The sequence below is a fragment of the Calothrix sp. NIES-3974 genome (assembly GCF_002368395.1).
Classification (GTDB): domain Bacteria; phylum Cyanobacteriota; class Cyanobacteriia; order Cyanobacteriales; family Nostocaceae; genus NIES-3974.
This window is the reverse complement of the sequence record NZ_AP018254.1, coordinates 1,787,817-1,845,487: the sequence shown is the minus strand read 5'-3', so window position 1 is coordinate 1,845,487 and position 57,671 is coordinate 1,787,817. Positions and strand designations below refer to the sequence as shown.

General features: G+C 41.3%; 37 protein-coding genes and 1 pseudogene (1 of these 38 only partly in view). 22 read left to right on the top strand and 16 right to left on the bottom strand.

Features of this window, described 5'->3' with window-relative positions:
* Together CDC37_RS07150 and CDC37_RS07145 are read right to left on the bottom strand one after the other, a co-directional pair.
* Positions 1 to 196, bottom strand: the start of a protein-coding gene (locus CDC37_RS07150) for a Tic20 family protein (protein WP_096621139.1). 281 nt of this gene lie to the left of the window's left edge; only the first 196 of its 477 coding nucleotides appear in the window; it begins with the start codon at positions 194 to 196; its stop codon lies off the left edge, out of view.
* A gap of 500 nt (positions 197 to 696) precedes the next feature.
* A complete protein-coding gene (locus tag CDC37_RS07145) occupies positions 697 to 894 on the bottom strand; it encodes a hypothetical protein (RefSeq protein ID WP_096621138.1) in 198 nt (65 codons plus the stop codon).
* 366 nt (positions 895 to 1,260) lie between these two features.
* Here CDC37_RS07145 and glyA point away from each other — a divergent pair, with 366 nt between their 5' ends.
* Both glyA and CDC37_RS07135 read left to right on the top strand, forming a co-directional pair.
* A complete protein-coding gene (glyA, locus tag CDC37_RS07140) occupies positions 1,261 to 2,541 on the top strand; it encodes a serine hydroxymethyltransferase (RefSeq protein WP_096621137.1) in 1,281 nt (426 codons plus the stop codon).
* Between the two features lie 237 nt (positions 2,542 to 2,778).
* Positions 2,779 to 3,342, top strand: a complete 564-nt coding sequence (locus tag CDC37_RS07135; protein WP_157780671.1) for a hypothetical protein — start codon at positions 2,779 to 2,781, stop codon at positions 3,340 to 3,342.
* A gap of 278 nt (positions 3,343 to 3,620) precedes the next feature.
* Here CDC37_RS07135 and CDC37_RS07130 read toward each other — a convergent pair whose 3' ends face one another.
* Positions 3,621 to 5,186 carry an NAD(P)H-quinone oxidoreductase subunit N gene (locus CDC37_RS07130; RefSeq protein ID WP_096621135.1) on the bottom strand — a complete coding sequence of 522 codons (1,566 nt, stop codon included), beginning with the start codon at positions 5,184 to 5,186 and terminating at the stop codon, positions 3,621 to 3,623.
* Between the two features lie 462 nt (positions 5,187 to 5,648).
* Positions 5,649 to 5,963 carry an RNA recognition motif domain-containing protein gene (locus CDC37_RS07125; protein WP_096621134.1) on the bottom strand — a complete coding sequence of 105 codons (315 nt, stop codon included), beginning with the start codon at positions 5,961 to 5,963 and terminating at the stop codon, positions 5,649 to 5,651.
* Between the two features lie 640 nt (positions 5,964 to 6,603).
* Here CDC37_RS07125 and topA point away from each other — a divergent pair.
* From topA to CDC37_RS07105, 5 genes are all read left to right on the top strand, one after another.
* Positions 6,604 to 9,249, top strand: coding sequence for a type I DNA topoisomerase (gene topA / locus CDC37_RS07120; protein ID WP_096621133.1), 2,646 nt, complete (start codon positions 6,604 to 6,606; stop codon positions 9,247 to 9,249).
* A gap of 318 nt (positions 9,250 to 9,567) precedes the next feature.
* A complete protein-coding gene (locus tag CDC37_RS24710; RefSeq protein ID WP_172892765.1) occupies positions 9,568 to 9,705 on the top strand; it encodes a hypothetical protein in 138 nt (45 codons plus the stop codon).
* Between the two features lie 32 nt (positions 9,706 to 9,737).
* The gene (gene aroQ, locus CDC37_RS07115; protein WP_096621132.1) at positions 9,738 to 10,190 is read left to right on the top strand and encodes a type II 3-dehydroquinate dehydratase; all 453 of its coding nucleotides are present in this window, start codon (positions 9,738 to 9,740) and stop codon (positions 10,188 to 10,190) included.
* 214 nt (positions 10,191 to 10,404) lie between these two features.
* Entirely contained in the window at positions 10,405 to 11,277 is an 873-nt protein-coding gene (locus tag CDC37_RS07110; RefSeq protein ID WP_096621131.1) for an ADP-ribosylglycohydrolase family protein, read from the top strand.
* A gap of 1,273 nt (positions 11,278 to 12,550) precedes the next feature.
* On the top strand, positions 12,551 to 15,223 hold the full coding sequence (locus tag CDC37_RS07105) for an HD family phosphohydrolase (protein ID WP_231943268.1): 2,673 nt from the start codon (positions 12,551 to 12,553) through the stop codon (positions 15,221 to 15,223).
* Positions 15,224 to 15,333: 110 nt separating this feature from the next.
* Here CDC37_RS07105 and CDC37_RS07100 read toward each other — a convergent pair whose 3' ends face one another.
* The 5 genes and pseudogenes from CDC37_RS07100 to CDC37_RS07080 all read right to left on the bottom strand — a co-directional run bounded on the left by CDC37_RS07100 (position 15,334) and on the right by CDC37_RS07080 (position 21,367).
* Positions 15,334 to 15,933 carry a DUF4340 domain-containing protein gene (locus CDC37_RS07100; protein ID WP_096621129.1) on the bottom strand — a complete coding sequence of 200 codons (600 nt, stop codon included), beginning with the start codon at positions 15,931 to 15,933 and terminating at the stop codon, positions 15,334 to 15,336.
* A 312-nt stretch (positions 15,934 to 16,245) separates the two neighbouring features.
* Entirely contained in the window at positions 16,246 to 17,847 is a 1,602-nt protein-coding gene (locus CDC37_RS07095; protein WP_096621128.1) for a GldG family protein, read from the bottom strand.
* Between the two features lie 44 nt (positions 17,848 to 17,891).
* Complete coding sequence (locus CDC37_RS07090) at positions 17,892 to 18,695, bottom strand: ABC transporter permease (protein ID WP_096621127.1); 804 nt, start codon at positions 18,693 to 18,695, stop codon at positions 17,892 to 17,894.
* Entirely contained in the window at positions 18,696 to 19,718 is a 1,023-nt protein-coding gene (locus CDC37_RS07085) for an ABC transporter ATP-binding protein (protein ID WP_096621126.1), read from the bottom strand. It abuts the gene before it with no gap.
* Positions 19,719 to 20,224: 506 nt separating this feature from the next.
* Positions 20,225 to 21,367 (bottom strand): annotated as a pseudogene (locus CDC37_RS07080) (IS4 family transposase).
* A gap of 20 nt (positions 21,368 to 21,387) precedes the next feature.
* Between CDC37_RS07080 and CDC37_RS07075 the strand changes: the two are divergent.
* From CDC37_RS07075 to CDC37_RS07025, 10 genes are all read left to right on the top strand, one after another.
* A complete protein-coding gene (locus tag CDC37_RS07075; RefSeq protein ID WP_231943261.1) occupies positions 21,388 to 22,149 on the top strand; it encodes an acyltransferase family protein in 762 nt (253 codons plus the stop codon).
* Between the two features lie 409 nt (positions 22,150 to 22,558).
* A complete protein-coding gene (locus tag CDC37_RS07070) occupies positions 22,559 to 23,140 on the top strand; it encodes a DUF4360 domain-containing protein (RefSeq protein ID WP_096621125.1) in 582 nt (193 codons plus the stop codon).
* A gap of 112 nt (positions 23,141 to 23,252) precedes the next feature.
* Complete coding sequence (locus tag CDC37_RS07065) at positions 23,253 to 23,855, top strand: DUF4360 domain-containing protein (RefSeq protein ID WP_096621124.1); 603 nt, start codon at positions 23,253 to 23,255, stop codon at positions 23,853 to 23,855.
* A 1,014-nt stretch (positions 23,856 to 24,869) separates the two neighbouring features.
* The gene (locus CDC37_RS07060) at positions 24,870 to 26,042 is read left to right on the top strand and encodes a phosphotransferase enzyme family protein (RefSeq protein WP_096621123.1); all 1,173 of its coding nucleotides are present in this window, start codon (positions 24,870 to 24,872) and stop codon (positions 26,040 to 26,042) included.
* Between the two features lie 577 nt (positions 26,043 to 26,619).
* Positions 26,620 to 27,165: a DOMON-like domain-containing protein gene (locus CDC37_RS07055; protein WP_096621122.1), complete on the top strand. Its 546-nt coding sequence runs from the start codon at positions 26,620 to 26,622 to the stop codon at positions 27,163 to 27,165.
* A gap of 834 nt (positions 27,166 to 27,999) precedes the next feature.
* A complete protein-coding gene (locus CDC37_RS07050) occupies positions 28,000 to 29,253 on the top strand; it encodes an MFS transporter (protein ID WP_231943422.1) in 1,254 nt (417 codons plus the stop codon).
* A 234-nt stretch (positions 29,254 to 29,487) separates the two neighbouring features.
* A complete protein-coding gene (gene purH / locus CDC37_RS07045; protein WP_096621121.1) occupies positions 29,488 to 31,026 on the top strand; it encodes a bifunctional phosphoribosylaminoimidazolecarboxamide formyltransferase/IMP cyclohydrolase in 1,539 nt (512 codons plus the stop codon).
* 2,047 nt (positions 31,027 to 33,073) lie between these two features.
* Positions 33,074 to 34,099 (top strand): LCP family protein, encoded by a 1,026-nt coding sequence (locus CDC37_RS07035; RefSeq protein WP_330220834.1) that lies wholly within the window; start codon positions 33,074 to 33,076, stop codon positions 34,097 to 34,099.
* Between the two features lie 863 nt (positions 34,100 to 34,962).
* Entirely contained in the window at positions 34,963 to 36,699 is a 1,737-nt protein-coding gene (locus CDC37_RS07030; RefSeq protein ID WP_096621119.1) for a hypothetical protein, read from the top strand.
* Positions 36,700 to 37,746: 1,047 nt separating this feature from the next.
* Positions 37,747 to 39,243: a tetratricopeptide repeat protein gene (locus CDC37_RS07025; RefSeq protein WP_096621118.1), complete on the top strand. Its 1,497-nt coding sequence runs from the start codon at positions 37,747 to 37,749 to the stop codon at positions 39,241 to 39,243.
* Positions 39,244 to 39,411: 168 nt separating this feature from the next.
* On the opposite strand, the gene CDC37_RS07020 is transcribed toward CDC37_RS07025, so the two are convergent.
* Both CDC37_RS07020 and hemB read right to left on the bottom strand, forming a co-directional pair.
* Positions 39,412 to 40,404: a hypothetical protein gene (locus CDC37_RS07020; RefSeq protein ID WP_096621117.1), complete on the bottom strand. Its 993-nt coding sequence runs from the start codon at positions 40,402 to 40,404 to the stop codon at positions 39,412 to 39,414.
* A 684-nt stretch (positions 40,405 to 41,088) separates the two neighbouring features.
* Positions 41,089 to 42,114 (bottom strand): porphobilinogen synthase, encoded by a 1,026-nt coding sequence (hemB, locus tag CDC37_RS07015; protein ID WP_096621116.1) that lies wholly within the window; start codon positions 42,112 to 42,114, stop codon positions 41,089 to 41,091.
* Between the two features lie 270 nt (positions 42,115 to 42,384).
* Between hemB and glgB the strand changes: the two genes are divergently transcribed.
* Positions 42,385 to 44,691, top strand: coding sequence for a 1,4-alpha-glucan branching enzyme (glgB, locus tag CDC37_RS07010; RefSeq protein ID WP_096621115.1), 2,307 nt, complete (start codon positions 42,385 to 42,387; stop codon positions 44,689 to 44,691).
* Between the two features lie 349 nt (positions 44,692 to 45,040).
* Here glgB and glgA read toward each other — a convergent pair whose 3' ends face one another.
* On the bottom strand, positions 45,041 to 46,519 hold the full coding sequence (glgA, locus tag CDC37_RS07005) for a glycogen synthase GlgA (RefSeq protein WP_096621114.1): 1,479 nt from the start codon (positions 46,517 to 46,519) through the stop codon (positions 45,041 to 45,043).
* 186 nt (positions 46,520 to 46,705) lie between these two features.
* Positions 46,706 to 48,058: a tetratricopeptide repeat protein gene (locus CDC37_RS07000; RefSeq protein WP_096621113.1), complete on the bottom strand. Its 1,353-nt coding sequence runs from the start codon at positions 48,056 to 48,058 to the stop codon at positions 46,706 to 46,708.
* Between the two features lie 940 nt (positions 48,059 to 48,998).
* On the opposite strand from CDC37_RS07000, the gene CDC37_RS06990 reads away from it, so the two are divergent.
* Positions 48,999 to 49,478 carry an NAD(P)H-quinone oxidoreductase subunit N gene (locus CDC37_RS06990; protein ID WP_096621111.1) on the top strand — a complete coding sequence of 160 codons (480 nt, stop codon included), beginning with the start codon at positions 48,999 to 49,001 and terminating at the stop codon, positions 49,476 to 49,478.
* Between the two features lie 174 nt (positions 49,479 to 49,652).
* Here CDC37_RS06990 and CDC37_RS06985 read toward each other — a convergent pair whose 3' ends face one another.
* Positions 49,653 to 50,936: a tetratricopeptide repeat protein gene (locus CDC37_RS06985; protein WP_096621110.1), complete on the bottom strand. Its 1,284-nt coding sequence runs from the start codon at positions 50,934 to 50,936 to the stop codon at positions 49,653 to 49,655.
* 430 nt (positions 50,937 to 51,366) lie between these two features.
* On the opposite strand from CDC37_RS06985, the gene CDC37_RS06980 reads away from it, so the two are divergent.
* Complete coding sequence (locus CDC37_RS06980; protein ID WP_096625984.1) at positions 51,367 to 51,558, top strand: hypothetical protein; 192 nt, start codon at positions 51,367 to 51,369, stop codon at positions 51,556 to 51,558.
* Between the two features lie 7 nt (positions 51,559 to 51,565).
* Here CDC37_RS06980 and cydB read toward each other — a convergent pair whose 3' ends face one another.
* A complete protein-coding gene (gene cydB, locus CDC37_RS06975; protein WP_096621109.1) occupies positions 51,566 to 52,570 on the bottom strand; it encodes a cytochrome d ubiquinol oxidase subunit II in 1,005 nt (334 codons plus the stop codon).
* Positions 52,571 to 52,772: 202 nt separating this feature from the next.
* Positions 52,773 to 54,218, bottom strand: coding sequence for a cytochrome ubiquinol oxidase subunit I (locus CDC37_RS06970; protein ID WP_096621108.1), 1,446 nt, complete (start codon positions 54,216 to 54,218; stop codon positions 52,773 to 52,775).
* 332 nt (positions 54,219 to 54,550) lie between these two features.
* Between CDC37_RS06970 and CDC37_RS06965 the strand changes: the two genes are divergently transcribed.
* Complete coding sequence (locus tag CDC37_RS06965; RefSeq protein WP_096625982.1) at positions 54,551 to 55,639, top strand: RuBisCO accumulation factor 1; 1,089 nt, start codon at positions 54,551 to 54,553, stop codon at positions 55,637 to 55,639.
* 978 nt (positions 55,640 to 56,617) lie between these two features.
* On the top strand, positions 56,618 to 57,406 hold the full coding sequence (locus tag CDC37_RS06960) for an LEVG family PEP-CTERM protein (RefSeq protein WP_096621107.1): 789 nt from the start codon (positions 56,618 to 56,620) through the stop codon (positions 57,404 to 57,406).
* Positions 57,407 to 57,671 lie beyond the last annotated feature (265 nt).

The window sequence follows — 57,671 nt, the reverse complement described above, 5'->3', positions numbered from 1 at the left end:
AAAAGACCACCAAACTACCAAAGGGAATACTGCCGTAAATCGCGATAATGGGAGCTAAGGGGACAAAAATCACACTTAATGCCGGAAATTGCTGGATGAGGAAAGTACCGAATACTAATACATCTACCAGGGGTAGGGTATAGGGTAAACAAGCAAAAATCCGGTCAGAAACAGTTGTGGAACCACGCCAACTCATCCTTTATACTCCTGTTGATTGAGTTTTGAACACATGTCCCTAGAATAACGCAGGTGATGCTAGTTGGAAATAATTATTGCGACCAATATCCATCTCAAAAGCTTAATATAGTAAAAGTTTCACCATCACTTCAGTGGCTTCCCCAGTCACTCCCAAATCTCTAGTGGTTCACGACATAAGTCACCACCTAAGTTATTATGAGGGGTTTGTAGTTGTGGCTTTAGCTCCGAATAAAGGCTCTAAAGCGCTACTACGTGCCTTTATTTACCGAATTTATCAGGAGTAAGTTATAAGGTTTGAGTGACGAATTAATTTTCCTTATAATCACTACACCCTACTCTCTGTAGTTTTTAGTATCAGAAATTCAGGTCAAGTAATACATGGAACTAGAGTAATTCAAATAGGACTTACGCACTCGTGACGAGAAATCAAGTGTTTGGGATGGCTACTTTGCCATAAGCTGCGTAATTCCTACCAAAATCTCAAATTGAATGATGAATTTATTCAACTTTAGCGATTTTAAACCCCATAGTACACTCAAATAGGTCAGCTTGAGCCAGGGAAGTTTTATCAAGCATGTTACCACAACGCAATTTCCCATCATTGCAACGCGGTTGACCGTTTCCATCGGCTAGTAAACAGGATGGACAAACTTTCGTCACAGGGACGATTTGATTTTCCATCAAAATTACGAACATCCCATCCCTCCTTCGTGTTGCTGTTTGGACGCTGGATGTTTTCTCGGTGTAAACCGAAATTTGTCGATTTTTTGTTTATTGTATCGAGAAAAAATAAATTGTCGTTAAAAAAAATACATAATTTAATTAATCGCTGATTAAAGTTGAGCCAATGGTTAATCGGAAGGGGTGGAAAGAAGGTTATGATTATTAACGCGCTATGTGGATATTCAGGATTGTAACCCAATGATTTATTCCTGATGGAATACAGTTAGCGATACTCGATAAACTGTTAACCAAAGATAAAATTGGCTGCCTGATTTCCCAAAATCTAACTAGCGTCTTCTCAAAACCCCTATTGTCCAGATTTCCTCAAGGATAAACTTTGTGACCACAAATTATGATTTTTTGACAACTTCCGATCCAGCGATCGCGAAGTTGCTGAATGACGAATTACAACGTCAACGAGACCATTTAGAATTAATTGCCAGCGAGAATTTTACCTCCGCAGCAGTTTTAGCTGCACAGGGTTCGGTTCTCACCAACAAGTACGCGGAAGGACTTCCCGGTAAACGCTACTATGGTGGTTGCGAATTTATCGATGGCGTGGAACAATTAGCGATTGACCGGGCAAAACAACTATTTGGTGCAGCCCATGCTAACGTCCAACCCCATTCCGGTGCCCAAGCCAATTTTGCTGTTTTCCTCACCCTGCTCAACCCCGGTGATAAAATTATGGGGATGGATCTATCCCACGGTGGTCATTTAACCCACGGTTCCCCAGTCAATGTCTCCGGAAAATGGTTCCAGGTTGCCCACTACGGTGTCAGTCAAACTACCGAGCAACTAGACTATGAACAAATCCGTGAGCAGGCGCTAAGGGAGCGTCCTCAGCTCATTATTTGCGGCTATTCTGCCTATCCGCGTATCATTGATTTTGCCAAATTCCGTAGTATTGCGGATGAGGTGGGTGCATATCTGATGGCAGATATTGCCCATATCGCCGGATTAGTCGCCAGTGGTTTACACCCCAACCCCATCCCCCACTGTCATGTGGTGACAACTACTACCCATAAAACCCTCCGTGGACCCCGTGGTGGTTTGATTTTAACCGGTGATGCCGAATTAGGGAAAAAACTAGATAAGGCGGTTTTCCCCGGTACTCAAGGCGGACCCTTGGAGCATGTGATTGCGGGTAAGGCGGTTGCCTTTGGTGAAGCATTAAAACCCGAATTTAAAACCTACACTGCGCAAGTGATTGATAATGCTCGTGCCTTGGCTACCCAGTTACAAACACGTGGGTTTAAGATTGTGTCCGATGGCACTGACAATCACCTAATGCTCGTGGATTTACGCAGTATTGGGATGACAGGGAAAGTAGCTGACCAGTTGGTGAGTACGGTAAATATTACCGCGAACAAGAATACTGTTCCCTTTGACCCTGAATCCCCGTTTGTGACAAGTGGTTTACGTTTAGGTTCTCCAGCGATGACGACTAGGGGAATGGGAACTAATGAGTTTACAGAAATTGGCAATATAATAGCCGACCGCTTGTTAAATCCCGACAATGAGGAAGTAACCCAGGACTGTCGTCGTCGGGTTAGCGAATTATGCGATCGCTTCCCCCTTTATCCCCATTTACAAATTCCCGTTCCTGTTTTGGCGTAGTTGTGCGTAATTATTGTCATCCCAGGTGTAATCACATCAGTTAGTTAAATTAGTTGATCACTTACCAACGGTAGAGGAATGTCCCCTACCGTTTTTTGGTAATTATCCTTTTGGTTTTCGAGGAACTTGTATTCCAATTATCACGGATGATTGTCCATCTCTTGGTAAATTTGTGAAGTTGTGATCGCAGTTTGCGCAGGAGGTACTATTTATCGTCGCGAATACTACAAAGAATTTATGCAGAATCCCAAATTACTTGATTGGGTTTGGGTGGCAATATTTACGACCATTTCCATCTCGAATGGATGGTTACTCAGAACTGCACACGCTCCAATACCACTGGTAATTTTTTTCGGAACTTTTCCTTTACTTTCCCTTGTTTATAAACTAATTGAACATCCTTTATTTCTGAATATTTCTCTGATTATATTCTGGATAATAATTGCCTTTGTAATTGGTAATTTTCAGCCTCCAGGACTCACGATAGTCGGGATTATTTTCTATTCAATTAATATTTTATTTTTTTCTCTGGTGTTGCTCAATATTTTGAGTAATGTTGGTTCTTTAGGTTATTTATTAATATTTCTATTTGCGATCGCAGGTTTATTTATATTCAAAATCACCAATTCCAATTGGGAACGGAGTTTAAGACTCATTTGGTACTGTAACCTCATGCTCAGTACCAATAATGCGGCTATCCGTTTCAGCCAATACTTCCAAAGTTTTTCCAAGGCTATGTTAGTATTGACGGCGATCGCTTCCTTGGGAATTAGCCTGGGTTGGCTATTACCTGCTAAATAGGACTGGAAAATAGAGTAAGTAGGGTCGTTCGCGAAGCGCTAGCTGTAAAAGTATTTTCGTGAGGGAGTAGAGACGACCCGTCGGGTCGTCTCTAGGCTGAATGATTGGTTACGTTGCGGTTTTGGGCAAACATAATCCAAAATCTATAGACGCGTTGGCGAAAGCCATGCCTTTAGGCTAGCGGATCGACCGAAGAGTAATCCAAAATCTAAAATAAAATAATAGAGACGCAGCCAACAGCCACGTCTCTACTCAAAATACAATGACAAAATTACCACTTAGAACTTTTCCGTATTCACAGCGATCGCTTTTTCAACTGCTGGTTGCTGATGCAAAACTGCTGTCTGCAAAATCGCGGTGTGGGTGACGGAGTTATTTGCTAAGGTAAACAAGGGATTGGAGAGAATGCCGGCTAAAGAAGTGGCAATCAAGGTCGTAATTAAACCAACCTGCATGGGTCTATAACCTGGTAAATCCCAACGCACCACTGGATAATTTTCCACGGCTGCTGACATTTCCTGGGGTTCTTTGACCACCATCATCTTAATTACACGAATATAGTAGTAAATTGATACCACACTGGTAATCAAGCCTAATAGTACCAATCCGTATAATCCTGCTTGCCAACCAGCCCAAAATAGGTAAATCTTACCAAAGAATCCAGCCAAGGGGGGAATTCCTCCCAAGGAAAGCAGGGAAATACTTAAACCCAATGTCAGTAATGGGTCTTTTTGATATAAACCCGAATATTCGGCAATTTGATCCGTACCTGTCCGCAAGGAGAACAGAATTACACAGGTAAAACCACACAGGTTCATAAACAGGTAGACAAGTAAGTAAAAAATCATACTTGCATATCCTGCCTCTGTGCCAGCGATTAAGCCAATCATCACAAATCCTGCTTGGGCAATTGAGGAGTAGGCTAGCATCCGTTTCATGCTAGTCTGGGCCAGGGCAACCACGTTACCCAAAATCATGCTTAATACAGCCAAAGCTGTAAACACAAATTTCCACTCTTCTTGCACCAAGGGGAATACGGTGGTTAATAAACGAATTGCTAAGGCAAAACCTGCGGCTTTTGAACCCACCGACAAAAAGGCGATGACGGGTGTGGGTGCGCCTTCGTACACATCAGGAGTCCATTGGTGGAAGGGTGCGGCAGAAATTTTAAACCCAACCCCTGCAATCACAAACACGAGGGCAATTACTAACCCCAAGGATTGACCTGCATTTGCAGTGGCAATTCCCGTTGCGATCGCACTTAATTGGGTTTCTCCACCGGATAATCCGTATAGGAGGGAGGCTCCATACAAAAAGACTGCGGTACTGGAAGCTCCAATCAATAGGTATTTTAACGCTGCTTCGTTGGAGCGGGGGTCGCGCTTGGTATATCCCGTTAAAAGATAGGAGGAAATACTCAAGGCTTCCAAGGAGATAAAAATTATCACCAATTCACTCGCTGCGGAGACAAACATTCCCCCCAGGGTAGCAGTAAGTAAAATGGCGATAAATTCCGCCAAAGCCGTACCACTTTGTTCAACGTAGCGAATTGACATGAGGATGGTGACAGCGCTAGATAAAGCAATAATGCCACGGAAAACAATACTCAAATCATCGCTATTAAAGGAACCAGTGAAACCCACCGGATTAGCACTATCCCATTGTAGTACCAAAGTAGCGATAGAAATTACCAATCCCGCGATCGCTAGGTATCCAATCCAGCGTGACGAACGACGACCACTAACTAAATCGACAATCAATACCGCCATCAGAGTCAGAATTACAATACTCTCTGGCAAAATAGTTCCAGCGTTGAGCTGGGATGCAAGATTCGCAAAATCCATCTTTTACTCTATTTGGTTGAGCTTTTGAAAATATAACCCTAACTGTGTTAATTCTATTGTCTTTTTCTTAAGTTGTATTCATTAAAAATTGTGAATCTAGTCATTAGGAGACAAGATACTTATACCTGTATGCCCCAGAAATTTTCTTTCCCACCTAACTAAATCAACCGGAAACACAAAAATAAAAGGTTACATCTGGACATGTTCCCATCACCGCAGAAAGTAACCGATTGCCAAAAATATAATTTTAATGCTTTAATGCAGATTCACGTTACCACGTCCTGAGTACCACGGGATACTTTTTCAACTTGTCAAATCGGGAATTACTTAAATATTTCCCTACGTACATTTGTACGCAAGTTTGATGAAAATACCCGAACCACTATAATTTTCCAGGTAGGAAATCGGAAAAGACGATACCTTTGGTAAACTACGCGAATGCAACTTTTGTGAAAGTATGATTTAATAGTTTCTGGAATAACCAGAATTGCCGCCTCTTGACCAGCCTCCGCCACCAGAACGGCTACCTCTGTCCTCCTTTGGTCGTGCTTTGTTAACTTTCATTACGCGACCCATCCATTCAGCCCCATCCAGAGCTGTAATCGCTGCTTCTTCCGCCGCTTCAGATGCCATTTCCACAAATCCAAAACCTCTGACTCGGCCGGTTTCCCGGTCGGTTGGTAATTGTACCCGTGTAACTTCACCATATTCGGAAAAAACTTTTGACAGGTCTTCCTGCGTAACGCTGTAGGATAGGTTACCTACGTAAATTGACATGAAACTCTCCAGAAAAATCGAATGCAGAGATGTAATTCCGGAGTTGGGCTTGATTTTGGTGTAAAAACAAGAACATTTTCACCGAACCTACTTCTCTAAAACCCATGCTAGCACAAATTTTTCGAGCCGAAACTATTGATGCAGCCTAATTATTTAGGTTAAGGTTTGTTTTTGGCGGGTGTAATTAGGGAATCTGGGAGATTGGCGAGTGAATTTTTTGATGGATTTTAGCTGCAAACAGTCGTCAACTATCCCCAATATAAGTTAAAGATGGAAATAGTTCAGTCATCAAACCAACTTCCTTGGTCTTGTCCTGATGACATACCGGGGTTTTGTCAGCAGTGCGGGACTAAATCTTAAACAAACATAAAATAAATCAAAACAAAATGCTGATATTCAAGTTTGGATATATTAGATTGGACAGATATGAAGTAGAGAGCGATCGCTCGATCTCGATACTGAAGTTAGTCACACACCCAATTAGTCACCCATCGAGGCAGAACTAAATCGTTGGTAAGTTACATTGGCTTCCCAGGTCAATCCCGACCTGGATATCTAGTCAACTTGACAAATAGTAATACTTTGTCCCAATTTGACTATTTAGCTATTAGTGCGCAAGCAGGTCTCTTTTTTTACCTCCATGTCAACTCTTGTCATTGTCGAATCTCCTACCAAAGCCCGAACAATTCGCAACTACCTGCCAAAGGAATATCGGGTAGAAGCATCAATGGGTCATGTCCGTGACCTTCCCCAGACAGCTAGCGATATCCCCGCAGCCGTTAAGGGGGAAAAATGGGCACAACTTGGGGTCAATGTCGATGCGGACTTTGAACCGTTGTATATTGTCCCCAAGGATAAGAAAAAAATTGTCGCCCAGTTAAAAGACGCGCTCAAAGACGCTTCGGAACTGATTCTGGCAACGGACGAAGACCGAGAAGGGGAAAGTATTAGTTGGCACTTGTATCAGTTGCTCAAACCCAAAGTGCCGACTAAGCGTATGGTATTTCATGAAATTACCAAGGAAGCCATCCAAGCGGCCTTGCAAAACTGCCGCGAAATCGATGATAAACTAGTACGCGCCCAAGAAACTCGGCGCATTCTCGATCGGTTGGTTGGTTATACCCTTTCACCCCTATTGTGGAAAAAAATTGCCTACGGTCTATCCGCCGGACGGGTACAGTCGGTGGCGGTTCGGCTTCTGGTACAACGAGAACGCCAACGTCGTGCTTTTCGTCAAGGTTCCTATTGGGATTTAAAGGCCGAACTAAGTCACAACCAAGCTGGGTTTGTGGCGGTTTTAACCAATTTAGGGGGAACCAAAGTTGCCACTGGCAGCGATTTTGATGCTGCAACAGGGCAAATTATGGCGGGACGCAATGTGGTTTTACTCGACCAAACCCAAGCCAATGAACTGAAAGAGCGTTTAGCAAATCAAGTTTGGCACGTTACAGAATTAGACGAGCGTCCCGTCACCCGCAAGCCATCGGCTCCTTTTACCACTTCCACCCTACAACAGGAAGCCAACCGCAAGTTGCGCCTATCGGCGCGGGATACCATGCGTACTGCCCAAAGTCTCTACGAACAGGGTTATATTACCTACATGCGTACTGACTCTGTACATTTATCAGACCAAGCCATTCAAGCCGCACGGGAATGTGTCGAAAAGTTGTACGGTAAAGAATATTTAAGTCCCAAACCACGGCAGTATACCACGAAATCCAAGGGCGCTCAGGAAGCCCACGAAGCGATTCGTCCTGCTGGTAGCAGTTTTCGTACACCCCAGGAAACAGGATTAAGTGGGCGAGAATTGCAATTGTATGATTTAATTTGGAAGCGAACCGTGGCTTGTCAGATGGCAGACGCGCGACAAACCCAAATTACCGTACAGTTACAGGTGGAAGAAGCGGGATTTCGAGCTTCTGGGAAAAGGATCGATTTTCCTGGCTATTTAAGGGCTTATGTGGAAGGTTCGGACGACCCGGAAGCCGCTTTGGAAGACCAGGAGGTGATTTTGCCTAATTTGCAGGTGAATGACCAGCCCAGATGTGAAAATTTGACCGCAGTTAAACACGAAACCCAGCCACCAGCCAGGTATACGGAAGCAAGTTTGGTCAAAACTTTAGAAAGTGAAGGGATTGGTCGTCCTAGTACCTATGCGAGTATTATTGGCACAATTATTGATAAGGGCTATGCAAATTTAACTAATAATGCCCTAGTCCCTACCTTTACGGCCTTTGCTGTCACCCATTTACTAGAAAAATATTTTCCCGATATCGTGAATCCAGGGTTTACGTCGAGTATGGAACAAACCCTGGATGATATTGCCGCAGGGGAGGCTAATTGGCTACCCTATTTGCGGGAATTTTATCTGGGTGAAAAAGGTTTGGAAACCCTAGTACGGGAACAGGAAGATAAAATTGATGCCACCGCCGCACGGACGATTGATTTGGAAAACCTTGATGCCAAGGTGCGCATTGGTAAGTATGGGGCTTATGTCGAAGTGGAAGGGGAAGAAGGGGTAATGACAGCTTCTATTCCCAAGGATTTAACCCCTGCCGATTTAGACCCCCAAAAGGTGCAAATTATCCTCAAGCAAAAAACCGAGGGTCCCGATAGTTTGGGTCATCACCCGGAAACCGGAGAACCGATTTACGTCAAAATTGGCCCCTACGGTCCCTACGTACAGCACGGCGATAAATCGGAGGAGAACCCCAAACCCAAACAAGCTTCCTTACCCAAAGGGGTGACAACAGAAACGGTGACCCTGGAAATGGCTGTTGGTTTGTTGGCACTACCCCGCGATTTGGGGGTACATCCGGAAACGGGAGCCAAAATTCAAGCCAATTTAGGACGCTTTGGCCCCTATGTGGTTCACAATCATAAGGAAGGAAAGGATTATCGTTCCCTGAAGGCTGGGGATGATGTGTTGACGATTACTTTAGAACGGGCTTTGGAATTACTGTCGGAACCGAAAAAGGTGCGGGGTAGCAGCAAAACCAAAGCGGCTTTACGGGAATTGGGTGTCCATCCCGAAGATGAGCAACCTGTAAATATTTACGATGGACCCTACGGTGCTTATATTAAGCATGGTAAAACCAATGTGGGTATTCCAGAAGGGGAAAGCGTTGAAAGTATTACCTTGGAAACGGCTTTGGCATTACTAGCCAGTAAGGCAACGACTAAATCGGGACGTAAAGGTAGTAAATCGAAAACCAGTACCGAAAAATCCACTAAATCGACTAAATCCACTACTAAGACCAAGAAAACTGTGGCGAAAAAGGCTTAGATATGGTTGATAGTTAACTGGTAACTGTATCAATATCTATTTTTGTTTCCTATTCCCCCATCGTTTGATAGAAAAAATTAATCGGTCTCAGGATTGATGTGAATGGATACTAAATACCCTTCTTGAGTCAGATGTCGCTCTAATATCTCAGGATGTGATAATCTATAGGGAAAAGGGAAAATAAAAACCTGTTTTCCGCAATTAAATGTGGACAGTTTTTGGAAGTGTTACTTTCAAGAGGCACATTGGTTGTCACCCTAATTACTCCGTAGGTTCAGGGCAACTACATTAGATAGTATCTCAGGAGCAGTCAGTTTAATGGATTATATTGATAAGGTACTGGAAAAGCTCAAAGAATTAGCGCGTAAGCTGATAGAAGCTCTGCTAGGTCCAGAAGCAGAACCAGAACCAGAATTGATTCCCATACCTGTAAATGACCGGAATCGTCGTCGCTAGGTTGGTTAATTCTCGGATCGCAGGATACTGTTTTGGATATTCTAAGTATTTTGGTGCTGCATGGACCAAACTTGAATTTGTTGGGGACGCGAGAACCTGATACATATGGTGTGCAAACCCTGAATGACATTAACCGCTTGCTGGAGGCTGAAGCCCAAAAGTTGGCGGTTCGTTTGTCCTGTTTGCAGTCAAATCATGAGGGTGTTTTGGTGGATGCAATTCACGGGGCAATGGGCCAACAACAGGGAATTTTAATTAATCCGGGAGCCTATACCCACACGAGTGTAGCATTACGGGATGCGATCGCGGCGGTCAATTTGCCAGTAGTGGAGGTGCATTTGAGTAATGTGTATAAGCGAGAGGCTTTTCGGCATCATTCCTACATTGCTCCGGTTGCTGTGGGACAAATTAGTGGTTTTGGTGCTGACAGCTATTTATTGGGGTTGCAGGGTTTGATTCGCTATTTACGACAAAGTAATTCGTAATAGCCTGCGGCAAGCCGCTGCGTGTCTACGTAATTTATAATACTCGCTACGCGGGAAGTAAGCTACGTGATTTGTAGTTTGTAATGCCCTAGAAAAGATAAATTCATAATAGCCTGTGCCTACTGAATTTATAATGGTTGGTGATTAGCTGCTAGGTGTGTAATTTTTGGTTGGGAGTGGATAGGCGATGATTTGATGGTGGTATGGGGATGATATGCGCTATTCACTGCAAGCAAGATTACGAGGTTTTTTGTTGGGGGCTTTGGTGGGAGAACATCAAGCTTTCACAAGACGAAGAGAACAGGAAACTTGTTGGCGATACTCACGGACTTTGCTGCGTTGTTGTGAGTTGATTGTCAAACCCGGTGGACACAACTGGGAGAATTTGTGGAAGTTTTTAGAACCAGAGTTGCATGGTTGTGAGTTAGAGTCTGTGATCGCTGCTAGCTTACCGGTTAGTTTTCTTTTCCATGATAACCGGCAAAAGTGGCGATCGCATTTAGGTTATTTCCCAACTAGATTACAACTCGATCCAGTTGCAAGGGACTGGTTGTATATATTTAGCTATACTTTGGCAGCATTTTTACGGGAGGAATCCGACCCCGAAGGACTAATTCCGACCTTACTAGACCTGGTAGAAATGGGGAGTGAGGTGAGGGAGGTTTTAAAGTTAATTAGTAATTGGCAGTCAAAAAATCAAAGTTTGGCCAGCATTATCGGGGAACTAAATCAAGTCGGTTCTACAGTTCACACAAAATTAGCGATCGCGCTATACTGTTTGCTGAACTCCTGTGAAGATTTTGGTTTAACCTTAATTCGGTTGCACGAAAATTGCGATTGTGGTGGTGTTGCGACAATCATTGGAGCTTTATCAGGTGCTTATAACAGCGAGATCGCCATTCCCATTGAGTGGGATCTCGAAATCGCAAATATATCCGGCGATGGCTTGGGATATCGGACACAAGTTTTAAGATTGGCTGATGAACTTTTAGCATTTTGGTCAGGAGTGTATATTGATGCTTCACTTCCATCCGAGTTGGGTACTATTACTACGGTGGCATCACCTCGTGTTATGCGTCTACGCTAACCTGTAATGGGTTTTTGCGAAAGTCGTTTTGAGTACTTGACTATCCTTTTGGGTTAGTTTCCCAACATCTGCCCAGAATGTTGGCACGGTTTTCCATCTGTTGATCAACAGAGGAAATCAATCAGCTGTTGTGCATTTAATTTTTTATATATTTACTACTTTCGATGGATGACTGTACCCGACAGGAAGGCTTTGCCTATAACTGTTAACTCTCAATCGTTAGCCGTCAATAGCGAGGGAGTAGTTATGTGATTTCTGTGAGTTTTAGCTGACCGCAAGGTAAAGTGTCACAAATTTCCCATACTATCCCTATTTAAACAAAAAATTGCTCTGATTGGGTGATATTTGTATGTCCAAGGATTATCACTATGAAAATATTAGTGGAAATATCCAAAATCCAGAAATATTGAACAGAAAAGGGAATCAATATGCCCACAATTGTAGCTAGGTGTAGCTAGGGTGGTCTAATCAAAAATTATCACCATGAACTCCTAATCCTAGTATTCGACCACATTAATTTTTATGGGTGAGGAAAGGTACGTAGTTTGCACTTTACCCGCATTTCTCACAAAACCCTAAAACTCATAGGGAATAGTCCGTGACGGGAGTAGTGTAGACGCGTAGCGTCTAGTCTACGACAACGCTGCGCGTACCCGTAGGGTGTATAGGGGAAATTAGTCCGTCACTCAAGGCTTACAACTTACTCGTGAGAAATCCAGGTTTAGTACCTTGAATATTAAAGCTTTTCGGAGCTAAAGCCACAGAACTTATGTGGTGGAGTACTAGAGGTAGACCACACGATATCCCACATTTGGAGGGAGCGAATCCCTCAAATGAAAAGGAAGTAGGAAGTAAAAGGAAAATCGATCCGTCACTCAAGGCTGATAACTTAACTCGTGAGAAACCCAGGTAATGACCTCATGTAATTGTCTTCAGGAAAAGTAAAATCTCCCTATTTACATTGCAAAAATGAAATGATGTGGCAATCCTATTTTATGGGTGAAAAATATTGGTTTTGAATCTATCCAGGGGGACAAGTTAACGGTCAATAACCCCACATTTAAGACTTGATAAATCATTTAGTCGGATTGCTCTATAAAGCCTTGTTTTGTTGATTTTGATGATATTAATTTAATCTGCAAAAATTGGGTTATGCTAATTGTTGAACAGCTGAGGTTATGGTTGAAATATTTAATCAGTTTCCGACATGGATTGGTGGATTTGGCTCGTGTTATGAATCATCCCAATTAGGCGATCGCAGTCAGATATATTGATGAGAGACACACGACTATTACAGATGTTACTGGGACGATTACATCGCTGTTGGCAAAGATGTTGGGAATTTTGCCATTGTCGCGGTTTTAGGTGGCAAAAACTGCGAAAATCTCAGAGTTTGCCCAATGATGGCGTGTTTTGGCAGAGAAATCGTCGTTCTCTCTTGCGTCATCGCATCAAAACCTTTTCGCGTCGCTCCGACCTGTTAGCAATTATCGCTGTTATTTGTCTGACTGCAACAATCGGTTATCCACTTTATAATCAACCCCTGCTGAAGGTAGGAGCATTAGCACCACAGGATTATATTGCTCCCCGTGATGCCAAAGTTGAAAATACGGAAGCAACTGAACGCAAACGTCGTGAAGCTAAAGAGCAAGTGGTACGGGTGTTGATGATCGATGAGGCAAAAAATCAAGAAATTGAGCGAAAACGTGATTCAATTATCGAAAAAGGTGATGAGATTCGTGCGGTTGCGGGGAAATTTCCCTTTGTCGAACTTTCCGAATTAACGGAATCTACCCAGCTATATTTACGGAGAATGGGGGAGGATGAATGGGAGCGGTTGCAAGAAACTTTACGCAGTCCGAACCCAGAGAAAAATATTGCTAAACACCCACCCACGTCTGTAGGGAAAAAAACTAGTAGGGTTGCTAGTGAGTATTTATTTGTTTCTCCAAATCAGCCAAGTTTCGATCAGGTTAATGCAACTTCCAGCGATGAATCCATTTGGTTGCAATCTTGTTCTGAGGAGGACTGTGGAAGATTAACCCCAGTACAAAAGTCAGAAGATGTATCAGATGCTGAATTTAACCAAGCTTTAGAAGAATTAAAAACCCATCAGATTGCGCCGATTTCCAATTTTAATTCTTTACTGACGAAAATTAAAAATGCCAGGGAAAGCTACGCAAGAGCCAATCGTAAACGCCGAGATTTTGTCTTAGCTAATCCTCATAGTCCAAAGATTTTTCAAGATAGATTAATTATTGATTTGCTTGACAGTGAATGGGATAACGTCAAAAAACTGGTAATTCGGGGTACAAAGAAAATTCTCACCCAAGGAGTTGCGAAGGGATTACCACCCGCTATTATTGAAAATACAATTGAGTTGCACTTGGAATTAAACGTAGAATCTATTCCCAGTGAGAATGTCAGGACATTGGCTCGTTCCATGATGATGGAATTAATTGAGCCAAATTTGCAGATAGACGAGCAGCAAACTGAGTCCAATCGCAGGGATGCGGTCAAACGCGTTGAACCAGTATACGAGCAGATTACAAAAGGTCAAATAATTGTTAAACGAAGTCAGTTTTTGAAACAATTAGATATAGATATTCTCGAACATTTTCGGTTGAATCGACGGGAAATTCTGTGGCGACAACTATTACAATTGACCGGAACTATAGCCGTGTCTGTGTTAATTATGGCACGGGTGATATACCGTACATCCTATCGTTGGCGACAACGCGATCGCTTGTTAATTCTACTATTAACTTTAGCGGTGGCAGGCTTTTTAGTGATTACTTCCCAATTTTTTGACCAATTTGATTTTCCCTATGCTCCTTGGAGTGCTTTAGGTTTATTGCTAGGTAGTTTCTACGGTGCGGTTGTCGGTTCCTCCACCATCGTCCTACTTGTCCTAAACCTAATTATGGGACTTGAACACATAAATGTCAGTGGGGTAATTGCTGGTGGAATTGCAGCATTAATCGCTGCCAATATTGCCCCCCGTTTGCGATCGCGTGAGGAATTTGCCCTACTTGGTGTGGCGATCGCGGGAACGGAAGGAGGTGTATATTTACTCCTGAAAACTCTTATGGGTACAGTGTTTTCCCTCTGGTATGAGGTATTGCCCAGTGCCCTATTTTTCGGAATTTCTGGCTTCTCCTGGAGCATTGTAGCACTAGGTTTAAGTCCATACCTAGAGCAACTTTTTGACATTGTGACACCAATTCGTCTGGCGGAGTTAGCCAACCCCAACCGTCCCCTCCTCAAACGCTTGGCTGGGGAAACCCCAGGTACTTTCCAACACACCCTCCTCGTCTCCAGTCTCGCGGAAGCCGCAGCTCGAAAACTCGGATGTAACGTCGAACTAGTTCGCGCTGGTTGTCTCTACCATGATATCGGTAAAATGCACGACCCCCTCAGTTTTATTGAAAATCAGATGGGTAGACCCAACAAGCATGAAACGGAAATTAAAGACCCCTGGGTAAGTGCGGCAATCATCAAAAAACACGTGACAGAAGGTTTAGTCATGGCTCGTCGTCACCGTCTACCAACGGCGATTCAAGCATTTATTCCCGAACACCAGGGAACAATGACAATAGGTTATTTTTATCACCAAGCCCAACAAATCGCTCAGGAAAATCCACATATCCATGTTGATGAGAGTGATTTTCGCTACGATGGACCAATTCCCCAATCACGGGAAACAGGTATAGTTATGCTGGCTGATTCCTGTGAAGCGGCTTTACGTAGTCTGCAAGATGCTACGCCAGAACAAGCTTATAATATGTTAAATAATATACTTAGGGCACGCTGGAAGGATAATCAATTAATCAATTCCGGTCTCACCCGTGCAGATATGAATACAATTGCTGAGGTTTTCGTGGAAGTTTGGCAACAATTCCACCATAAGCGGATTGCCTATCCGAAATTGAAGGCTGGAAAGTGATAGGAAATTGAATACAGGAGGGGAAGAAGGATAAAAACGAAAACAGATTAATTCCGTAGAGACGCGATATATCGCGTCTCTGATTGGTTTCCCGTTTCCGATTCCAGACCCTAATTAGTTGGTGATGGGGAGGGTGGAGAAAAGGTTGGTGAGGGAAATGGTTCGGGTGCTTGTTTCCATTCATCGAGTTGACGATTTACAGCATTAAAAAAGTCTTGGGAAAGGAGAAAAACCTCTGGTTTGTTATCAGTTTGAGCATATATCTGGGTATTATTAAAGCTGGGTTTGCCGAGGATAATTTGATGACGATTTTGATTTTTTAACTCAATCTCAATGGTAGCGGTAGGTGAATCTAAACCATATTCACTGAGGGGGGGGGAGGTCTGTGGATCTAGATTCAGTTTTTCTTTAGTTGCGGTGGTGAGTAAATCGGTTAAATAGGAAACAGACGCGTTGTTCGCTGGTTCATTAATTGGTGATTTTAGTAACCACCGGGGATTATCTTGGCGATTCCGTTCGAGAAGAATTTTACTGTCGGGTTTAGTAATTGTCAACTTTTGAATATCATCAACAGCAAATTGAAATAGTTTTTGTTTATTTGCTTGTTGTTCTTCCCGTTGCTTTCCACCTTGAATTTCGTAGAAATAGACAAAGCCACCTAAACCAAGGGCTACAAGCATTAAAATCAAAGTAGTTCGCTGTAATTTCATTTTCAATACGTAGATAGGGAGTAGAGACGACCCAACGGGTCGTCTGTAAAGGGAGTAGGGAGTAGGAATAAAATAGTGTTAAAATCGATTTTTAAAACACCCTCTAAGCTTGACTTTATTCAAAATTAAGAACTTGGCTTTCCTTTTGCGGCAAAAATCCTGGTTTTTTGGCAAAGACTTTTTCCATGTCACAGATTTGCACTCAAGTCCAAAAACTAAAACAACTATCTTGCAATGGTTTCAGCGTCGGGTTGTAGGTTTTTTCAAAATGGATAAAGTCGAGCTAAGGGTAATCCAAAATCCAAAATCCATTCACCGTCTTTGCCACCAGAGTAAAGCACCAGTAATAAAACCGATTAATGGTAAAATAAATAGGGCCGATAACCGTAATAATAAACTTTGAAAAGCAGATAAATTCAAACGTCTGTTTTTCGCTTCCCGAGGACGAATTGATAGAATTGGCTGTTCTTGTTGACTTAACCAGCTAACGGAGTTTAAAAACACATCCCCGTTAATTTGCTGTTCAAATAAGCCATTACTTGCAAAATCCGCATCACCAATTATGACCATCCGTGCTTCTTTTGATGGTGTTTTCTCTTCCGGTGTCGGTGTCGCAGTAGATTCGGGAGTGGGTGTCGGTGTGGATTTATTATCTTTGATTTGTTTTACCAAAGCCACACCGATATGAAACGGACCCTTACGGTCTTTACCTTCGTTAAACTCAAGTTTTTCGCTGGTTGTGTCACTTTCAGCCCAACTTTGGGGGTAGGGTTTGGTAGTTAGTATGGGTGTTGCTGTAACTCCATCCACTGGGGTTGTGTCGATGGGACGAGCTAATCGATAGAAAGAAATATTATTTTGGAAGCTTTTGGTAATGGGATGTTCGCCGTATTCATTAATAAAAGTTACAGCCGGCCCGTAAAATTGGCTACCAACTGTGTCAATGGCGATACGACTATCAATGGTGACACCCCATTGCTGGAAAATTGGGTCAAGTTTGGGGTCTCCTTCCACATCCAGTAACACCATTAAATTTCCTCCCTGGTTCAAGAATGTTTGAATTGCTTGAACTTCCTGGGGGAGTAAACCGCGTTTTGCACCGGCAATGACGATGACATTTGCATCCTCCGGGATATTGGGGGATTGGGTGAGGTTGAGGGGTGCAGCAGAAAAATTCCGGTCTTTGAGGACACTAACTGCGGTAGAAAAGGATGCAGATGAATTTTCTAGGGTATATTCTCCATGTCCTTGGAGAAAATAAACTTTGGGATTGGAGGTACTAATTACTTGTTGGAGACGATTGGTGAGTAGTACCTCGGATATATTTTCTTCTGGTGTTAGGGTTTGCACCAGTTTACGGTTATTTTTGGCTTCAATAAAAACATCTCCTCCTTCCCGACTAACGTTGTATTCTTGAGCTAGTTGGGGACGTAGAAGGGGGTCGATGTATTCAAATTGGAATTTGGGACTTTGACGACGATAATTTTCCAGTAAGTTGCGATCGATGGGGTTTTGGTTGCCACTGAATACGGATACTTTAACTGGTGTTTGCAGCGATCGCAATAATTCTACGGTTTGTGGTGCAAGGGTAAATAGTTTGTTTTCGGTGGTATCAACTCGCCAAGTATAGCGGGTTCCCAGGAAATTTATTAAACCTAAGATGGCGATAACTGCAATTGTAGCTAAAATGGCGTTGGTTCCGGTTTGGGTGGAGCGTTTTTGCCACCATTGATTAGTTGCTGCTTGCCAAATCAACCAACCGATAATTAAAATTAATCCGGGGATGAGAGTGGCTGCGGTTGTTCCTCCCCAAATTCCGGAAACTATACCCAGGGATATTCCCGCGCTGGAGAGGAATAATCCTAGTAGCAAAATTAGGTATTTCCAAGGTTTTTTGTTGATGATTTTTTTCATATTCTTGATATCTATGGGCATCCAGTTGCAAATAAATTTCCCGTTTACTGACGTTGAAATCTGAATGCATCGATAGACTGGGCAGTCAGAAATACACCGAGAAAAATATAACTTAAAAACAAAATTACGCTACTAGTATCAAAGATGCCGTTCACGAGGTTACTGTAATGTCTGAGAAGGGAAAAGTGACCAATAGCGGAGCCAATTGTACCGCCAATCCTTTCGGCAACAAAGTTAATAAATAGGAGGGATAAAACTAGGGCGAAGGTCATAACTGCGGCTAAAATTGTGCTGTCAGTGAGGGAAGAAACAAACATCCCTAAAGCCAAAATCGACCCCGCTAATAAAATTAAACCCAGATGACCCACCCAAATAATGGCAAGGGAAATCGGCGGATTAGAATTAGTTAATACCAGCACTTCAAAAACTAGTAATGGTAAAAATAGGGTTATTACAAAAGTTAAAACACCTAATAATTTACCGACTGCTACAGCCCAATTTGTCACAGGGGAAGTTGCCAATAATTCTAGGGTTCCCCGTTTGCGTTCTTCGGCATACAATCCCATTGATAGTATTGGTAGGATAAATAATAATAAAGTTCCCATACTATCTAAAAAACCCCGAATAAATTCGTAGGGAACATCTAAAGCGGGAGTGGGAATTCCTAACTGTTGACCACGAATATCTAAACCAGCAACATAGGTCAAAATTTGTTCTAGGGTATTCACAAAAAATAGACCCGCCAAAAACCAAAAAATTCCCGCGATCGCATAGGCTAAGGGGGATAAAAAATAACTTTGTAATTCCCGTCGGTAGATGGCAATAATATTAGCAAAAATCACGCCCATTTAATTTTCTTCTCCTGCTTCTTCTATCTCCCTGTCACTCTCATGATGGTCTGGAATTTCTAAGGTCTTTTCTTCTGTTGTTAATTGTAAAAATACATCCTCTAAACTGGCTTTCACCCGTCGCATTTCATACAATCCAAACCCCCCTGTTAATAATGTGGATGCAAGTTGATTTCCTAATTCAGTTTGTGATTGACAAGCAACTCGCAAACAGGAACGATTCCCTGGTGTTGCTGGATATAATCCCTCCGGGGTCGGAATTGATTCTACCAGACTCACCCCAGGAATTTCCCGCAATATTTGTTTGGCTAATTCGACTTCTCCCTCAATTTCCAATTCGTATCCTGTTCCCCCCATCAACTCCTGCATCAATTTTTCGGGAGTATTGGTTGCAACTACCTTCCCCCGGTTAATAATGGTAATCCGACTACAGGTCATACTCACTTCCGGTAAGATATGGGTAGATAAAATCACTGTATGACTTCCAGCCAAACTTTTAATCAGATTCCGGACTTCAATAATTTGCCGTGGGTCAAGTCCGACGGTGGGTTCATCTAAAATAATCACTGGAGGGTCGTGAACGATCGCTTGAGCTATCCCCACCCGTTGTTTATACCCCTTGGATAATTTACGGATAATCGTGTGCCGACGTTCCGTTAAATTACACTTCTCCATCGCCAATTTAACCTGATGTGCGCGATCGCCTGCTGCTACCCCTTTAATTCTAGCCACAAAAAACAAAAACCCCTCGATGGTCATTTCCGGATACAAGGGGGGTGTTTCCGGTAAATAACCTATACGCTGACGTACCGCAAGGGAATTCTCATGGACATCAAACCCCGCAATCCTTGCTGTTCCCCTCGTTGCAGGTAAATAACCACTTAAAATCCGCATCGTTGTTGTCTTCCCTGCTCCATTTGGACCGAGAAACCCTAGTATCTCCCCCTGTTCCACCTCAAAGGTGACATCCGCGATCGCTTCGGTACTACCGTAGGTTTTGCTTAGATGTTCGACTTCAATCATTGTCTAAATAAATATTTCCTTAACTTAACTTCATACTTCGCCACCAATTTCCCACCATATTACAGTATTCATCGCCAATTCCTACCCCTGATGTTTGGCACTCAAATTAGTTCCCATGTTTTCCTGCAGGTACATTTGTTTTGTATAGTTTTATATGCAATTACCTCAGTGAAGCCAAATGTTCTAGCGTGATTTATATCTGATGGAAAGCGGGGAATGCAGGGTAAGAAAATGTATCAAAATTGGAATGAAATGGTATTAATTGAGTCAGATAAGTAATTTCAAAATAATTTTATCAAAGGTTTATCATCTCTTTGTGAATATATCGAAAAACGTTCATGATTAGTTTATAAATCTGAGAAGAGATAAAAGAATCAAGTTAATTCGTAATTCGTAATAGCCTACGGCAAGGCTACGCCTACGTAATTTTTAATTTGTAATTACTAATTCATCCTAATTCGTAATCATGTATTTATGTTCTGGAGCTGAAGGGGTGACGAAAATATCTACAAAGCTGATTCAATAAGCATCATAGCCCTTTCACCTCTTCGATAAAACTTCCACTTATTGCGATTTAATTTTATTAATTCGGTGACTAAATCGGTACATTTATACTTAAAATCCACCCAGGTTTGACCGTAAATTCCAACATAAAAGCTGCTATGTCTACGTACTTGACGACCATTTTCTTTCGGACGACAAACATATTCTTGAACACCTTTGAGCTTAATACTTTTTCCTTGAAGGCTTGCAGAAGTGTATGCAATAGTAATCAGTATAATTAGAGATATAAGTCTTGTTTGACAAGCACTTGAGTCTTCAAGATTATAGCCACCTGATTTCAAATCTTTAAACATTTCTTCAATGTCAAATCTTTGTTTATAAGCATTAATAGCAATCTCTAAGCTCGGAAAATTAGTAGCAATAAACCAGCCTTCTTTTGGGGTAACTCCTTTCACCTTTTTTTTCCATTTACAAGCCAAATTAACTGGTTGAAATCCGGTTGATTTAGTCAGCTTTACTCCCTGATAAAATACCGAAGTTCCAGACCTGAGACCAATTGCACTTAACTCACTCCAAATATCCTGTTTGATTTCAATATTTGTATTTTTCTTCATCCGCAAGCAGAAGCCTAGATTCTTCTCTGCAAGCCAATTAGCAAGTGATATCGAGCAAAATTCTCTGTCGCCTAAAATGCATACTTGATAATTTTTGAGAATCGCAAGACTGTTTGATATTACTGTTTTTTGCTCCTCCAGATTACTGCTACCTAATTTCGGTAATATATCAAAGCATACTGGAATTGCTCTTTTATCCCAAATAATACTTGTCATTAGTATATTTATTCAGCCCCAATTAGTTCTATCTATCGCCACATAAACTATTTTATTTGGCTGAAAATAAGTTGACATTATCACTGATAATATTGGATGCCAAACTGTTTCTATTTTTAAGTTATTCAGAACTAAAAACCTTTGTAATCTTCTCCTTCTACTTTCAAACTTTATTCCGATTGGCAGAGCATTCGCTAATTTTTCTAAATTTACCTTCTTGATTGATTGTAAAACCGTTATGAGAATGCTCAGGAAAATAAAATCTGCTGTTTTAAATTGATTTCTGAGGATTTTTTGGTATGATTCTTGTAACATTGTCATTTGGATAGGTCTTATTGACTATTTTGACCTATCCTTTTTCTACCATAAATCGTTGTATACTTTACAAAATAATACTTTCCGCTAGTTTCGTCACCCCTTCAGCCCTGTGGAGTATTGCTAGTGAATGGCAATTATATTTTATTTTCCCCTTTCTCCTATTACCCATTTGGCGAAGATGGGGAATTATATTTACGGTTTTCACGGGATTAATTATGGGCTTAATTCCCGTTTATTGTTTCAATGATGCTTTCAGTAGTGCTGCTCCTTGGTTTATCGGCATTTTTACACTGGGAATGGCTGCTGCGGATATTGGCTTTTCTCCCAAACCAAATCTGGTCAAATTACGTCAAACCCTTCCCTGGAAAAGTTTAGCATTAGTTTTTACCATCTTGGCATTCATTACGGAATGGCGACGTTTAGGGTTGCATCTGTGGATTGGGGAAACCTTTCTCGGACTTGCATGTGCTTACTTATTTATTTTCTGCACGGAACAGATTTTACAAAATAAACCCCTCCCTCGAATTTTGCAGATATTTGAACATCCCTGGGCAGTCACCCTTGGTAGTTTTTCCTACAGCCTATACCTCATTCATGGCCCTATCGTGGCGATGGTGCGTTATGCCCTAGCCTACTTTAACTTAGCACCCCTGACCTTTGCGATACTCCCCTGGAGTATCGCATTTTTCCTAGTTGCCACGTTTTCTTCCCTTATCATCAGCTATCTCTTCTTTTTAGCCTTTGAACGTCCCTTCATCAGCAATTTGACGAAAAAATAACCAACACCATCACCCCCTCTGGGAACATCCCGCTTCCCAAGCCATTCTGGAATCTCAGAGGTCTAAGCTATAACTATTAACTATTTGGATTTTTCCTTTATCACAAAATGTAAATTTTATCTGTATATCTCATCACTTTTTCTCTGGTTGAGTCATAATGTAAATGTGAGAGGTAAATATTTAAAACCGAACCGAACCAAGTTTTATCGCGAACCGTGTATTAAGACTCAAGCATATGTGATCAAAAGTTGGGCAATCACTTGCTGAACCTAAAACTTGTAAACAAACGAATATTCAAAAGTTTCTGTGTCGATGCGTAGCCAATTTACAAAATCGGTTTTTTAAATATTTTTCCTCCAAATCAACACTGTCCTCTAAAAACAGCCCTGATTAAGGCAGGGAGGTAGGTGTGAATCATCAAGATTATCGGAGAATATCAATTAATCTCCTTCCAGCTGTTCTGACTGCAACGGTGTTAGCAACGACTTTAGTAGTGCCAAGTTTTGCAGCGCCAAAATTCGGCATCGACAATATAAGTTATGGTGGTAGCGGTTGTCCACAGGGATCTGTCGATTTGCGATTCAGTCCCAACGGTCAAACTGTAACCATCCAAACCAATCAATTTATTGCCGATGGAAATACTTCCAGACAAAGGCGCAAAAGCTGTAATTTGACAATCCCGATTCAAGTTCCTTCTGGCTATCAAGTAGCAATTCGGAATGCAGATTATCGCGGCTATGTATCCCCCAGAACCGAAGGAAATCTGCGAACGGAATATTTCTTTGCTGGTGAAAGGGGTCCGGTGTTTTCACGAAGATTAAGGAGTGGGAATTACCGTGTACGTCATAATCCAACAGCAAGAACAAATCTCTGGTCACGTTGTGGTGACAGTGTAAATATGCGAGTGAATGCTTCTGTGACTGCTAATGGTCAAGGTATCGCCAGAGTGGAGCAAATGGCGTTGAATATGGCTTGGAGACGTTGCAGATAGAGTCTACAACAAATTGCATGTAAGTTATTGGCAATTGTTCTGTAATCTCAAACCGACTGAAAAAACTGAACAAAATTAATCACATCTCTTCATCTCATTGTGGAAGGTAAATATGAACGCGACAAAAATTCAAAAAGCATCGATGAATTTTGCTAAAACCTTTCTCGCAACAGCAATACTGACGGCTGCTTCCGTTGGTCCAGCCTTTGCAGCACCTAAAGTCGAAATCCTGGGTGCAGATTACGGTGGTAGTGGTTGTCCTGCTGGTTCTGCAAGTGTAACCGTTAGTCCTGATGGTCAGGAAGTGAGCATTTTATTTGATAAATATATCGCTGAAGCACCCAGTTCAACAGGATTCCGGAAAACTTGTAATTTAACCATTCCGATTAAAGTACCTTCAGGCTATCAAATATCCCTATTCACAGCAGATTACCGAGGCTATATTGCTCCTAATACCAGTGGAACACTGCGAGCCGAGTATTTCTTTGCTGGTGAACGCGGTCCTGTTTTCTCGAGAACATTAAATGGTGAACAAGAATACAACGTTAGACATCCGTTATTGGCAGAAACCTGGTCTCGTTGTGGTGATAGTGTGAACGTCCGCGCTAATACTTCCATGACAAGTAGAGGCAGAGGAATCGCCACCGTTGACTCCCTAGACTTTGCTCGTCGTGCTGGTATTATTTACCATGTCAAATACCGTGGCTGTCGCTAATTTACGGTTGAATTGGGCGAAAATTTCGCAAATGTTTGTTCGCTGACATTTAAGCCAGATTAAAGCTTGCTTGCTGTGAATCCCCTGATTAGGTCGATATAATCAAGGGGATTTTCCTGCTTTTTGGTTTATTGACGGTTAACTGGTGACAGAAAAGATTCTGAACTTTTAATCTATATCGCTGTGGGGGTGAATATAAAGCACTGTGAGCGCAACTACATGCCTTTTCTTATCCATCAAGTTTAATTGCGATCGCGTGATGAGTTACCGAATTAAAATCTCTTACTTCCCAACCTATCTGAGTTTTTTAAAATTTACATAGCCCCGGGGGCAACTTATCATACTATATCCGCGATTTGTCAAGATGTCAATTATAAATCCTGAAAGTATGATAATTTCGTCAGAAAATTGAGAATAGAATCATTAATATTGAGAATGAGGCTGGTTATTTTGTCAATAAGTCCGAAAACTGAGGGAGTTGACAATTTTGGCGTTTTCACAGATTTAAATAACTAATCAATCTATCTATTTTAGATTTTAGATTTTGGATTTTTATACAATTTCACAAAAATGTTGATACATTTTCTTCCCCTCCTACCCCTGCTCACCTAAATGTAACTCTAATAGCTTATTCCTAATCCCTACTCTCCACTCCCGATTTTCTAGCAAGACTGTTGTAATTTTGATTCCCCACTACTTAACCTGCATTTCTCACAAGTAATATCGATTATCTTTTACTTTGCAATAAATGAAACTAGAATCATCAACGGTTACAGCCCCTGATATGTAGCAAGCATTAGTGTAAAAGATATAAACGGTAAACCTGGAGTAACGGTTGAATTTTCTTTCTACTCCCGTCACGGACTGTTCCCTATTCCCTGAGAGTTGGAGGGATTCGTGAAAAATCCGGGTTAAGGTTCCAGATTTGAAGGATACAAACATCGACAATAACATAGGTTAGAATCAGCCCAATTAGGTTGGAGTAGTTGCTACCAGGGAAATAGAGAATTGAGCATGGAAAATTCTGTGATGGATGTAGTGGATTTAAAAGCGATCGCAAACCAATTTTCTGACGTGAATGGGGTGAGGGGGGTTGAGCCTTTAGGGAACGGCATTATTAATGATACCTATTTTGTGACAACGGATTCACCGACCCGACCCCATTTTGTTTTACAAAAGGTTAATACCCAGGTATTTCGTCAACCCCATCTAGTGATGGAAAATATGTGTATTCTCACAGAACACATATCCCAGGTATTACGAAAAGGAGATTCTGCAAAGGAGTCGCTGAGTCGCAAAAGCGACACGCTACGGGAACGCGATCGCCGTTGGGAGGTTCCTGGGGTTTTGCGTACCATTAGGGGCGAAAATCATTATATCGATGTTGAAAATGGTTTTTGGCGAGCGATTAGTTTTATTCCTGAGTCCTATTCCTTTGATATGATTGCCAATCAGCAACAAGCTCAGGAAATTGGTTATGCCTTGGGCTATTTCCACTATTTAATTAGGGATTTATCTCCCCAGAGATTGGCTGATACCTTACCTGGTTTTCATATTACACCCATCTATTTGGAAGCTTATCAACGGGTTTTATCTCAAGTTTCTAGACCGAATCGAAAATCGGAATTTTCTCATGAGTTGAAATACTGTTTACAATTTGTTGAGGAGCGGCAAAATTGGGTATCTGTTTTAGAAAATGCTAAAAATCAGGGTTTATTACCTTTACGATTAATGCATGGTGATCCGAAAATCAATAATGTCATGTTTGATCGGCAAACCCATCAATCAATTAGTTTAATTGATTTAGATACGGTGAAACCAGGTTTGATTCATTATGATATCGGAGATTGTTTACGTTCTGGATGTAATTTGTTAGGGGAAGAAACGGAAGATTGGCAAAGAGTAGTGTTTGATGTGGATATTTGCCAAGGTATTCTCCAGGGTTATTTGTTGGTGGCTCCAGAGTTTTTCACAGAGAATGATTATTTATATATATATGATGCAATTCGTTTAATTCCCTTTGAATTAGGATTACGATTTTTGACCGATTACTTAGCTGGAAATGTATATTTTAAAGTGAATTATCCAGAACATAATTTAGCTAGAGCTTTAGTACAGTTCCAGTTAACTAGAAGTATCGAGACTCAAGAAAATAGTATTCGTCAAATTATCCAATCATTCCAGTGATTTACAGGTTGATCAGTTGTTGCGTATTTAAGTTACATATCCACTACTTTTGATGGGTGACTGTTAACTGTTAGCCGTCAACACCTTGGGGGGTGACGAAAACTTCTGAAACTAGGATACAGCAATAGTTTTTAGCCGGTCTGTCATAAAAAGATAAAAGATAAACTTCATTTTTCGGCTTGATTGATTCTATTATTAATCAGCTGCGAGTAAAAGCCTTATTTTTCCGTTGAACTCGGCTCTGAATTTAGTTTTATCGTTAAGGGGATACTCCTTCTTGGGTCACTGCAGGATAAGCGAAGCTTAACACAATCATGGGTATTGCGATTCTATAATCCTTGCGGTATAAACCTTTGAAGCTAGATTGTCACCCCCCCAAGTCAACACCAAATCCAGTAGCTACAGCAATCCGATTTAAGTTGTGAAAAATAGCGTGCTGTTGACTGATGACTGGTGACTGTTAACCGTCAACTGTCAACCGTTAACAACCCTACATTTTAGATTTCACAAATAATTTAGGACTGCTGTAGATGATTGATATGAGTTATAGCTGAATATAATACATACACAAATTATCATGAGTCCAATCCCCTTTTCCCTTATCCCTTTTGACAACACAAACATTGATCTCGAAATTACAGGTGATGTTCATTGGGATAAATCTAATTATTTACTTCAGATAAATTACCAACTAACTGGCAATATTAATAAATTACAAATACCACCCCTATCCCCTTCCCCTGAACGTCGAGATTATCTTTGGGAACACACCTGTTTGGAGTTTTTTTTAGGAATTGAAAATTCTCCTCGTTATTGGGAATTTAATCTTGCTCCCAGTGGAGATTGGAATATTTACAGTTTTGATGATTATCGCCAAGGGATGAAAATAGAATCAGTGTTTACCCAACTTCCTTTTCAAATTAAATCCTTACCGCGTCAATTGGAATTATCTATAGATTTAAACATCCAGCCAATTATGAATATCCATCCTCAGATTGATATGGGAATCACCGCAGTCTTGAAAACACAAGATGGTAATATTAGTTATTGGGCTTTAATTCATCCTGGAAAAGAACCTGACTTTCACTTACGCAGTGGTTTTACTATTCATCTGGGCTTGTAAATAGGAAATGGGGAGTAGGAATAAATTATTTGAGATGCTTTACGTCAACTTAAATCTTGCACCTCACAAAATAAGGTTTTTAAAAACTTTTATTCCCTTACAAATAATGCTGGACAAGGGTTTAATACCAATTTTCGATGAAGCTGCATATAATTTTGTTTGCGTGTCATTGTGTAGCTTGCTTGTTGCGGAACGAAGTGGAACTCGGCAATCTCAGTAATTAGTTAACTCACATCTTGCACCAAGAAAAGCTGATGGAAATAAAATACCCAGTATAAAGCTAAAAGTATTACTTTAGCGTTAAAAACAAAAAATAGTACTGTAGCTATATCGCGTATATTTTGAAATTCAACGTATGTATACGTAAAGGTGCAAGATATAAATTAATTGTCGTTCCTCCTTGCTTCGGACAACTTGTTATGTGCAACTTCAGATGAAAACGGTTGAAGATTTGATTACGGATCAAACTCACATCCTCATCAAGAAGCTAGTTCTACCTGAATTTCTCACAAGCAAGTGATCAGCATGGAGTAATGGCTCGAATTTCCTACTACGGCGTTGCTGAATTTGGGTATGAATTATGATTATTTACATGTTGTATTGAAACCACAATCGCCGTAGAGACGTAGCATCGCTACGTCTCTACACAACGTCAAATTTTCAATTCATATTTGTATTCAGCAACGCCCAAATATCCTACTACTTCCTACTCCCTGTTCCCTGCTCACCGAAAGTTTGAGGAGTTTGTGAGCAATCCTGGATGTGGGCTATCCCCCCAAACTTCTCTTGTATCTTGTATCCTGGATTCTATATTCCTCAATATTCCTTAATACTCTGAAAACAGCATCTACCGTGAAAGTCTTTCAAACACTAGATAAATCCTTGCAACGCAACCTGCTGATTTTATTCACAGCAGGTTTATTTTTCTGGTCATGCATGGCAGCCTTGTTACCAACATTACCCCTATATGCCGAGTCAATTGGGGCAACAAAACAGCAAATCGGTTTAGTGATGGGTAGCTTTGCCATTGGTTTATTATTATTTCGTCCCCAATTGGGACGAATGGTAGACCAGGGGGGACGGAAAAAAGTACTACTACTGGGGATTAGTATTGCCGCGATCGCACCCGTTGGTTATACTCTCATCAAGTCAGTACCGTTGCTCATGTTGATCAGAGCCGTTCACGGTGTGAGTATTGCCGCTTTTACTACTGCCTACAGTACTTTAGTCACAGACTTTGCACCAGCCCACAAACGGGGAGAAATTATTGGTTATTTAAGTTTAGTCAATCCGGTGGGAATGGCAATTGGTCCTGCGGTGGGTGGATTTCTTCTATTTAAAACTGGCTACCCACTCCTATTTTTATTTGCCAGCTTACTCGCTATCCTCAGTTTTATTTGTGCCTACGCCATCACATCTCCTCCCGTGGATGACATGCGATCGCCTCAACAATCAAAGTTCGATACATTAGCCATTCTCCTTAGTCCCAGGGTTCGCATCCCTACCCTGGTCATGCTCATGGTTGGACTGGCTTTTGGTACAATTAGCACTTTTGTTCCCCTATTTATTAAATCCCTGCAAATCGACTTTAACCCTGGTTTATTTTATTCCTTTGGAGCCATTACCAGCTTTAGCATCAGACTAATTGCTGGACGAGTGAGCGATCGCATTGGTCGGGGTTTATTTATTACCATTGGGATTATTTGTTATTGTTTGTCCATGTTTACCCTTTGGCAAGCCGATGATCAACTGGACTTTATTTTGGCAGCCCTTATTCAAGGAACAGGTGGTGGTATCATGATACCCATGTTAGTCGCCATGATGGCAGACCGTTCCTATCCCCAGGAACGGGGACGGATTTTTGCCATTTGTGTTGGCGGTTTTGATGTCGGTATCGCCACTGCTGGTCCCACCCTAGGTCTAATTGCAGAAAGCTTTGGCTACGAAAATATGTTTTTAATTACAGGTATAATTACCCTATTCGCGATAGGTCTATTTTTAACCAACTCCAGTAAAACACCAGCCCAATCCTTGCGGTTCGCCTTGGGAAAAGGAGAGGATGCATATATCATCCGTAACCCTAATTGATCCCTTTTGCTCCTAATTTGCCTTCTGTAGTGATAGTACTTCATGTCATTAATTTTGAGGGGTTAAAAAAGTCACGTAGTAGCGTTTTAGCGCCTTTATATTAAAGCTTTTTCGTGGCTAAACCCATTACTACAAATCCTTCATCACCTACCAGGTCAAGCACTAGTTTGCTTCCCCTCAACGGATTTTGTTTGGTAGAATACTCTTTCTGACTTTTAGGGATTCAGGGTAATCATGACACGGCTGGCACTGCTTTCTGTCTCAAATAAAACTGGGTTGATTGACCTAGCACGTAGTTTAGTAAATGAATTTGGTTTTGATATCATTAGCAGTGGGGGAACTGCTCAAGCTTTAAAGGAAGCTGGTTTACCTGTGACAAAGGTGGCAGAATATACAGGTTCGCCGGAAATTTTAGGTGGTCGGGTGAAAACCTTGCATCCCCGCATTCACGGTGGTATTTTGGCTCGGCGAGATTTGGATGCTGATCTGCAAGATTTGCAAGCTAACCAAATTCGACCGATTGATTTGGTGGTGGTGAATTTGTACCCGTTTGCGGAGACGATTGCTCAACCCGGTGTCACCCTGACAGCAGCAATCGAACAGATTGATATTGGTGGTCCAGCGATGTTGAGAGCTGCATCCAAGAATTTCGCCCATTTAACGGTTTTATGCAACCCCAATCAATACGATGAATATTTACAGGAACTGCGTCTCCATGATGGTGTACCTTCCCTAGAATTTCGCCAAAAGTGTGCTTTACAGGGTTTTTTACACACCAGTAGCTACGACCAAGCGATTGCTGCTTACCTTAGCAGTCAATCCCCAGCACAGGATTTACCGGATAATTATTTCCTCGGCGGCGTAAAAATTCAAACTTTACGATATGGGGAAAACCCCCACCAATCGGCATCCTGGTATCGGACAGGGAATCCTAGTGGTTGGTGTGGAGCGACCCAACTGCAAGGCAAGGAATTAAGTTATAATAACCTGGTGGATTTGGAAGCGGCGCGGCAGATCATAGCCGAATTTCGCGAAACTCCGGCAGCAACCATTATTAAACATACGAATCCCTGTGGAACTGCTTTAGGTGATTCCTTGCTCGAAGCCTACCAGAAGGCATTTGCAGCTGATTCGGTCTCCGCATTTGGGGGGATTGTGGCGTTTAACCGTCCCATTGACGCAGCGACGGCAACGGAATTGACGAAAACCTTTTTAGAATGTATTGTCGCACCGGGATGTGATGGGGAAGCAGAGCAAATTTTGGCTCAAAAAGCCAATTTACGGGTATTAATCCTCCCTGATTTACAAACGGGGACAAAACAAATTATCAAGCAAATAGCTGGTGGTTTTCTGGTGCAAACGGCGGACGATATAGTTACAGATACCAGTAAATGGCAAGTAGTCAGCGATCGCCAACCCACCCCAGAAGAACTAGCCGAGTTAGAATTTGCCTGGTTAGTTTGTAAACATGTGAAATCGAATGCGATTGTCACCACCCGCGATCGCACTACCACAGGAATTGGTGCAGGACAGATGAATCGGGTGGGTTCAGTCAAAATTGCCCTAGAACAAGCTCAAGACCGAGCGAGAGGGGGTTTTCTCGCGAGTGACGCATTTTTCCCCTTCGACGATTCCGTGAGAACAGCTGCTGCTGCTGGAATTACAGCCATTGTCCAACCTGGTGGTAGTCTACGCGATCGCGATTCCATTCAAGCAGCTAACGAACTGGGTTTAGTCATGGTATTTACCCAAACTCGCCACTTCTTACACTAATGTGGCCTCCATATCATACAGCAAAAGACTGATTTTATCCCCTTGATAGACAATCCTAAAGAAAATCGGTAGTTTGTATCAACGAACCTCACAAAACTTGGTACACCTGATGAAGTGTCACTCTAAATACTTGTTTTTAGTCGCCTCCTCCTGTATTCTGTAATTGTGTGTGAGGAGTAAGTTGAAAGAACAGAAAAGTGCTTGGAGTGGAAACACGGCAACACGTCCAAGCACTTTTTGTTTTTCTTTGAGGAGATAGTCGTCAGTTTGGGTTAAGGCTATTTCGTAATGCTTTCTACAAGCTAAAGTTCACAGCCAACGATAGAATAGGCGTTTCACCCTATCCCGAACTCAGGTTACAGTAGAATTATCAGAATAGAGGATATGCTCTTAAAAGCGGTTTTAAATTAGCCTTGAAAATTAAAATAACCTACCTCGTTCGCCTAAAATCCACCGTAACTAGGATTTGCTGAAAAATAGTAAAGACACGATATATCGTGTCTCTATATTTCACCAGATATTGAGGATATTTGAGTCGTAAAAAGTGCTTTCCAAGTAGGTATGTAAGGCTTCAAAACCCGGCATTTGCCATTTTTTGGGTCTTGTGAAAAGTGGAATTATTAGGTTAAAACTACTCCCTACTCCCTGTTCCCTATTCCCTACCCTCACGAAAAGACTTTTTCCGCAGACCCTAACTAACAAACTTTCTTAAAAATAAATAATATTCACATCTAAATGACTGAAAACACTTGTAGAGATGTGGTGACTTGCTGCGTTTCTACGTTGTTTTTTGGGCATTACTTAACTTGGGTATAAATCAATACGCTTGGTGTTAAAGATAACTGTAAGTTGGGTTGAGGCTTTGCTTAGACTGTTGATTTTCTGGAAATTTACCCATAAGGTAACACAGTTTTTGTGATAATCTCGTCCCTATGCTCCGGGTGGGGACCCATTCCACGAGGGCTACTGCTACTGTCTCTACATTCTTTAACCCAATCTACCCAATAATCAGGCTTTTAAGTCTAACTGAACTGTATTGGGGTATAAATTACAGCAGAATTCCCAAATATCGGATACGGAGAACAGTCGTAAAAACCCATTCTCACAAACCTTTAAAGTATGAATGAAGTAGCGAATCTAGCTGCTATTGGCTGTATTCTCGTTTATATTCTGTAACAAGCTGGTTGTGAAGCAGTTTACGCCTTGAGAAGTTGTCGCGGACTAGCTGCGCTATAAGTAGGTAGGTGGAATTAAACATGAAACCGCAACGCAACCCTTCATTCATCTCAAAGCCTTACTCCCGTACAGACGCGACGTATCGCGTCTCTCCCTACTTTCTGATCTCAGCGACAATTTCTACCACCCACGTACTTATACCATAACACAACGTAAAATTTTCAATTCATATTTGTATTCAACAACGTCATTTTTTAACTCCTGTATCTGAATCATCTTAATTTCGATTAGTATTTGTTCTAGGATGAAAACAAGGCCAATCCCGACTTCGTGCTGAGTTATTAAGTGTGCAAACCCATAAATAAAATGCTGTATTTTTCGGAAATCAGCTAGAGACAACTTGTAGTTTTATATAGTTATGGTATTTTTGCTAGCAGGTAATATGCAGTTTCTCTAAAGAGAAGCCAGTTCAAACCTGTCTACCGATAAAATTACTAATAAGCATATTTATGATTTTGATGTACGCGGATTCACAAATGTAGTCAAGATAACGAAAAATACAGGACTTACACAATCACTACCCAGTTACGTCATTGCATAGACGTGCAGCAGATCGACTCTAGGGTCGTCAGGAAGCAGTCGAAAGTGCGTAAGTCCGAAAATAAATCAGGGGAAAGGAGAGATAACCAGTCAATTCATGTGTACTCACCGAAAAGCCAGGAATGGGCAAAGTTATGTATGGAGTGTCCTGTATTCTGTCTCCTGATTCATTGGGTGCTGGTATTTCATTTCCGAACAGTAGGTTGATTTTGCATTAACCTTCACAATCTAGATCAAAACTTACGTAATATCAGCCAGTCAGAGGAAACAAGTGGTTAAAAACAAAGATTTGACAACAGCAAACCTGGAAGTGCCTAGTCAGAATTTACACCGGAAAAATCGCTGGAAACTTTGGACTGTAATTAGTGGACTGGCAATCATCTCCGCAACACTTGGCGGATTGGGGGCAATTTATATGGGTACAACCCCCTTCTATAAAACCAATTTAACCCCAGAACAGGCCAAATTTTTCCAAAGCGATCGCATTGCTGGTAATATTTTCCAGCTCAACAGTCCGGTGAATATTTTAGTCATGGGTATGAGCGTACTACCAGAAAATGCCCGTGAACGAGGATATTTCCATCAACTTAATTCCTTTGATGGATTGGCTGATGTCATGTTGTTAATTCGGTTTGACCCTACCACCGACAAAATTACCATGATTTCTATCCCCAGAGATACAAGGGTGGAAATAGACGGACATGGAATCAAAAAAATTAACGCAACCAACGTCTACGGGGGTGCTTTTTTAACTGCGACCACCACCAGTCAACTTCTGGGAGGTACACCAATTCATGGTTATATCCGCATCAACGTTCTCGGAGTTGGTAAACTGATTGATGCTTTAGGAGGTGTGACAGTTGATGTCCCCTACGACATGAAATATCAAGACCACTCCCAACACTTGTATATAGACTTAAAAGCCGGAAGACAACATCTTGACGGCGATAAAGCGCTGCAAATGTTACGTTTTCGCCATGATGGCAAAGGGGATATTGGCAGAATCCAGCGTCAGCACATCTTAATGCAAGCCTTAGCAGAACAGGTTCTCAATCCCATAACCCTAGCCAAATCCCCCAAAATCCTCAGTGTTATTCAGGAAAACATCGATAGTAACCTCAGTGTCGAACAACTATTAACCCTAGTTAACTTCGCCGTTCAAAGCGATCGCTCCCAAATGAAAATGTTAACCTTACCAGGTCGAGCTAGTTATCCGCGTGAGTTTAATACTAGCTATTGGCTACCCAACCAATTGGAAATTGACCAGTTAGTTAGGGAGTATAATTTGCGGGATTGATCACAATTCGTAATACCCGCTACGCGGGAAGCAAGCTACGTAATTTGTTAAAAAAAAACAGGCGTTGCTGAATCAGGGATGATTGGATCAAATTTTCAACGATTTTTCCATGGTTTCAAATACTTATTCATCCCACACTTATGCAACGCCAAAAAAACCAGATACGGCAATATATTACAGCAGAATTCAAGAATACAGGATACAGTCGTAAAAACCCTTGCTCACAAGCCTTTCCAACATATTAAAATATGAATAATGTACCACATTTACCTGCAATCTGCTGTATCTGGTTTCCATTACCAATTTTGTCCCCATCTGGTAAAAAACCCATCACCCCAAATCCCCAGAGTTTGATAAATTAAATACAGTATATCCAATAGGTAGTGACAAAAACCACACCTGGGATTTATAACAAAATATCTACAATCATTCATCGCCAACAGACAGTACCATTGTCAAATAGGTTCTCCCCAGGAAAATCAACCCTGATTCCAGGGGAATTCTAGAAAACAAACACATAAATAATGGGTGAGAAAAGGTAGGTAGTTGCGCTCATAGCGCCTTTCTAGTAAAGCTTTTTCGGAGCTAAAGCCACTACTACAAACCCCTCAAAACTTATGTGGTTAAATACTACTAGTCTCGGAGGGAAAAGGCTGGGTGACGACATGAACTACTCACTAGTACTGAAATTGGCTGATGGAATCGGTTGGGAAACTTGAGGTCAGCAGCTACCAAAATTCCGTATCTAATATCGTTGAAACAAAGAGTACATCGGTTTTGCCATCAGCAAATGGTGAAATCTGCTTGAAACAAACCTTTAACAGAATTAGCTATTATTTTCAGAGCTTGTGGGTGATAAAGTCATGAATCCAGCAGACAATCCAGAAAATTGGGTATCGCTCCCATCGTCCAATCCAGAGGAAAGGATGGTATCTGATAATACTATTGATTGCCCATTTTACTCGGTTGTACCCACATCCAACAGTGAGAGGGGGGAGAGTGAGGAGGGGGAAGCGCCAAGTCAACAAATTTACCAATTACCCCCTGGGGAGTCGTCACCGGAGGTTGTAGAAACAAAAACTGAGTTTGTGGATGAGCAAGTCGAGCCAAAAATTGATATTGAAGCCATACTCGACTCCGAATTAGATAAAGTCGTAACTTGGGAACTAGGGATGGAAGAAACAGCAACCGAGGAGCAAAATCCGATAGCAGACAGTTATTCTATTCCCATACCTGAATCCCATCAAGAATATAATCCGGAAACAAATATCGAAGACCCTGAACAGGTAGAAATTGGCACAGAATTTGCCCAGCTATTAGAATTAAACCAGGAACTGCGGACAGCCAACGATGAACTTTATACCCACGTTGAAGCCTTAAAAGAAGCCCTCAAAGATTCCGAAGCAGCGCTGCAACGACACAAAAAACGGGCAGATGTCACAGAATCATTATTAGCACAACAAAATCAAGAATTAGCTGCTGCTCAATCGCAAATTGCATCCCTATTTCAACAATTGGAAACTTCCCAACAAAACCTGCAACATCAAGAAGCCTTATTAGAAACCTACCGCGCTCATTTAGAAACGAACCAACAAAAACTGGCCCAACTAGAACGGGAATGTGCGAATTTACACGCAAATTTCCAAGAAAAATCTCAACAATTAGCCCATTCGGAAGCTACCTGTCGGGAACTACGAACCCGTTTAATGCGACAGCAGCGACAAACTCTACAATTTAAAGCAGCCTTAGAAAAATGTCTGGAAGCACCGCTCCCCGATAACGGGGTGTCCAACCATGAAAATATTCATTCCTTACTGAATCGCACCCAACCAATTCAACCTTGGTCAGGAGAAACAGAGGAAGGGGATAATAGCATTTATCCTTCTATTCCCAAGCCATCTGCTGCTGTTCCACCTTGGCAACCACCAACCCCCAGTGAAAAAACGCAAAGGCAATCAGAGGAAGACCAAACATCCCTGGGTGATTCAGTTGCTAATACTACCTCATCTACCGATGAAACTGCAAGGGAAGAAAACCCTTGGGAAGATACCTGTGACTCCCCAGCAACAGACCCATCCATCTTCAGCGAATCTCTCACCAGCTTAGAAGCGCAGATTGATAGTGTGATTCAAATGTTTTTTACTGCTCAAACAGCCAACTTCTCCAACTCAGCAACCGAACAACCACAAAACTTGTCCCCAGAACCGGAAACCTCAACCAGCCATCTCGAATTAGATACCCCATCACCTTGGGATACTCCAGTAAATTCCCCTAGTACACCCAACGATATTAATACAATCACTATTGATGCTCATGGTAATATTACGGATGGAATAGGTCAGAACCATCAACAACCTGTTTCCCATCCTGCAACAACCAAAGCAGATACCGATAACACCCATGTTACCCAAACAGAGGACATCTGGGGAGATATATCAAATTTAACTCCTGAGCAGATTTCCATCCTCCAATCTCCAGCGATTAGTGATATTGATGATCGCAATTCACCCTCACCCCTAGTATATCCCCGTCGTCCTCCCAAAGGACGTAAATCACTATCTTCCGTGGAATTACCGAATTTTCGTCCCCATCAAAAGTAAGATAGACAAGACTTAAAAATTGGTTTGTAGACAGTTGACGGGTGACAAGTAGGAACGTAGTAATACCACGTCTCCTTTAGAGTTTGCAGTTATGGGCAATTGTTGGTTGGAGAGTCACTGCGTTGCGCGGGTTAAGCGCGTTGAAGTAAGTGGTGTTGGATTTGCTTCTTTTGGAGTACCCAACAAAACTGACAGGTCAAACCCCCCATTTCTCACAAAACCCTAAAAATCATAGGTAATAGTCCGTGACGGGAGTCGTGTAGACCCTACGCGTCTAGTCTACGCACTGCGCGTACCCGTAGGGTGTAGAAGGAAAATCAATCCGTTAATCAAGGCTTATAAATTACTCGCTCAAAATCCAGGAAACAAGTAAACCTTCAACAATAATGAGTAGGAAAATTAATCAAGATACCCTTATCACTCGTTCCCCAAGAAATTTATTATTGGGTTAAGGTGCAGAAGATGAATCATATCGCTGCAAATCTATTTATCCCTAATTTGTCACTCTGGAAAACGAAAAATCAAACGCAATTTTTCAACTTCATACACTCAGTTAATTTGAGCGTTTATTTCCTGACAACAACTAAAAATTAGAAGTTTTTGAGCAAAAATATTATGGAGCAAGGCTTGAAGATTATTCTTTGGAGATATTACTCAAAGGGAATTACGCACCGTAAACCAACCAGTGGTAAATCAATAAATTATACTGATTAAAGAATAGGAAACTTGAGATATCACCTTTAATCAAAGTTTATCTGTCATATTCGTTTGCAAGTTGGTATTATCTCCTATGTCTCATTCCCTATGCCCTATTATCTACTTTTTGCTTGGCTAGGCAAAAAAGTTTTTTACTAACAGTAATTTACGTCAATACAAGGGAAAAATATATCAGTTACTGGTGACTTGATTATGTGAATAATCTCTCCGTAAAATTTAAAAATAAATAACAAAAACAATACATTAATGGTACCAGTTATCCGGTAATCTAAAGATAGATTTAGTATTAGGAAATATGGGGAATATTGGTTTTTGCTTAGGAGAAATACAATGCAAGTGAATCCTTTAAGGATGAGTGATGATGATGCGATCGCGTTTTATCAGCAAGCAGCAAGGATTTACGAGCTTGAGCAAGATTGGGAAAATTTACTAGATGCTTTTTCTCAGTTGGGATTGCTAGCGCAAAAACGACGTAATTTTGATTTGGCAAGGCAATATTTTGAACGGACGTTAAAATTAGCAATTCAGTTGGCTAATCCGGTAAAAACAGGTTGGATTTACTATAATTTGGGTGTAGTGGCGGAGCTACAACGACAATGGCATGATGCACTGCATTTTTACCAAGAATCGGTAAATATGTATGAAGCTTCTCAAGCAACTGACGCAGTAGCAGATAGCTATTATGGGATTGGTAATATTTTCTTGGTTCAAGGTCTATATGAACAGGCGATCGCCTATTATCATCAAGCCTTGGAAATATTTCGCCTCAAAAACGATAGCTACAAAATTGCCTTTGTGTATCATCAGTTAGGAGAAGTTGCTCAGGTACAGTCGAAATTTACGGAAGCGCGTCAATTTTATACCAAATCCCTGGATATTCGGCGAGTGATTGGGGATAATTATCATGCAGCCCAAAGTTATGCTCAACTGGGACTAATTGCCCAACGGGAAGGGAATTTGGTGGAAGCGATCGCGAATTTAGAAATAGCTCAACAAATATACACTGAGGTAAATGATACCCATAACCTTGGTAAAATAATCCATTACTTGGGTATGGTTAGCCAGGAACAAGGACAATTACCCATAGCCAAAATCTACTATCAAGAAGCACTGCGGTTAAAGGAGATGATGGGGGATTTGCACAGTGCTGCACGGGTGTATCATAATTTGGGGATTGTTGCTCAGGTCGAGAATGATTTGGATACAGCAACGACTTTTTTTCAAACTGCATTGAATTTGAAAAAAAATACGAACGATGTGGTGGCAATTGGTTCTGCATATCACCATCTGGGTATTGTTGCCCAATTAAAGGGTGAATATCAACTTGCCTATAACTACTACCAAGAAGCAATTCAATCCTATCAACAAACTGGTAATTACCCACGCATTGCCGACGAATATCACCATCTGGGATTGCTTGCTCAAGACCAAAAAAAATATCTACAGGCAAACCAGTATTATCATCAAGCTCGACAAATATACGAGAATTTAGGTGATATAGTTAACGCGGCAGATGAGTACTATCAACTAGGAACTGTGGCCCATCTTAGCCACGAAATTGAAGAGGCGATCGCCTATTTTCTCAAATCCCTGTTTATCTATCTAGACCGCAATCAAATTATCAAGTCCCAATACTCAGTTAAACAAATGGGTTTGATTCTCCGTCAAGTAGGAATTAAGAAATTTAATCTCTACTGGTACAAAGTCACAGGAGAACCCCAGTGTACAGGAAAAGTGAAGAAACTTATTTGGAATGCAGCTGGTTTTCCCACCCATCCCTTTGCTCAATTTTGGCACTGGTTACAAGAGCGTTGGAAAACTTCTTAGGGGAGTTGGGAGTGGTGTAGATGAACAAGTGGTAAGACGAGTAGCTGTAGGGAAAAATCACTTTCATCTCAAAGAGAAGCTGCGCTACGCGCATCTACGGTTCTGTGTCAACATTACATAATTACATACAGCCTATTCTCTGTTATCGATATCCCCATTTCCTCCCCATCAAAGCATATCTGGAAAGATTTCCGGACTAAACATTTCCCACAAAACTTGAAAATATGGTCTAAAAACTCGATGCTGTTGATCACCGATCCGACTGCGAATTTCATTTCCTAGTAAATTAATCATTTGTCGAACTAATTCCCAATTTACTCGTAAAGTGGGATATAGCATTAAACACAAAGGAAATAGTTCTTGTTGAATTGCCTCAATACTTTTTTCCAGCATACATACCCACAGATACACTTGGAACATCTCTGTGTCGCGAATACTGGCAATTCTAACGCTGGGATTACTCAAAAGACCACTGTAACTGGAATAGGTGGGGTAAATTTGAATAATGCGATCGCAAACCTTTTCGGCTATTTCCGTACTCATGGGTAATAAATGTCGAACTAGTTGTACTTGGAGTGATTCATAATTGTACTTAGCAGCTGCTTTGTAGGCTCGTTGTAAAGGCATATACAAGTGGTCATCAATCACCTTAAAGTAACTATTTAACCCTTCCTTTTCCCAATGGGGAACATGATTGAGTAATAACTGTCCAGTATAGTGGAACTGGAGGGAAACAAAAGCGATCGCTCTGGGGTCATTAGCTGTATAATGACTGCGAATGGTACTAATATAGGTACCCAATTCCCGTGCTACCTGTTGCGGTGGTTTTTGCTGACTGTAGATTTCGATGGTTTGATCAAAAACAACAAAGGAATCTTGGGAAATTTGCCAGGGGTCAATTAATTGTTGATTGACTCCATGACGTGCTAGTTCTTTGGAGATTAATGCTTCTGTTTGTGACCAAGCTTGGATACTGGTGGTTCTCAGTAAGGTGTGGAGTTTCTCTGATGTTTGTTTAGCACTGTTTTTCAGAGGAACAACGTCATTGTTGTTTTGGATGTTTTGAATGTATTTTTTTGCCCAGATTTGGGCTAACTGGTGTATTTCTTCTTCATTCTCTAGGTTTGGGTCAGGATTAGGAAATTTAATTACTTGGGTCATGATGGTTTTGGGAATATGATTTTGTTTTTTATGTTGTGTTTGATGATTTTGTTTTTAAGTCAACCAAATCTGAGTAGCTGACAACCTGTTCGCAAGGCTGGTGTCGGAAAGAAGGTAAAGTCAATTTAAGTTTTACCCAACAACAAATAAAGACAAGGTCTTTAGACTATGTCTGTTAATCAGAGAATCGATGAAAGGCTGTAAGCTGTGTTTATGTTTATGTCTCGCCAACTAAAAAATCCTTGCTGAGTCTTCTGCCTAGTTATTATCACCACCCAAATAGTATAAAAAAACACATAAATAACAACAGAATAATATTCCTTCAATAGATTATATGCAATTTTGAGATGATTTATCTTGATATTAATCTCTTTAAAAGAAAATTACATTCGAGAGAATACAGGTATAAAATTTGTAGAGATTTTACCAATTTATTTCTTGTTTTTGCCAGGTCGGTAGGAGCATAACAATTTTGCAAATTTACCAAGTTAGGGGTAGTCATTGCCGAGCTTAAAGTTAGTAGGCGGGGAAATTCACAGGTATGTCATAATTAGCAGATAAATCGTCAATTACGAGGAAAAGTCGGGTTTTTGGTAATTTTGGTGGTTTTACCTAGCATTTATCCGGAAAACCCGACAAAAGGTAGATGAATAATAAAAATTCACTCTGAAAACCCATGCAACTTTACTTATGCAACATTAAGGCTACTTCCTTGGCGAAATAGGTCAAAATTAAATCTGCACCAGCTCGCTTCATGCTCAACAGAGTTTCTAAAATCACTTTTTTCTCATCAATCCAGCCATTAGCAGCCGCAGCCTTAATCATGGCATACTCTCCGCTAACATTGTAGGCGGCAACGGGGACACTGCTGTAATCTTTCACTTGGCGAATGACATCTAAATATGCCAAAGCTGGTTTTACCATGACGATATCTGCACCCTCAGCAATATCTAAACTAACCTCCTTGATGGCTTCCTTGGCGTTACCAGGGTCCATTTGATAGGTCTTCTTGTCACCAAATTTAGGTGCAGAATCCAAAGCATCGCGAAATGGACCATAATAGGCAGAGGCATATTTAGCTGAATAAGCGAGGATTTTGGTATCAATAAAACCAGCTGCATCCAGAGCTTGACGAATTGCACCAATTCTGCCATCCATCATATCCGAAGGCGCAACCATATCTGCACCAGCTGCTGCTTGGGAGAGGGACATTTTGACGAGTACCTCCACCGTTGGGTCATTTAAAATCACCCCATTCTCATCAACAACACCGTCGTGTCCATGACTAGTAAAGGGGTCAAGGGCGACATCAGTAATTACAAGTATATCTGGTGTATTTTGCTTAATTGCTTTGACAGTTTGTTGCACCAAACCATTTGGGTTATAGCTTTCGCTACCAGTATCATCCTTTTTACTTTCGGAAATCACCGGGAAAAGAGCGATCGCGGGAATTCCTAAACTCGCGATTTCAGCAATTTCCTTCAGTAACAAATCTAAACTAAAGCGGTAGCATCCCGGCATAGAGGGAATTTCCACCTTTTGATTTTCCCCCTCCATCACAAACATCGGATAAATTAAATCATCCACCGTGAGGACGTTTTCTCGCACCATCCGTCGGATTGTTTCATTGCGACGTAAGCGACGGGGACGCTGGGTTAGATTTAAAGATGTTGCTGTGCTGTTTTGATGGGGCTGATTTTCTAAGGACATATTTTTGATGATAATTATGAATCTATCTTGTTATATTAGTTCTTTTGCGGCTCACTTTTTGCGGAACAGTCCCAAATCCTCGACTTGCAGCGAATCCCTAAAAGTTTGAGGAATTGGTGAGATATGTGGGAAAAGGGGTTCCCAATCCACAAACACGTAGCAACATTTTCCTCGGGTAATCCAAAATCCAGTCACTGATGGTTTAGAGTGAATATAAATAGATATTAAAGCAAGTTTACATTCGACAGGTAAAAGCACGTAGGTAGCTCCATGTTAAAGACGACGATCGCACCAGAACAGGTAAATCGCATTGTAGGGAATCAGCACCATGACCCCTTTGAGGTTTTGGGTTCCCACCTCATTGAAGAAAATGGTAAAAATGTCTGGGCAGTGAGAGCATACCTACCCAATGCTAGTCAGGTTTGGGTAGTTCTACCAGAACAACGTTTAGAGTTTGCAATGCAAAGTGTGCATCACCCGAATTTTTTTGAATGTACCATTGAAACCAAAGAATTAAATAATTATCAATTGCGAATCAAAGAAGGCGATCGCGAACGTGTCACCTATGACCCCTACGCTTTCCGCTCACCCAAGTTAACGGACTTCGATTTACACCTGTTTTCTGAGGGAAATCATCACCGCATCTACGAAAAATTGGGTGCCCATCCCACTGTGATTGATGGTGTCCAAGGTGTATACTTTGCCGTATGGGCCCCTAACGCTCGTAATGTCTCAGTTTTAGGCGATTTTAATAGCTGGGATGGACGACTGCACCAGATGCGTAAGGGTCATACCGGTGTCTGGGAATTATTTATCCCCCAGCTACAACCAGGTGAGTGCTATAAGTATGAAATCAAAAACTATGAGGGACATATTTACGAAAAAAGTGATCCCTACGGTTTTCAACAGGAACCCCGTCCTAAAACAGCTTCCATCGTCACGAATCTGGACGCTTACACCTGGAATGATGGGGAATGGATGGATCAGCGTCGTCACACTGACCCCCTGACCCAACCCATTGCTGTTTATGAGGTACATCTTGGTTCCTGGTTACATGCATCCAGTAGCGAACCCGCAATCCAACCAGATGGTAAACCCGCTCCCGTTGTCCCGGTTTCTGAATTAAATCCCGGTTCGCGGTTTTTAACCTACCGGGAATTAGCCGAGCGTTTAATCCCCTACGTAAAGGAATTGGGTTACACCCATATTGAAGTTTTACCCATTGCGGAACACCCCTTTGATGGTTCCTGGGGATACCAAGTGACGGGATATTACGCACCCACATCCCGATTTGGTACACCGGAAGATTTTATGTATTTTGTTGATCAATGTCACCAAAATGGAATTGGTGTGATTGTGGATTGGGTTCCCGGTCATTTTCCCAAGGATGGTCATGGGTTAGCCTTTTTCGACGGAACCCATTTGTATGAACATGCAGACCCCCGTAAGGGTGAGCATAAGGAATGGGGTACTTTGATTTTTAATTACGGTCGCAATGAAGTCCGTAATTTTCTGGTTGCTAATGCCCTATTTTGGTTTGATAAATTTCATATTGATGGTATTCGTGTAGATGCGGTGGCTTCCATGCTATACCTAGATTACAACCGCAAGGAAGGGGAATGGGTCCCCAATCAATATGGGGGACGGGAAAATATCGAAGCAGCTGATTTTCTGCGTCAAGTGAATCATTTGATTTTTAGTTATTTTCCAGGGGTGGTTTCCATTGCTGAAGAATCCACATCTTGGCCAATGGTATCATGGCCTACCTATGTGGGAGGTTTAGGATTTAACTTGAAATGGAATATGGGTTGGATGCACGACATGCTGGATTATTTCAGTATGGACCCCTGGTTCCGTCAATTCCATCAAAATAATATTACCTTTAGCATTTGGTACAACCACAGCGAAAACTTTATGCTGGCCCTTTCCCATGACGAAGTTGTACATGGTAAAAGTAATATTATTGGCAAAATGCCGGGAGATCGATGGCAGAAATTTGCTAATACCCGATGCTTATTTGCCTACATGTATGCCCATCCAGGGAAGAAAACCATGTTTATGAGCATGGAGTTTGCCCAATGGAGCGAATGGAATGTTTGGAGTGATTTGGAATGGGATTTACTGCAATATGAACCCCATCAACAATTACGTAAATTCTTCCAGGATTTAAATCATCTCTACCGCAGCGAACCAGCTTTGTACAGTCAAGATTTTGCCCAAGAAGGATTTGAATGGATTGACTGTAGCGATAACCGTCACAGTGTTGTTTCCTTTATCCGTCGGGCTAAGGATAATCACGGATTTGTGGTTTGTGTGTGTAACTTTACACCCCAGCCCCATTCCCATTATCGCATTGGAGTACCGGAACCAGGGTTTTATACGGAATTATTCAACAGCGACGCTCGTCCCTACGGGGGTAGCAATTTAGGTAATCTTGGTGGTAAGTGGACGGATAACTGGTCGATGCATAATCATCAGTATTCCCTGGATTTGTGTTTACCTCCCTTGGCTGTATTGATTTTGAAACTAGATCGAAATAAAACCGCAGAATATATGCTGGATGGGGAAGAATCTTAGAGGATGTATTAAAGGCCGATTTTAATACTTTTAACTTATAACTTATTGTTTTTGGGGAGTAGGCCATCGGGAGTAGTTTATAACGACAAATATACCGTTTGTGCCTATTTCCTGTCTTCAATAAGTAGTTGATAAAGTATTTATGAACGTGGGTTCGATGAACCTCACCCCAACCCCTCTCCGACTTCGGAGAGGGGTAAAAAATCCGTAGTTTTCAATCCAGAATCAATTCTTTCAAAAGCCCTCACCCCAAGACGGATGAAAATGATTTTGTCCCACTCCCGTACAGATGGGATATATCGCGTCTCTCCCTACTCCCCACTCCCTATTGACAAGGAAGAAATACAGATTACCAAGGGTGACGGATGAAATCGTATATTTCGATGTATTTCTGGGCTGGGTGGTTCCAGGAATAATCGTAATTCATACCTTGAATGGCTAATTTTTGAAATAAATCTGGATTCAGATTATAAACATCAATTGCGCGATTTAAGGCAGATTCTAAAGCGTAATTATCCTGTTCAAAAAACACAAATCCATTCCGTTCTTCGGGGGGATGCATTTGGTCATAATCCCAATCAAAGACGGTGTTAACCAGTCCACCGACACCGCGAACTACGGGGACTGTTCCATATTTTAAGCCGATAATTTGGGTCAACCCACAGGGTTCATAATTGCTGGGAACTACGATAATATCGGCTCCTGCATAGATGAGATGGGATAGTTCTTCGTTAAATCCTAATTCTATATGTGCATCCGGATTTGTGCTTAAAAATTCTTTTTCATGGGCAAACCAATCATGGATCGACTTTTCCGTTGCTGCACCTAACAAGACAAACTGGGCATCCCTTGCTAAACTGTGGTAGATGGCATGGTGAACCAGATGCACCCCTTTTTGTTGGTCTAAGCGTCCAATGTAGGCCACCAGAGGTTTATCTACCTGTTGTAATTGCAAGCGATCGCGTAATGCTTTTTTGTTATAGATTTTTTGTTCAAAATCTTCGCTGCTATAGTTACTGGGAATATATCGATCCCGTTGGGGATTCCAAAATTCGTAGTCAATCCCGTTGAGTACCCCTTGAAATTTATCGCGATGCAGGTATAGGGTATGACCTAAACCGTAACCAATATCCGTATGTTGGGCTTCCCATGCATGGTACGGTGATACGGTGGTGACGGCGTTGGCATAGACTATCCCCCCTTTCATCATATTAATCGCAAAGGGATTAAAGTTATCCCGTAATTTGTCGTATTGGAAATAATATTCTGGTCGGTTTAATCCAGTTGCTTGCAGCACCTCGACCCCTGCAAAACCTTGATGTTTAAAGTTGTGGATGGTGTAACATACCCGTTGATACTCCATCCCGTGATATTTATAAATTTCGTAGAGTAAAACCGGAACTAAGCCTGTTTGCCAATCGTGACAGTGGATCACGTCGGGACGTTTGTTGCTTTGCTGTAAAAACTGTAATGCTGCTTTGCTAAAAAAAGCAAACCGCATATTGTCATCATCACACCCATAATAACAACCACGGTTAAAAAAGTTATCCTGGGAATTGGGTCGAATAAAGAAACACAAGCGACCATGTACCCAACCACAATAAACGGAACAATGGATTGCCGCACCATACCAGGGTACCCACAAATTGAGGTAGGCATCATGCAGTCCCCAAATATGGTCGTAGCGCATACAATCGTACATCGGGAGAATTAACTCCACACAATGTCCCTTATTCTCCAGTTCCCTGCTGAGTCCATAGACAACATCCCCTAAACCTCCAGCTTTAATTACAGGTGCGCACTCTGAGGCAATTTGTACGATGTACATCCCGATTCCCCACTTAATAAAATTTAATTTTATATTCTCTTGATTTTACTATAGGGAATATCTACCTAACTTGAAAGTGAGTGGGAAGAGACGACCTGGTGGGTCGTCTGTAGGGAAGTTGAGGGTGGGAATGGGTTTTTTCTTGGTTTGGTTGTGTCCAAGCGACATAGACCCGACAGGTTGTCTCTAGGTTTGTGGTTCGATGTTTAATTTTTTCATGGTTTGTAACATTTGCAGGGCATGGTTTTCATCGCCGATGGATTTATATAATTCGTAGGCTCGTTGATAATGTTTAATGGCGATATTTTTCATCTGGTTTTTTTGATAAATGGCTGCTAATGCCAGAAAAATTTTTGCTTGCTCGGAATGATTATTTAATTCCTGGGCGATAGATAGGGCAGTATTTAAATATTCAAGAGCTTGACTGTACTGCTGAATTTGGTAATAAATACTGCCAACACTAAAATATACACTTTGTTGACTTTGTTTCGCTCCGATGGCTTCGAGGATAATTAGAGCTTGATGGTAGCAATCAAGAGCTGCTTGGGTGTCGCGTAATTTGTGATAGGTAATCGCCATCCGGGATAGAGCAGCAGCTTCACCAAATTGATTGCCAATTTCCCGACAAATTTCCCAAGATTGGCTGTTATAGGCGATCGCTTGATTTAATTGGTTAGTTTGACTGCAAATATCACTTAATCCCTGCAATATGGCACTCCTCACCCGCTTTTCCCCTATCTGTTGTGAAATTGCTAAGGCTTCTGTAAAATATCCCTGGGCAAGGGCATAATGATCCAAAGATTTATGAATCTGCCCCAAGCTGTGGAGGGATATCATCATCAAGTCCTGATTCTGATATTTATAGGCAATCGATAAAGCGCGATCGCTACAATCTTTGGCTGTTTGCCATGACCGCATCTGAATGTAAATCCCTGCTAAATTAGCCCAGGAATCACCCTCGGCTTTCTCGTCTCCTTTTCTCTGGGCTAAATTTAAAGCCTTTTGTTCATAATTCAAGGCTGTTTGGGTGTCACCCAAAAATTGATGGACATTAGCTAAAGAACCTAATGCACTTTTTTGCCAACCGCTCTCCTCCATCTCGCAACTCAATGCCAGTTGATTTTGAAAGCATTTCAACGCATATTGATATTGCCCTAGATTTTGGTAACTTGTCCCCTGTCCCCAAAAAGCCGCTATCTGTAATACCCGATTTCCCGTTTCCCGTGCTAACTCTTCCAAGCGGACAAAATAATCTATGGACTGGTGAAAATTACTTAAGTGCCTCTGACAATCCCCTAAATGATAAAGGGCATTTTCTTGCCAATCTTTTAATTGCCAATGGGTACTAATTTCTAAAATTTGCTTGTAATAAATAAGTGCTTTTTTATACTCAAACAATCGTTCGTGGGTGGCTGCTAACTGACTTAAACAGGTTAACCGCTCCTGTAAACTCATGTTTTGTCGGTTTGACAAACAGTTTAAGTAATCACCTAGCCGTTTGCGGAGGAGTTGGACGAAACTTTGTTGTTCCCTATTCATCTGCAATCTTAATGAATTGTCAATTTTACGAAAATTTAATATTGGTCAGATTCACAGAAATCGTTACATCGCTGTATGTCTATATAGGTATTTTCAAGAATTTGTATTTAACCATGAAGTTTACATGATATAGTCTGGGAATTTACCTTTTGGACAATGTTTTTTAACTTTTGAGCGACATCAAGAGTAGTGTTAGATGTGGACAAAAACGCTTTACCAGAATCAAGAATCCACGATTATCGACGTTTGATACATAAAAACCGCAGATATCAATCTATTTAGCAGCTTATATCCACATAAATGATGAACAGATCGAATTACTTGGCAAAACCGACGGTGAATCAACAGAAATTTTTCAACACCACTGTTTCAGCTAAATCCTGAATGGGAATAGCTTGAATGACAGCAGAATCCAAGTAACAGCCAAAAAACAAACTCAACTCAAACAACGTGAGAACAAACACTTTAACATACTCATCTCAGTATGTCTCCGTACTCAGATGACCCTTAGTAATGATAAATTCCTTTCCTAAAATGGAATCAGGGGGTGTATACCCTCACTGATAAATACGTAGATGCACTTGTTCGATACTAAGGTGAATATATCTATGATTTCATCTGGCTTGTAAGCTATTTACAATGAATCATTGATTTTTTTGTATATTACTTGATTTTCTCTGGGGAAGTAAAATTAAATGCAATAATTTACACAATCTCTAAATTTATGGAAGGAATCACCCTATCTAGCTTGATGTGACAAAAAGCACTTTAAAAGCTACCACAAAATCTCAAAAAGGTATAAAAACCATTGTTATAGGTATAAACTAGGAGGGAGTAGCCTACATCTACCAGCACATAATTCCAATCGGGTTGTGTTTTACTGAAATTTAGGGCAAAAAAGTAAATAATATAGTAAAAGTAAACCGGGATTAGAAAAACTATGGCATTACTGACCACAGGTAAAGGATTCATTCGCGATTTAGAAAAACATGGTGCTTTGAGTGTATATGCACCCCTAGAAGGAGGATTTGAGGGGCGATACCTGCGTCGCCTCCGTGCTAATGGATACACAGCTTTGACTATAACCGCGCGGGGATTGGGTGATGTAGCGGCTTATCTGACACGGATACACGGTGTGCGTCCACCTCACTTAGGTAAAAAAAGTACAAGCAATGGAGCCGCAGTGGGGTATGTTTATTATCTTCCTCCGATGTTGACCTATCAGATTGAGCAACTACCTGCAAAATCCAAGGGTTTAGTCCTGTGGATTATCGAAGGATATATTTTATCAGAGCAGGAATTACAATATTTAGCAGCCTTACCGAGCATGGAACCCCGTGTGAAAGTCGTGATTGAATGTGGTGGCGATCGCGTTTTTCGTTGGCAACCTGTGGAAAAAATGTTAGCAGCAGCGAGTTAGTGGAAGGAAAAAGGAGATATGAGGAAGTAAGATAATGAATACCTCCTCTCATCTCCCATACTCTCAAAAAGGCGATATAACTAGTAATTACGAACTACAAATTACGTAGCTATCTTCCCACGTAGCGGCTATTACGTACGCAAAGCTTTGCCGCAGGCTATTACGAATTACGAATTAAATATCACCATTTTCCAGTTCATAAATTACCCGTTCTAAATACCATTCCTCAGCCATTCCAGGGTAGTAATACTTAGCTCGTTCGAGGTAGCGTTCGGCAATTTCCCAATGTCCTCCCACCAGTCGGGACAATTTTTGGCGTAATTTTTCGTAATTGCTTTTTCTTGCTTCTGGAGAGGGAGCGTTGATTTTTTTGAGGGAATCTAGAGCTTGTTGATAGTTTTGCCAATCATCATTTTCGCAGAAAATTTCCGATGCTTGTTGGTAATCTGCACTGGCTTTTTGAATCTCTTCCAGACGGGTGTACACCATTCCCCGACCTAAATAAGCTTGTGCATCATGGGGGTTAATTTCAATTGCACGGCTAAAATCCTGAATTGCTTGTAAATAGTTACCCGAACTTTGGTGTGCGATTCCCCTTGCAGTCAAACTCATGGAATTATCCGGGTCGTGGGTTAAAGCAATTTCAAAATCAGCTAATGCTCCTTGAACATCCCCTAAATGTAATCTTGCCTTACCACGATTGCGATAGGTAATGGCATGGTTAAAATTTAAGCGTAAGGCTTGATTAAAATCAGCTAGCGCATCCTGATATTTACCTTGTTTACAGCGAATTACACCGCGACAACAGTAGGCTTTACCATCTTGGGGATCAACCTTCAGTACCCAGTTAACACTTTCCATTGCCGCTTGAGTTTCTCCCCGTTCCGCAGCCACAATTAGTTCTAAAAAGTAATCATTTTCGCTGGGTATGGTATTGGTGATAGTTGGACTGGAAGCAGTAGGATTAACACCAGACCTAGGGACAACAGGTTGGGGTTGCAAGCGTTTTACCCGCTCTAAACAAGCACGACAATTTTCCGTATCCTGTGCCTGTAAGTATAACTGGGCAGCTTGCTTAAAACAAGCGATCGCTTCATGTATTAATCCTTGTTTACGTTTGACAATCCCCTTTAAATTATGGGCTGCGGCATAGTTAGAATCAAGTTTAATCACCGTTTCCGCATCATCCAGAGTTCCGGGTAAATTTTTTAAAGCCAAGCGAGCGATCGCCCGTCCATAGAATGCATCGATACATTGACCATCAAGCTTAATGGCTTCGGTATAATCAGAAACAGCTTGGAGATACTCACCCAGGTCAAAATAAGCCAAACCTCGCTTCACATAGGCATCAGTAAAATAGGGATTTGCTTGAATTACCGCCGAAAAATCTGCGATCGCTCCGGCATAGTCATGGTTCTTTGCTCGTTCTAAACCCCGTGTATATAACTCTTGATTCATAAGTATTTACCCCTAATCTATCCACAGTTAATCTATGGATGGTGACTCAATAGTAACTAAAAATAGTATTCCTCTTCATTGTGTGGGAAATTCACCTAAATCGCCATACATAGAGGATATTTGTCAAGTATTAATTATCACTATGTTGACTATCGTCATGACCCTAGACATGGGGTTATAAGGCTGATTTTTCCTTCGAGAGTACAGACGCGATATGTCGCGTCTCTCCATAGGACAAATCCTCACAAAATCCTCAAATTGTTTGCATATAACTAAAAATAAGCCGTAAATACACTGGGCAAAGGGGCAAAACACAAATCCCGGATTTCTCACAAATCCTGAAACACACAGGGAGTAGGGAGTAGTAGGACTGCGAATGCAGGGTAAGGGTAATCAAAAATCCCAAAACGAAAATCAAAAACTAACAATTATGTCTAAAGAATATACAGAAATACTGGAAACATTAGTGAATAAATTAACATTAGCAACAATCTTAGAAATGTTAGAGCGAATATGCCATAAAAAAGCGGAATACCTCAGAAATCATTGGCAAGATGAGGCTTCCGCCAAATTGTGGGAAAAAGCAGCGAGGCAAATTGAACAGATCAATATCGATGTTTAATTAGGATTTAACCATCGCTGACGACCTTACCACGAAAGACAAAGTAATTATAAATGTTGTAAAACAACATAATCGGAATTAAAAAGCCGATAAAAATAATCATGAACACCATTGCACTAGGTGAACTGGCGGCTTCATAAATAGTGACACTGGGGGGAATAATATAGGGGAAAGCGATAAATCCCAAACCCAAAAACGTGAGTAAGAAAATCAAAACAGTGTACACAAAAGGCGTAACTTCCTGTTTTTGCTTCAGACTTTGTAGCAATAATCCGACAAGCATAATTCCCAAAATAGGAATTAGAGCGAATACGTATACTTCTGGCTGGTGGAATAGTCTGGCTCTCGCATTTTCATACACAATGGGTGTAGAAATTGTAATAATAATTGCACCAATTAATGTCGTCACCGCCGCAATTTTTGCTGTTTGAAAATGGGTTTCTTGTAATTTTCCTTCTGTCTTCAGAATCAAGTACACAGAACCAATTAATACATAACCCTGGACTAAAGTTAAGGCCATTAGTAGTGAATGCCAACTGAACCAATCCCACATTCCCCCGGCAAAATGACCAGCCGCATCAACTTTAATTCCGGCTAAGACACCACCTAATGCAAAACCTTGAAACAACGCCGCGATAAAACTACCACCACCAAAAGCCAAATTCCAAACTTTTTTAGTATTTGAATGTTCACGAAATTCAAAAGCAACAGCTCGCAAAATCAACCCGACCACCATCAGCATTAGGGGTAAATATAAGGCATTTAAAATTGTGCCGAAAGCTAGGGGAAAAGCACCAAATAAAGCTCCAGCCATTAATACGAGCCAAGTTTCATTGGCATCCCACACATTACCCAAACTAGTCATTAATAAACCGCGCCGTTGTTCATCGGAAGCAGTCAAAGATAAAATTCCCACTCCCAAATCAAATCCGTCTAATAACACATACAAAAATAAAAATAAACCCAAAATCACAAACCAAACTTGAGGCAAAAAGTGTAATAGTGCATCCATAAAATCACCTGTTCAGTCATTATACTCAAAATACTGTAGACCAGGATTTCCCACAAAATCCTAAAGCTTTCAGGGAGTAGGGAGTAGTAGGAAGAATAATCCATGACTCAACCCATATCATTCACTTGTGAGAAATGGAGGTAGAGAGCAGCATACAGCTACCTCTCTACATCTTAAATTCATGCAATATTCTAGCTAGTTTCTACTGTTGTGCTTCCAGAGGGCGACTATCAGGAATATGGGTAGCTGAACCAGTCAAAAATACTTCCTCTTTCTCCACAATTCCCGGTATTGGTAAACTTAAATCTGGTCCTTTACGAATGATGCGACTACCGAAATATAAGGCAGATATAAATAGAAAACTGTACAAAACAGTGATTAAACTCAAGGAAGTTAAAACCTCCACCGCAGGTAAATGGGAAGCAGCATCGGCAGTACGAATTTCTCCATAGACTGTCCAGGGTTGTCTACCAACACAACGTACAATCCAACCCGCTTCAATTGCAATATAACCCAGGGGTGCAGCCAATACCCAAACCCGCATTAACCAACGCTGTTGAGTAATATTTGTGTCTGACAACTGACCCCGTATCCATTGGAGCAAACTCCACCCCATCAAACCCGCAAGGAAAAATCCAATACCCACCATTAACCGGAATGAGTAATAAATCAAACCAATCATTGGTGGACGGTCTTGGGGAGACCATTCTTTCAATCCCAGCACTGGTTGGGAAAGTTTTGACTTGAATTCGAGGATATAACTCAACCCATTAGGAATTGAGATTTCCCAATCATTTTGCTCGGCTTTGCTATTGGGAAGAGCGACAACACTCCAGTTAGCTGATTGTCCTGCGGGAACAGTTTCCCATTGCGCTTCCATTGCAGCTAATTTGGTCGGTTGATAGTGGTAAACTTGATCCCCACTCAAATGGCCGATGTAAATCTGTAGAGGTGCGACAAATATCGCCACAGCCAAAACTATTTTAAACGACTTGGCGAAAAAATCCTGATGGCGACCTGAGAGAATATACCAAGCACTGATTCCCCCAATCACAAATAGGGAGGTTTCCAAAGTCGCAAAAAACATGTGTAAAAAACTATTGAGCATGAAGGGGTTAAGGATGGCTTGAAAATAGTCGTGAATGACGAATTTACCATTGACCATCTCTCCACCAGCAGGGGTTTGAAACCAAGAATTCGCAGTCAAAATCCAAAAAGTGGAAAGATTTGCCCCAAAAGCCACCAAAATCGTGGAAATATAGTGAATTGCAGGATTAACCCTTTCCCATCCAAACATCATAATTCCCAGGAAAGAAGCCTCCAACATAAAAGCCATCGACCCTTCAAATCCAAGGATACTACCTAAAAAATCCCCAACAGCTTCCGAAAGCGGAGCCCAATTTGTACCAAATTGAAAGCCCATCGGCAATCCGGAAGCAACTCCAATACCAAAATTGAGTAAGTATAATTTTGACCAAAAGCGAGCATGGTAATAGTAAGCAGGATTACGGGTTTTTAACCACAATCCCTCCACCACGATAAGGTAAATTGACATACCCGTGGTGAGGACAGGCCATAACATGTGGAAAATAGCAGTCAGTGCAAATTGTATGCGTGATAATGCAACCGTATTCGATAAAAACTCCATATAGAGAGAATCTATTTTGCCGATTTCTAGTGGATACAGACACATTTCAAGATAACTATTAATCCGTGTTTACACGGCTTTACTTCCACAATTTTTAATATTTCTGAAGTAGTACAAACAGATTACCAAGGAAACTGGATTAAAGGGGTACAGTTTTATTACGGAGGTCAACCCATTAAGGAAGGAGATTGGGACCATATCAACTTGGATGGAGTCATCACCCGTGAAAACCTTCCCTATTCCAAGTGAATATATAAAAGCAATTCAGTAAGGACGTAGCTCTAGACCCAGGTTTTTGGTAAAATGGGTGGTGCTAAACGGTTAGGATGGTTATGAATAGCTCCCCCAAAAATCCGGAGAATCCAGGAACACCAATATCAGAAACTGAGGCTTTAGAATTATTGCGTCAGTTACGGCAAAAACAAGGTAATTGGGTTGAGTGGGGAAGTGCGATCGCAATCCTGCAAAAGGCTGGTTACAACCCCCAAAAAATCTTTGAGGAAACCGGATTTGAGCCAATTCAGCAAAATCAAGTAGTGGTTGGTTCCCAAGTTTACAATTCCCTATCCCAGGGTGGTGCATCTCCCAGTACCTGCAATCATTTTCAGCAGAGAGGAAGTGATATTTTATACGAATTCCGCCTGTTGACCAATGATGAACGAGCCGCCGCCGCCGAGTTAGCATTTAACCATAAAATTGATTGTGACGAAGCACGGGAAATCGCCAGGGCAATTAAAGATTTTTCTCGATTTCGCCAGTTTCCGGAGGGTTTTAGCAACCATCCGGGTGACGCAGTGGCTTATCAATGTTGGAAATTAGCCCGACAAAATTCTGACCTACAAGTGCGATCGCGATTGATTGCCAAAGGTTTAAAATATGCCCACAGTGAGGACGTGCGGCATAAAATTGAACAACTACTCACGGATTTTACCGTTGAGTCAAAGAAAAATGCTCCCACTTTACCTTTTTATCGGATTGAAAGTGCTTCCGAAGTACCCCGAATGATTCCCATCGTCGGTGAATTACCTTTGGGTGTACAGGATTTACGCGCAGTCCCCATCATTGATCCGGTGGGTAGATTTAATGTGGTCAAAATTGCCGGAGAACAAGCTTGGATAGCTCTTCCCGGTTGGCAAGTAATCAATGCAGCAGAAGACCCGGTGGGAATTTTATGCAGTAGCGACCGGTTTTCCAGTCCAAATCAAACTGTAACGGAACCTGTTTTAGTGGTAATTGACCGCGCTCAACGGGAATGGGATATATCCAGTTATTTTGTTGTGGAACACAATGGAGAGTTAGATTTTCAATGGTTTGACAGCGAACCAGAGATACCTTTGCACGGCAAAATTATCGTCATTCTCCGTCCCAAGAAAGTCCTCGATGAAGAATTTAATAAAGATGTGTGGCAAATTGAAGAGTAATTCCGGATTTCTCACAAACACCTCAAACTTTCACTGAGAGGTTGTTTTAAAAGCTCTACAGCCTATCTTTCACGACTCATCTACTGAAAAACTGCTACGAGAAAATAGGGTTTTCGGATGTGCGATTCCCATCCCTGAGTATCACTTAAGGCTTAAGCAGATACTTTTCAAACATACTCTAAAGGTATCAGCACCACGGTAAAACGGTATAAGTCCTAGGTTTTGATAAAATCTAGGCAACATCAGATAGGTCATAGCAGCTGATATCACCCACGGTACTAGTATGGGTTGGCGGAAATATCCAGACCATTTATCTGGTGACTATACTCTGCGTGGTCACCCAGTGAATGAAGGCTCCCCCTTCATTCACCTTACACCCTTGGACTCCCACACGGAGTATGGGAGCTAGGAAAATGGTAGGCGTATTTCTGCCAATTTGTACTAGGAACTGTGGTCGCGCTTCGGGTTATTACCCGTGTTCATCAACTGGGTAGCTAGAAAATAGGTATAAAATTAGACGTAATGCATTTTAAGTAGAACTGCTCTACCTTGATGTAAATAGGTACTTTGAATTAAAAATTAGGATAGATTCGCGTAGTCCAATCCATCCTCTTTCGAGGTCGTTATGTCAGGGAGTGTAGGTTTTAGAGATAGTTACACCTTCCTGGTGACTTGAATAATAACGGATTGTTCTTCATTACAATTTTAAAATATTAAGAATTAATTTACGTCTTTATGCGGAGATGATTCACACCAGAAAAAAGAATAATTAATCAATATCAAATATCGGTTATTGCTGATAAAAAAGATAAATTTATCCCCATATCAAGATTGAATTAATTCATTACCATAGCTCTACACATTTGTTTAAGTTGTGCATTAACTTGGTAAGTAACCAGGGTAAAGCAAATTTGATTCGTTTTTATAATTAGCAAAAAATAGCAAAGTTTGAATTAGCAAGTTTAAGTAAGAGGCAACATGCAAAAGCGTAACTTTCTCCAAGCAACAGTTATTAGTGCAGTATTAGGATTAGGATTTGTCTCCGCAATGCCTGCGGCAAACGCAACAAATTTAATTCCGCAGCGTGAAGGAGAAATTGAAACTACTAACTTAAGTTGTATTGTTAGCGCCGCAAATTGTATTAGATCCAGTGAATTGGGATTTACTGTTACAAGTTTAGAATATCAAGATATTGATGGAAATACCTATGCACCTAGTCGTTTATTTGTAGACAAAGGAGCAACAGAAAACAATTGGGGTGGTGGTATTAGATTTGGATTCACGGACTTAGGAACTAATACTAGTAAAGATGAGTACTGGTTACGTCCAGTTGCATACGGCACAAATGATCGCGTAAGTGAAGGCGGTCAACTAGAAGTTGGTCGGTTCCGGTTTGATTTTGGCAAAAAAATGGCTGAAATTATGTTAGAACTATTTGATATTGAAGATGCCTTCAAAACAGGTATTATCAAGACTGACGGAATTTTTAAGACGAACGCAGTTGCTCAGGGTGGTTTACTAGATCAAAATGGCAATAACGGTATATCTTCAATTACTTTGAAAAACGCTAGTTACTTCATCCTGCAACTCGGTAACAGAGGTCGTGATTCCGTCTTCAGAAGTGGTGACGGTGTACGTTTGAGTGGTTTTGCTCTTTCCCGTTCGGTTCCCGAACCTAGTGCTGCAATTGGGTTTGGCTTGTTAGCGACTGCTGGAACTTTCGGTTTGAAAAAGCGGAAAAAGGTTTCTGAGGAAATCGGTAATTAATTTAGTTGCCTAGGGTCTTCGATTAATTAAGATTTCATAACCTATGATATGGGGATGTGGCAAACAGCTACGTCCCTTTGTGTTTTTTATCGGCATATGAATAGCTTATATGTGCTGCGTACACTAGAACCCATGAAACCCGCATTTCTCACAAAACCCTAAACCTCACAGGGAATAGTCCATACAGACGACCCGTCGGGTCGTCTGTGCAGGGAGTAGTGAGTAGAAAGAAAATCAATCCGTTACTCAAGGCTTACAACTTACT

What these genes read in the sequence shown, in the direction of transcription:
- CDC37_RS06960 (WP_096621107.1), top strand. Translation starts at nt 56,618, where the DNA reads ATGCAAAAGCGTAACTTTCTCCAAGCAACAGTTATTAGTGCAGTATTA.
- CDC37_RS07055 (WP_096621122.1), top strand. Translation starts at nt 26,620, where the DNA reads ATGAGTCCAATCCCCTTTTCCCTTATCCCTTTTGACAACACAAACATT.
- CDC37_RS07090 (WP_096621127.1), bottom strand. Translation starts at nt 18,695, where the DNA reads ATGGGCGTGATTTTTGCTAATATTATTGCCATCTACCGACGGGAATTA.
- CDC37_RS07020 (WP_096621117.1), bottom strand. Translation starts at nt 40,404, where the DNA reads ATGACCCAAGTAATTAAATTTCCTAATCCTGACCCAAACCTAGAGAAT.
- CDC37_RS07000 (WP_096621113.1), bottom strand. Translation starts at nt 48,058, where the DNA reads ATGAATAGGGAACAACAAAGTTTCGTCCAACTCCTCCGCAAACGGCTA.
- CDC37_RS07130 (WP_096621135.1), bottom strand. Translation starts at nt 5,186, where the DNA reads ATGGATTTTGCGAATCTTGCATCCCAGCTCAACGCTGGAACTATTTTG.
- CDC37_RS07095 (WP_096621128.1), bottom strand. Translation starts at nt 17,847, where the DNA reads ATGAAAAAAATCATCAACAAAAAACCTTGGAAATACCTAATTTTGCTA.
- CDC37_RS07030 (WP_096621119.1), top strand. Translation starts at nt 34,963, where the DNA reads ATGAATCCAGCAGACAATCCAGAAAATTGGGTATCGCTCCCATCGTCC.
- CDC37_RS06990 (WP_096621111.1), top strand. Translation starts at nt 48,999, where the DNA reads ATGGCATTACTGACCACAGGTAAAGGATTCATTCGCGATTTAGAAAAA.
- CDC37_RS07135 (WP_157780671.1), top strand. Translation starts at nt 2,779, where the DNA reads ATGCAGAATCCCAAATTACTTGATTGGGTTTGGGTGGCAATATTTACG.
- CDC37_RS06980 (WP_096625984.1), top strand. Translation starts at nt 51,367, where the DNA reads ATGTCTAAAGAATATACAGAAATACTGGAAACATTAGTGAATAAATTA.
- glgA (WP_096621114.1), bottom strand. Translation starts at nt 46,519, where the DNA reads ATGTACATCGTACAAATTGCCTCAGAGTGCGCACCTGTAATTAAAGCT.
- CDC37_RS06985 (WP_096621110.1), bottom strand. Translation starts at nt 50,936, where the DNA reads ATGAATCAAGAGTTATATACACGGGGTTTAGAACGAGCAAAGAACCAT.
- purH (WP_096621121.1), top strand. Translation starts at nt 29,488, where the DNA reads ATGACACGGCTGGCACTGCTTTCTGTCTCAAATAAAACTGGGTTGATT.
- CDC37_RS07145 (WP_096621138.1), bottom strand. Translation starts at nt 894, where the DNA reads ATGTTCGTAATTTTGATGGAAAATCAAATCGTCCCTGTGACGAAAGTT.
- CDC37_RS07100 (WP_096621129.1), bottom strand. Translation starts at nt 15,933, where the DNA reads ATGAAATTACAGCGAACTACTTTGATTTTAATGCTTGTAGCCCTTGGT.
- CDC37_RS07125 (WP_096621134.1), bottom strand. Translation starts at nt 5,963, where the DNA reads ATGTCAATTTACGTAGGTAACCTATCCTACAGCGTTACGCAGGAAGAC.
- CDC37_RS24710 (WP_172892765.1), top strand. Translation starts at nt 9,568, where the DNA reads ATGGATTATATTGATAAGGTACTGGAAAAGCTCAAAGAATTAGCGCGT.
- CDC37_RS07105 (WP_231943268.1), top strand. Translation starts at nt 12,551, where the DNA reads ATGAGAGACACACGACTATTACAGATGTTACTGGGACGATTACATCGC.
- CDC37_RS07065 (WP_096621124.1), top strand. Translation starts at nt 23,253, where the DNA reads ATGAACGCGACAAAAATTCAAAAAGCATCGATGAATTTTGCTAAAACC.
- CDC37_RS06965 (WP_096625982.1), top strand. Translation starts at nt 54,551, where the DNA reads ATGAATAGCTCCCCCAAAAATCCGGAGAATCCAGGAACACCAATATCA.
- CDC37_RS07110 (WP_096621131.1), top strand. Translation starts at nt 10,405, where the DNA reads ATGCGCTATTCACTGCAAGCAAGATTACGAGGTTTTTTGTTGGGGGCT.
- hemB (WP_096621116.1), bottom strand. Translation starts at nt 42,114, where the DNA reads ATGTCCTTAGAAAATCAGCCCCATCAAAACAGCACAGCAACATCTTTA.
- topA (WP_096621133.1), top strand. Translation starts at nt 6,604, where the DNA reads ATGTCAACTCTTGTCATTGTCGAATCTCCTACCAAAGCCCGAACAATT.
- CDC37_RS07025 (WP_096621118.1), top strand. Translation starts at nt 37,747, where the DNA reads ATGCAAGTGAATCCTTTAAGGATGAGTGATGATGATGCGATCGCGTTT.
- glgB (WP_096621115.1), top strand. Translation starts at nt 42,385, where the DNA reads ATGTTAAAGACGACGATCGCACCAGAACAGGTAAATCGCATTGTAGGG.
- CDC37_RS07085 (WP_096621126.1), bottom strand. Translation starts at nt 19,718, where the DNA reads ATGATTGAAGTCGAACATCTAAGCAAAACCTACGGTAGTACCGAAGCG.
- CDC37_RS06970 (WP_096621108.1), bottom strand. Translation starts at nt 54,218, where the DNA reads ATGGAGTTTTTATCGAATACGGTTGCATTATCACGCATACAATTTGCA.
- CDC37_RS07060 (WP_096621123.1), top strand. Translation starts at nt 24,870, where the DNA reads ATGGAAAATTCTGTGATGGATGTAGTGGATTTAAAAGCGATCGCAAAC.
- cydB (WP_096621109.1), bottom strand. Translation starts at nt 52,570, where the DNA reads ATGGATGCACTATTACACTTTTTGCCTCAAGTTTGGTTTGTGATTTTG.